Origin of the sequence: Burkholderia ambifaria AMMD (assembly GCF_000203915.1) — a bacterium.
GTDB classification, from domain to species: domain Bacteria; phylum Pseudomonadota; class Gammaproteobacteria; order Burkholderiales; family Burkholderiaceae; genus Burkholderia; species Burkholderia ambifaria.
In genome coordinates this window covers 1252818-1309407 of record NC_008390.1, presented here as the reverse complement: position 1 = coordinate 1309407, position 56590 = coordinate 1252818, and the positions used below count along the sequence as shown (strand labels likewise).

54 protein-coding genes (2 of these 54 only partly in view) are annotated in these 56590 nt (G+C 65.9%); 11 read left to right on the top strand and 43 right to left on the bottom strand.

Going from position 1 to position 56590, the window contains the following annotated elements:
- The 4 genes in view from BAMB_RS06055 to BAMB_RS06040 are tightly spaced (at most 11 nt apart) and all read right to left on the bottom strand, a layout consistent with a single transcriptional unit that may run on beyond the window.
- Positions 1-51, bottom strand: the 5' end (the start) of a protein-coding gene (locus BAMB_RS06055; RefSeq protein ID WP_011656518.1) for a suppressor of fused domain protein. The gene continues 537 nt to the left of window position 1, outside the view; only the first 51 of its 588 coding nucleotides appear in the window; the start codon lies at positions 49-51; its stop codon lies off the left edge, out of view.
- Between the two features lies 1 nt (position 52).
- Positions 53-1723: a PAAR-like domain-containing protein gene (locus BAMB_RS06050; RefSeq protein WP_011656517.1), complete on the bottom strand. Its 1671-nt coding sequence runs from the start codon at positions 1721-1723 to the stop codon at positions 53-55.
- Positions 1716-3059: a DUF2169 family type VI secretion system accessory protein gene (locus BAMB_RS06045; RefSeq protein WP_011656516.1), complete on the bottom strand. Its 1344-nt coding sequence runs from the start codon at positions 3057-3059 to the stop codon at positions 1716-1718. Before BAMB_RS06045 ends, BAMB_RS06050 begins: the two co-directional genes overlap by 8 nt.
- Before the next feature lie 11 nt (positions 3060-3070).
- Positions 3071-5182, bottom strand: coding sequence for a type VI secretion system Vgr family protein (locus BAMB_RS06040; RefSeq protein WP_011656515.1), 2112 nt, complete (start codon positions 5180-5182; stop codon positions 3071-3073).
- Positions 5183-5322: 140 nt separating this feature from the next.
- Between BAMB_RS06040 and tssF the strand changes: the two genes are divergently transcribed.
- A complete protein-coding gene (tssF, locus tag BAMB_RS06035; protein WP_011656514.1) occupies positions 5323-7203 on the top strand; it encodes a type VI secretion system baseplate subunit TssF in 1881 nt (626 codons plus the stop codon).
- A gap of 1 nt (position 7204) precedes the next feature.
- On the opposite strand, the gene BAMB_RS06030 is transcribed toward tssF, so the two are convergent.
- From BAMB_RS06030 to BAMB_RS33040, 4 genes are all read right to left on the bottom strand, one after another.
- A complete protein-coding gene (locus BAMB_RS06030) occupies positions 7205-7777 on the bottom strand; it encodes a hypothetical protein (protein WP_011656513.1) in 573 nt (190 codons plus the stop codon).
- A gap of 21 nt (positions 7778-7798) precedes the next feature.
- On the bottom strand, positions 7799-8176 hold the full coding sequence (locus BAMB_RS06025) for a DUF3592 domain-containing protein (protein ID WP_041491136.1): 378 nt from the start codon (positions 8174-8176) through the stop codon (positions 7799-7801).
- Between the two features lie 70 nt (positions 8177-8246).
- On the bottom strand, positions 8247-8498 hold the full coding sequence (locus BAMB_RS36305; protein ID WP_478213279.1) for an AcrVA2 family anti-CRISPR protein: 252 nt from the start codon (positions 8496-8498) through the stop codon (positions 8247-8249).
- 50 nt (positions 8499-8548) lie between these two features.
- On the bottom strand, positions 8549-8992 hold the full coding sequence (locus BAMB_RS33040) for an AcrVA2 family anti-CRISPR protein (protein WP_050812306.1): 444 nt from the start codon (positions 8990-8992) through the stop codon (positions 8549-8551).
- 796 nt (positions 8993-9788) lie between these two features.
- Here BAMB_RS33040 and BAMB_RS06015 point away from each other — a divergent pair.
- Positions 9789-10220, top strand: coding sequence for a hypothetical protein (locus BAMB_RS06015; RefSeq protein WP_011656510.1), 432 nt, complete (start codon positions 9789-9791; stop codon positions 10218-10220).
- A 64-nt stretch (positions 10221-10284) separates the two neighbouring features.
- Here the strand turns inward: BAMB_RS06015 and ppx are convergent, their stop codons facing one another.
- Positions 10285-11799, bottom strand: coding sequence for an exopolyphosphatase (gene ppx, locus BAMB_RS06010; RefSeq protein ID WP_011656509.1), 1515 nt, complete (start codon positions 11797-11799; stop codon positions 10285-10287).
- A 279-nt stretch (positions 11800-12078) separates the two neighbouring features.
- On the opposite strand from ppx, the gene ppk1 reads away from it, so the two are divergent.
- Positions 12079-14142 (top strand): polyphosphate kinase 1, encoded by a 2064-nt coding sequence (gene ppk1, locus BAMB_RS06005; RefSeq protein WP_011656508.1) that lies wholly within the window; start codon positions 12079-12081, stop codon positions 14140-14142.
- A 123-nt stretch (positions 14143-14265) separates the two neighbouring features.
- Here the strand turns inward: ppk1 and phoR are convergent, their stop codons facing one another.
- The 11 genes from phoR to BAMB_RS05950 form a co-directional block, all read right to left on the bottom strand.
- On the bottom strand, positions 14266-15585 hold the full coding sequence (gene phoR, locus BAMB_RS06000; RefSeq protein WP_011656507.1) for a phosphate regulon sensor histidine kinase PhoR: 1320 nt from the start codon (positions 15583-15585) through the stop codon (positions 14266-14268).
- 57 nt (positions 15586-15642) lie between these two features.
- Positions 15643-16344 carry a phosphate regulon transcriptional regulator PhoB gene (gene phoB, locus BAMB_RS05995; RefSeq protein WP_006750313.1) on the bottom strand — a complete coding sequence of 234 codons (702 nt, stop codon included), beginning with the start codon at positions 16342-16344 and terminating at the stop codon, positions 15643-15645.
- A gap of 29 nt (positions 16345-16373) precedes the next feature.
- On the bottom strand, positions 16374-17078 hold the full coding sequence (gene phoU / locus BAMB_RS05990) for a phosphate signaling complex protein PhoU (protein WP_006750312.1): 705 nt from the start codon (positions 17076-17078) through the stop codon (positions 16374-16376).
- 18 nt (positions 17079-17096) lie between these two features.
- The gene (gene pstB, locus BAMB_RS05985) at positions 17097-17945 is read right to left on the bottom strand and encodes a phosphate ABC transporter ATP-binding protein PstB (protein ID WP_011656506.1); all 849 of its coding nucleotides are present in this window, start codon (positions 17943-17945) and stop codon (positions 17097-17099) included.
- Between the two features lie 15 nt (positions 17946-17960).
- Complete coding sequence (pstA, locus tag BAMB_RS05980; protein ID WP_011656505.1) at positions 17961-18854, bottom strand: phosphate ABC transporter permease PstA; 894 nt, start codon at positions 18852-18854, stop codon at positions 17961-17963.
- A complete protein-coding gene (gene pstC, locus BAMB_RS05975) occupies positions 18851-19837 on the bottom strand; it encodes a phosphate ABC transporter permease PstC (protein WP_011656504.1) in 987 nt (328 codons plus the stop codon). The genes pstA and pstC overlap by 4 nt, the downstream gene beginning before the upstream one ends.
- Before the next feature lie 94 nt (positions 19838-19931).
- Entirely contained in the window at positions 19932-20966 is a 1035-nt protein-coding gene (pstS, locus tag BAMB_RS05970) for a phosphate ABC transporter substrate-binding protein PstS (protein WP_041491135.1), read from the bottom strand.
- Between the two features lie 456 nt (positions 20967-21422).
- Positions 21423-22778: a phosphoglucosamine mutase gene (gene glmM, locus BAMB_RS05965; protein WP_011656502.1), complete on the bottom strand. Its 1356-nt coding sequence runs from the start codon at positions 22776-22778 to the stop codon at positions 21423-21425.
- A gap of 36 nt (positions 22779-22814) precedes the next feature.
- Positions 22815-23708 (bottom strand): dihydropteroate synthase, encoded by an 894-nt coding sequence (gene folP, locus BAMB_RS05960; RefSeq protein ID WP_041491134.1) that lies wholly within the window; start codon positions 23706-23708, stop codon positions 22815-22817.
- 76 nt (positions 23709-23784) lie between these two features.
- Positions 23785-25680, bottom strand: coding sequence for an ATP-dependent zinc metalloprotease FtsH (gene ftsH, locus BAMB_RS05955; RefSeq protein WP_011656500.1), 1896 nt, complete (start codon positions 25678-25680; stop codon positions 23785-23787).
- A 166-nt stretch (positions 25681-25846) separates the two neighbouring features.
- Entirely contained in the window at positions 25847-26509 is a 663-nt protein-coding gene (locus BAMB_RS05950) for an RlmE family RNA methyltransferase (RefSeq protein ID WP_011656499.1), read from the bottom strand.
- Positions 26510-26702: 193 nt separating this feature from the next.
- Between BAMB_RS05950 and BAMB_RS05945 the strand changes: the two genes are divergently transcribed.
- The gene (locus BAMB_RS05945; protein WP_011656498.1) at positions 26703-27230 is read left to right on the top strand and encodes a YhbY family RNA-binding protein; all 528 of its coding nucleotides are present in this window, start codon (positions 26703-26705) and stop codon (positions 27228-27230) included.
- Positions 27231-27285: 55 nt separating this feature from the next.
- Here BAMB_RS05945 and BAMB_RS05940 read toward each other — a convergent pair whose 3' ends face one another.
- The 8 genes from BAMB_RS05940 to gloB all read right to left on the bottom strand — a co-directional run bounded on the left by BAMB_RS05940 (position 27286) and on the right by gloB (position 37826).
- Positions 27286-27753, bottom strand: coding sequence for a DUF4149 domain-containing protein (locus tag BAMB_RS05940; RefSeq protein ID WP_011656497.1), 468 nt, complete (start codon positions 27751-27753; stop codon positions 27286-27288).
- A 14-nt stretch (positions 27754-27767) separates the two neighbouring features.
- A complete protein-coding gene (gene greA / locus BAMB_RS05935; RefSeq protein ID WP_006750301.1) occupies positions 27768-28244 on the bottom strand; it encodes a transcription elongation factor GreA in 477 nt (158 codons plus the stop codon).
- A gap of 118 nt (positions 28245-28362) precedes the next feature.
- The gene (gene carB / locus BAMB_RS05930; RefSeq protein WP_006750300.1) at positions 28363-31617 is read right to left on the bottom strand and encodes a carbamoyl-phosphate synthase large subunit; all 3255 of its coding nucleotides are present in this window, start codon (positions 31615-31617) and stop codon (positions 28363-28365) included.
- Positions 31618-31677: 60 nt separating this feature from the next.
- Positions 31678-32349 carry a leucine efflux protein LeuE gene (gene leuE / locus BAMB_RS05925; RefSeq protein WP_011656496.1) on the bottom strand — a complete coding sequence of 224 codons (672 nt, stop codon included), beginning with the start codon at positions 32347-32349 and terminating at the stop codon, positions 31678-31680.
- Between the two features lie 37 nt (positions 32350-32386).
- A complete protein-coding gene (gene carA, locus BAMB_RS05920) occupies positions 32387-33532 on the bottom strand; it encodes a glutamine-hydrolyzing carbamoyl-phosphate synthase small subunit (protein ID WP_006750298.1) in 1146 nt (381 codons plus the stop codon).
- Positions 33533-33886: 354 nt separating this feature from the next.
- Positions 33887-35119 (bottom strand): MFS transporter, encoded by a 1233-nt coding sequence (locus BAMB_RS05915; protein WP_011656494.1) that lies wholly within the window; start codon positions 35117-35119, stop codon positions 33887-33889.
- A 159-nt stretch (positions 35120-35278) separates the two neighbouring features.
- Positions 35279-36868, bottom strand: coding sequence for a transglycosylase SLT domain-containing protein (locus BAMB_RS05910; protein ID WP_011656493.1), 1590 nt, complete (start codon positions 36866-36868; stop codon positions 35279-35281).
- A 151-nt stretch (positions 36869-37019) separates the two neighbouring features.
- Positions 37020-37826: a hydroxyacylglutathione hydrolase gene (gene gloB / locus BAMB_RS05905; RefSeq protein ID WP_041491133.1), complete on the bottom strand. Its 807-nt coding sequence runs from the start codon at positions 37824-37826 to the stop codon at positions 37020-37022.
- Positions 37827-37844: 18 nt separating this feature from the next.
- Here gloB and BAMB_RS05900 point away from each other — a divergent pair, with 18 nt between their 5' ends.
- Genes BAMB_RS05900 through dnaQ form a run of 3 tightly spaced genes read left to right on the top strand, consistent with a single transcriptional unit; the run spans position 37845 to position 39870 of the window.
- Positions 37845-38657, top strand: coding sequence for a class I SAM-dependent methyltransferase (locus tag BAMB_RS05900; protein ID WP_011656491.1), 813 nt, complete (start codon positions 37845-37847; stop codon positions 38655-38657).
- Positions 38654-39097 carry a ribonuclease HI gene (gene rnhA, locus BAMB_RS05895; RefSeq protein WP_006758689.1) on the top strand — a complete coding sequence of 148 codons (444 nt, stop codon included), beginning with the start codon at positions 38654-38656 and terminating at the stop codon, positions 39095-39097. The genes BAMB_RS05900 and rnhA overlap by 4 nt, the downstream gene beginning before the upstream one ends.
- 38 nt (positions 39098-39135) lie before the next feature.
- A complete protein-coding gene (dnaQ, locus tag BAMB_RS05890) occupies positions 39136-39870 on the top strand; it encodes a DNA polymerase III subunit epsilon (protein WP_011656490.1) in 735 nt (244 codons plus the stop codon).
- A 43-nt stretch (positions 39871-39913) separates the two neighbouring features.
- On the opposite strand, the gene BAMB_RS05885 is transcribed toward dnaQ, so the two are convergent.
- The gene (locus tag BAMB_RS05885; RefSeq protein WP_011656489.1) at positions 39914-40246 is read right to left on the bottom strand and encodes a YnfA family protein; all 333 of its coding nucleotides are present in this window, start codon (positions 40244-40246) and stop codon (positions 39914-39916) included.
- A 539-nt stretch (positions 40247-40785) separates the two neighbouring features.
- Between BAMB_RS05885 and proP the strand changes: the two genes are divergently transcribed.
- Positions 40786-42267: a glycine betaine/L-proline transporter ProP gene (gene proP, locus BAMB_RS05880; protein WP_011656488.1), complete on the top strand. Its 1482-nt coding sequence runs from the start codon at positions 40786-40788 to the stop codon at positions 42265-42267.
- A 111-nt stretch (positions 42268-42378) separates the two neighbouring features.
- Here proP and BAMB_RS05875 read toward each other — a convergent pair whose 3' ends face one another.
- Both BAMB_RS05875 and BAMB_RS05870 read right to left on the bottom strand, forming a co-directional pair.
- On the bottom strand, positions 42379-42573 hold the full coding sequence (locus BAMB_RS05875; protein WP_011656487.1) for a hypothetical protein: 195 nt from the start codon (positions 42571-42573) through the stop codon (positions 42379-42381).
- 357 nt (positions 42574-42930) lie between these two features.
- Positions 42931-43560 (bottom strand): glutathione S-transferase family protein, encoded by a 630-nt coding sequence (locus tag BAMB_RS05870; RefSeq protein WP_011656486.1) that lies wholly within the window; start codon positions 43558-43560, stop codon positions 42931-42933.
- A 183-nt stretch (positions 43561-43743) separates the two neighbouring features.
- On the opposite strand from BAMB_RS05870, the gene phaZ reads away from it, so the two are divergent.
- The gene (gene phaZ / locus BAMB_RS05865) at positions 43744-44967 is read left to right on the top strand and encodes a polyhydroxyalkanoate depolymerase (protein ID WP_011656485.1); all 1224 of its coding nucleotides are present in this window, start codon (positions 43744-43746) and stop codon (positions 44965-44967) included.
- Here phaZ and BAMB_RS05860 read toward each other — a convergent pair.
- From BAMB_RS05860 to madL, 11 genes are all read right to left on the bottom strand, one after another.
- Positions 44954-45622, bottom strand: coding sequence for a phosphoribosyltransferase (locus BAMB_RS05860; RefSeq protein WP_041491338.1), 669 nt, complete (start codon positions 45620-45622; stop codon positions 44954-44956). The genes phaZ and BAMB_RS05860 overlap by 14 nt on opposite strands.
- Positions 45623-45802: 180 nt before the next feature.
- Positions 45803-46324, bottom strand: coding sequence for a phospholipase D-like domain-containing protein (locus BAMB_RS05855; RefSeq protein ID WP_006755998.1), 522 nt, complete (start codon positions 46322-46324; stop codon positions 45803-45805).
- Positions 46325-46473: 149 nt separating this feature from the next.
- Positions 46474-47406, bottom strand: coding sequence for an acyltransferase domain-containing protein (locus tag BAMB_RS05850; RefSeq protein ID WP_011656483.1), 933 nt, complete (start codon positions 47404-47406; stop codon positions 46474-46476).
- The gene (gene mdcB, locus BAMB_RS05845; RefSeq protein ID WP_011656482.1) at positions 47403-48269 is read right to left on the bottom strand and encodes a triphosphoribosyl-dephospho-CoA synthase MdcB; all 867 of its coding nucleotides are present in this window, start codon (positions 48267-48269) and stop codon (positions 47403-47405) included. Before mdcB ends, BAMB_RS05850 begins: the two co-directional genes overlap by 4 nt.
- Positions 48266-48934, bottom strand: a complete 669-nt coding sequence (gene mdcG, locus BAMB_RS05840) for a malonate decarboxylase holo-[acyl-carrier-protein] synthase (RefSeq protein WP_011656481.1) — start codon at positions 48932-48934, stop codon at positions 48266-48268. Before mdcG ends, mdcB begins: the two co-directional genes overlap by 4 nt.
- The gene (mdcE, locus tag BAMB_RS05835) at positions 48921-49628 is read right to left on the bottom strand and encodes a biotin-independent malonate decarboxylase subunit gamma (RefSeq protein ID WP_011656480.1); all 708 of its coding nucleotides are present in this window, start codon (positions 49626-49628) and stop codon (positions 48921-48923) included. Before mdcE ends, mdcG begins: the two co-directional genes overlap by 14 nt.
- The gene (locus BAMB_RS05830; RefSeq protein ID WP_011656479.1) at positions 49615-50550 is read right to left on the bottom strand and encodes a biotin-independent malonate decarboxylase subunit beta; all 936 of its coding nucleotides are present in this window, start codon (positions 50548-50550) and stop codon (positions 49615-49617) included. Before BAMB_RS05830 ends, mdcE begins: the two co-directional genes overlap by 14 nt.
- A complete protein-coding gene (gene mdcC, locus BAMB_RS05825) occupies positions 50547-50861 on the bottom strand; it encodes a malonate decarboxylase acyl carrier protein (protein WP_006754569.1) in 315 nt (104 codons plus the stop codon). The genes BAMB_RS05830 and mdcC overlap by 4 nt, the downstream gene beginning before the upstream one ends.
- 10 nt (positions 50862-50871) lie before the next feature.
- Positions 50872-52518, bottom strand: coding sequence for a malonate decarboxylase subunit alpha (gene mdcA, locus BAMB_RS05820; protein WP_011656478.1), 1647 nt, complete (start codon positions 52516-52518; stop codon positions 50872-50874).
- 179 nt (positions 52519-52697) lie between these two features.
- Entirely contained in the window at positions 52698-53465 is a 768-nt protein-coding gene (gene madM / locus BAMB_RS05815; RefSeq protein WP_011656477.1) for a malonate transporter subunit MadM, read from the bottom strand.
- An 11-nt stretch (positions 53466-53476) separates the two neighbouring features.
- The gene (madL, locus tag BAMB_RS05810) at positions 53477-53872 is read right to left on the bottom strand and encodes a malonate transporter subunit MadL (protein WP_006754566.1); all 396 of its coding nucleotides are present in this window, start codon (positions 53870-53872) and stop codon (positions 53477-53479) included.
- Positions 53873-54204: 332 nt separating this feature from the next.
- Here madL and BAMB_RS05805 point away from each other — a divergent pair, with 332 nt between their 5' ends.
- A complete protein-coding gene (locus tag BAMB_RS05805; RefSeq protein ID WP_011656476.1) occupies positions 54205-55053 on the top strand; it encodes a LysR substrate-binding domain-containing protein in 849 nt (282 codons plus the stop codon).
- Between the two features lie 7 nt (positions 55054-55060).
- Here BAMB_RS05805 and BAMB_RS05800 read toward each other — a convergent pair whose 3' ends face one another.
- Positions 55061-55978, bottom strand: coding sequence for a 3-hydroxyacyl-CoA dehydrogenase NAD-binding domain-containing protein (locus BAMB_RS05800; protein ID WP_011656475.1), 918 nt, complete (start codon positions 55976-55978; stop codon positions 55061-55063).
- A gap of 244 nt (positions 55979-56222) precedes the next feature.
- Between BAMB_RS05800 and BAMB_RS05795 the strand changes: the two genes are divergently transcribed.
- Positions 56223-56590, top strand: the 5' portion of a protein-coding gene (locus tag BAMB_RS05795; RefSeq protein WP_011656474.1) for an Hsp20/alpha crystallin family protein. The gene runs 73 nt beyond the window's last position; only the first 368 of its 441 coding nucleotides appear in the window; the start codon lies at positions 56223-56225; its stop codon lies off the right edge, out of view.

Here is a 56590-nt window from a genome sequence, read left to right as displayed (position 1 = left end):
GGCATGCCGCCCCACGGCTTTTCGATCAGCAGAAATTGGGCCTTTTGTCATGTCACGGTCCGAAATAGTCATCCGTCAAGTCTTCGCCTACGTGACTGCGATTGGACGAAGGAAGTTCAGGTCGATAATGGCTGGGATCATTATACTCATCAAGGAACTGTTTGCGCGTGAGATCACGTTCTGCAGCACTGATCACGTGCTTTCTGTGCTCAAGCCCCGGCTTGTGCCCCATGTCCCAAGGATCATCAGGATTCATTTCCTTCTCGGTCATCGGATCTCGAACCTTGCCATCAGGGCTCTTCTTCTTCGCATCTTCCCACGCCTTTTCACGCACACCCTTGCGGAACTTTCCTCGCTTGTAGCGTGGATCTTTGGACGGTTCGACCTTAAGCCCGTTTCCCGCCGGTTTTGCGTCCGCACTCCCGGCCTTTGCTGCATCGGCCGCTCCCTCGGTTGCCTCTCCCCCCTTCGACGCAGCCCCACCGATGTCCGAGGCTTTGCCCGCTTGACCAGCCGCCTCGGCAACCTCGCCCGTCTTCCCAGCCGCGCTCGCAACTTCTCCCGCTTTTCCCGCGACATTTGCAACGTCAGCAACCTCACCTGCCTTTCCCGCAACATTCACCGCCTCGCCAACCTTCCCTGCCACATTCCCCACTTCTCCGACCTTGCCGGCTGCGCCGACTCCACCAACAAACAATCCGCCGATGTCGACCGCGCCGCGCCCAAGCGCCTCGCCATAGTTGCCCTGACCCCACGCCTCCATGTACGGCTTGGTGATGCCGTCGACGATCGCCCCCGGATGATCGTAGATCGCCTGCGCCGTCTTTCCGGCGGAGTCCAGCGTTTGCGAGTAGCCGTGATAGTCGTACAGACCCGTCAGATCGGACAAGCCCTCGGCAGCCTGCGACAAAGGCGATAGCTTGGCTGCCCCGACGCCTAACCCAACCAAGCCCTTACCCATATCCCACACTGCACCGCCGGCTCCCTTAAAGAACCCGCCGACCTGATGCATGACGCCCTTCTCGGGTGGCGGATTGGCATCGCCCACGACGTTCCCGCTCGCATCGACCGAGCTTCCCGGCCCGGGAGCGGTCACGTAGGTACCCGTACAGTTGCCGGAATTCATCGTGCAGGGATCACCGTCACGAATGACCGGATGGCCACCCGCGCGAACCGTCGTGCTTCCCTTCGTCGGCTTAGTCTCGCCTCCCACGGTACCGGAACCCACCCCATCGGCAGAGCCCGCCTCGTCGCCCGTACATGTCGGGACCACACTCTGATCGAGCACGTACGCCGGCTTTCCGTTGAATCGCACGCTCGGCACGACGCCCGATGATCCGCTCAGATCCGAGACGACCTGATAGGGCACCGGCGGCGTCGAGCTACCCATCGGCGTCTTGCAGACGTCAGGCGTGCTACTGACCGCCTTGAAGCTACCGTCCTGTCTCGACGCAATCCGATTACCCTTGGAGAAATGATCGGACGGTTGTGCCTTATCCAGCGGCTTATAGACGCCAGTTTCAAAGCGCCTTTGAACTGACTTCCCCGCCTCGTCAAATATATCCCGCAGGTCGGAACGGTGGCTCCACGGATTCGGTGTATTCCATAGCGCATCCAGATTCTTCACCGCGTCGCGGGCCTGCTCGACACTCTGGATGTTGAAGTGCTCACGGAAAACGTCGCCTGCGTCGCCGGTGATGGTGAAAGTCAGTGGTTCAGCCATGCCGCACTCCCGCTGATCCGATCGAGCTTGCCGGCGAACGCACGGCAAGTCGCTCCAAGTCGGCATGGTTCACAAACCTTGCCTCAAAGCGCTGCGCACGCGCGGATTTCATCAGCGTCGCACGCCAGACCAACGTCACCACGGGCTTCGCCGTATCTGACACGTCGACAGACAGCGTATCGAGCAGCAGCGGCGCGAACTTGAGCGACTGGTCGGTGTAGACCCATCCCATCGGTAGATGTCCTGGCAAGGCGATGCGCAGGATCGTATTGCCACGCTCGTCGACGGTCGATCCGGGCGTGCCGGCGGGAACAAGATTCGTCAGCACGATCGTCTCGTTACCCTTCAGGTGCGGCACCTGCATCAGCGGATGCGCGCCGTTCCAGTACCTGAACTGAAAGTCGTCTGGTAAGCCCGGATGGCATTCAGCGAGCCACTGATCATCGTAGGTGCCAGCAAGCTCACGCCTCGATCCCCACGCTTTCCCGACGATACCGAAGCCGACCGGATGCAGCGACGGATGCGGCTGCCCATTCGAAGCTGCTAGCCATGCTTGTATCGAGATGGGTTCACTGCTGGCTTCGATCTGCGGCGCAGCGACCTTTTGCTGCTTCGTCGCGGTAAGGAACCAACGCTCAGCAAACCCCAGACCGACCGGATTGTCTTCGCAGGCCGTATGCGCCACCGGAACGCTGTCTTGATCGGGATGTGCAGCCAGCTGTTTGTCATTGAGCCGAGATGCCTTAGGCACACGTTTCGCAGCCTGATCCTGCGCGTCGACCCGACACTGCCCGCCCCATGCGTATTCGTAACGCATAGGCAGCGCTGCGATTGGCTCGGGCGGCGTCAGCCACCAGTCGACGGGACGCACGATGCCGAGCGAGGCGATCTTCACGAGTCGATTCATGCTTCGACCAAGCATCGACCGCCGAGCAAAGTACCTTTGGCCTGTCACGGACAGCCTGCGATCTAGCAAGACTTTCGTCGTCGGCACACCCGCGTCGTCTTCGGATCGCATGGGCGCCGATACAATTCGAACACCCGCCATGAAGCGCGGCACCGATCGCCCCTGCGGCGCGTAGGCCGTCCCGTTGATCAGTACATCGCAAAGCGGTTTATATGGCGCGAGATCGCTTTCCTCTGCCACGCTGGACTGATTCGGCTCGCCGTGGAAGCGATCTGATGTCGAGAGCGGGGTCTGCTTCTGCGCCAGCACCAATGAGCCATTGCGCAAATCGAAAGTCTGCCGCAATACAACGGTATGGAAGGATCCGCCGTCCGGCGCAAACGATTCGAACGCCAATGCCGGGAAAGGCGTGTGATTGGAGAACTCCATCGCCGCTCCCGTCAGTTGACGTCGACATCCTTGCCGTTGATCTGCACCGGCCCAGAGCCCTCGATCAACAGTTGCGTGCCGCGCAGCGTGATGTGTCCGTTGCTCTCCATGATGAGCACCGAGCTACCGGTCTTCAACTCGATCCGGTCGCCAGCCGTGATCGTGTACGTCTTGCCGACCATCGTGGTCTTCGACAACCCCACTTCTTCGGCACTGGCGAGCCCCGCCGACGTATTGACTGCGCCGGCCACCGTCACCTGATAGCCACCACCCACGGTCAGTGCCTTTGCGAGCCCCACCGTTTCCGTCGACGTCAATGCGATCAACAGGTTCTCCATCCCCTGGATCGTTTCATTCCGATTGCCGCCGACCGTCAGTGTTTCGTTATTGCCAACGGTTTCCGTCCGATCCACGCCGATATGGATGGTCTCGTTGTTATCGACCGTCTCGGTCCGATCGTGGCCGACATGAACCGTCTCATCGTGATCGATATTCTTGCGACGATCATTGCCGACCCAGTGCGACTCGTCGTGCTCGACCTCGATGCGCTGATCCTTCTCGGCATGCAGCCACACCTCTTCCGCGCCCTTCTTGTCCTCGAACCGAATTGCATTGGCGGTATTGACGTTACCGGTCTTGGTCGAGCGCGTGAGAATCCCGCTCTGCGTCGCGTTGGCCGGAAGTTCCCAAGGCGGCATGTTCTGCGAGTTGTAGACGCGCGACGTTACCAGCGGACGGTCCGGATTTCCGTCAAGAAAACTCACGACCACTTCGTCCCCGATTCGCGGAATCTGAACCATGCCAAACCCGCTACCCGCCCACGGCTGACTCACCCGCACCCAGCATGAGCTGCCCTGATCGCGCTTGCCGAGGCGATCCCAGTGAAACTGGACCTTCACGCGGCCCAGGCTATCGGTATAAATCTCCTCGCCTTTCGGGCCGACGACGATCGCCGTCTGCGGCCCGACAATCGTCGGACGCTCGCCCTCGAACGCCGGACGGTACGGAATTTTCTTGCGAATGCAGGTAAAGCTACATGAGTACGCCGAACTTCCCTCGCCGGGCTCATAGTTGTTCGTGCCGGTGTGCGATACAGTCAGCAACAGAAACTGGCGGTCTTCCTGTTTGGTACTCCCATGATCGTAGTGGTCGTCCAGCTCGAAGTATCGGCACGGCATCATCCGCCGACTAGTTGTCACCCCGGAGAACGTCTTGCTGTGCGCGGCGAGCGCCTCTGTTCGGAAGCGCGTGAGTTCCTCACCCCGATCGCTATCGGCAAAGCCATGTTCCCCAAGATAGTCGTAGATTTCGTAGGAAGGCACCTCGCCTTGGTTGACCGCTGTCCCGCCCGAAGCGAATCGCCGTGCCTGAGGGATCTTGTAGTCGAAGGTCTTCAATCCCACCGTGCTAGGGGCAAGGTGACGTTGCGCCTGAAACGACGTGACGACGGCCAGATTATCGAGCGGCTCGTCCTGGTTGTACTGTAATGACGGACTGCGCCCGTCGATCGGCTTGGCCGTCACCGAGTTATCCGCGATGATCAGCTTATGCCCGTCCTTAGCGTGCTCGAAGTAGTAGAACAGGCCATCCTCTCGCATCAGCCGTTCGACAAACGCAAGGTCCGTCTCTCGGTACTGAGTGCAATAGCTGCGATTCGTCGTTCCCTTCGACAGACGGAACTCGAACGACGCGAGCTTTCCATACTCCCGGAACACACGTGAGAGGATCGCCTCGGTGTTCTCTTCCTGGAAGATCCGGATGTCCTGTCGACGAGAGAGCATCCAGAGCCACGGCAGAATCGTCGCGCTATACATCGCAAAACCGCCATCGGTGTCGAGATGCGAAAACGCTGCAACATATCCGTGGAAATAGCGCTCTTCGGAACTGGCGAGCGCATCGGTCAACTGCAAGGTAATCGTCACCGGCTGACCGATCAACTTTTTCAGTTCGATGTTCTTATCTTGAGACGCGAGTCGAACGTGGGTCTCGAAATTCTGAGATAACCCCTCGGTACAATGGAAGTCAACGAGCACCAAATCCGATCGACCTTTCAATGGCGTTTCGATCGTAAACAGGCGATTGCTCTGGAGCTGGAAGAAGCTCGCAATTTCTGACATTTGCATATGTAGCCTCGGAATCTCTCAGGAGGGGCTGTTTTTTGTCGGCGGAGCCATTCTAATATGGCTGAGCATCGTTTGAACCAGATCTCGACTCTGAAAAAATAGGGCCGGGAATAGTGTGGACTATTGAACTTTCGTAGCAAATGGACCATCTGCTGTCACATTACGAACGCGAAGTTGGGATACTGGTCCGTCATCTGGCGCAATTCTCCCGGCGCTTTCCCAAGATCGCGGCTCGCCTCGGCATTGCCGGCGCTCACGTCGAGGACCTGCATGTCGATCGAATGATGCAGACATTCGCACTGCTGGCTGCACGCATCGATGCGAAACTCGACGACGACTATCCGCAATTCACCGAAGCCCTTCTCGAAGTGGCCTATCCGCAGTACCTGCGCACCATTCCATCATGCGCGCTCGCCTCGTTCGATCCGTCGAACATGTTTGGCCAGCTGACCGAACCAATCACCATTGCACGCGGCACGATGCTTGACGCCAACGCGGCACCCTGTCGATTTCGAACCGTATACGACGTGGCGTTGTCACCATTGCGCGTTCATTCGGCGCGTTATTCGCCTGCTACGCTCGCGCCCGCATCCGCACGCATTCCCGCAGAAGTCACTGGCATCATTTCGATTAGCTTTGCGAGCGAGGCGGCATCCCAGCTCTTCGACGACGCAACCCCGTCCGGCCCTATTCGCATACATCTGGCTGGAGACAGACCGTTGGTCGTTGCACTGACCGATGCACTGCTGCTTCGGGCGTCGAGTGCGTATGTGGAAGTTGACGACAGCGGGCGCTGGATCAGCTTGTCGAAAGTCCCCGTCGAGGCAGTAGGCTTTGGCAACGACGAGCATCTGTTGCCCGACGAAAAACCGACCAGCTCACGGTCTTTCCAGAGCCTGATGGAGTATTTCGCCTATCCGGAAAAATTCGATTTCGTCGACGTCGATCTGGGTCGAATCCGCCGCGGTGCACGCGCCCCCGAAGCGCAGCGCCTAACGCTCCACGTTGCTGTGCAAGGTACGCCCAGCGATTCTGTCGCTGCTCAGATCCTGACAACGCTACGCACAAGCGCATTCCGGCTGTTCTGTACACCCGTCGTCAATCTGTTCGAACGCGCGGCAATCCCGATCCAGCTAACCAGCAGTGATGCGGCCTATCCCATCGTCCCGCTTCCGTTGGCGACTGGGGTCCCGCTCAGCGTCTATTCGATCACAGGCGTGTATCTGGGTGATCGAACGGAATCAGAGAAGGACAAGGTGCCTGCTGTCGAGCGCCCGACCTCCAGAACTCGAGTATTGCCGTTTCGCGCGTTTAGTCACACTCAGTCCCCGGAGGCCTCCACCGTGTACTGGGTCGCCGGCCGAGATCCGGAAGCTGCGCCAAGCGCTGCACTTACAACACCACTACTGACGTTGCTGAATTTAAACGGTCATCCTGCGAATCCGCAACATCCACAGGTCGACGTTGACGTGCTAGCAACAAACGGAGAGTTGCCATCGCGCTTGCAAATCGGCGCGCCAGATAGCGATCTTCTGTACGAAGGCTCAGCGCTTGCATGCCCCATTACCCTTCTTTCACGACCAACCTTGCCGGCATCCCTGCCGCGTGGACACGGAGCTTTATGGCGCGTCCTGTCGACCTTGGCACCTCACCCGCTCGATTTGACGCGATCCGGATTGCCGGCCTTGAAGGACTTTCTCCGACAGCATGCCCCGCGTTCCAGCGTGGTTGCTCAACGTTGCATCGACGCCATCGTATCCCTCGACTACAAGCCGGCGATCAGGTGGATGTCTCTCGACAACCAGTTCCCGTCATTTGTTCGCGGCGTGGAAATCCTGCTTTCATTCTCGGAGGCCACGACAAGAGACATCAGCCTGTATCGGTTCTCGTTGATCATGGGCCAGTTCTTCGGCCCATACGCCCATTCAAACAGCTACGTTCAACTGGTCGTGTTGTCGGCCGAGAGCGGCAAAGAGCTTTTGCGATGCACGCCGCGCGCTGGAACGCAACCACTGGTCTAGCTCAGTGAACATACCCGGCAAGAATCCCGATACTGCCTCCAGCTTGGAAACCCACTGTCTGCCCACGCATGAACAATACAGCTGGCGCCTCGGAAATTGCTCGCGTGAGCAACCAGCTGAAGCCGGGGTTTGATAGCCCGGCTGCCATCAATGCGGGGTTCATGCCAAGCAACATTGCATCACCCGCCCAGCCGTAAAGCGCTGACAGAGACCCGTCGACATAAATCGTTCCACCCTGAAAATCCGATCGTGACAGCTCTGTACCGCGAAATGCGCTCGTCATGTAGATGCTGCCGTAACTCGGGAAGTCCAACGTGGAGCCCGCCGCCCCGACGCTGCGGCCCCGGATCGGCGGCAACTTGATTTCCGGTATCGAGAACTTCGGCAATTTGATTTTCGGGATCTTAAAGCCTGCGCCGATTCCGATGCCAACGCCACCGTAGTAGAAGCTCCGATCGCGCTTCTCAGGGTCAGTCAGCACGATCGTGCCGCCCGTTGCCATAACGATCTCAACACTCAGGCCACCACCTGCCCCGGTGTTATAGGTCCACTTGCTCAGGCTCAAAAATGACATGCCCGCGCCCCAGTGATCTGGTTATTGTCGTGACGGAAGGTTGATCAACCCACAAACGATGAAGCCCAATCCGAAGACAGCGAAAAAGACCACATTCCCCCAGATCGCATCGAATCGATCGATTCTCGCTGTCGGAATCGGATTCTCGGCGAGATAACGCACCTGCGGTCGATCGCCGACAGCCATTTTCGACACGATCCCGCCCTGCGGATACGAGACGTGTTCCCCGGCCTTCGTCACGAACTCGATTTCCGGGTGATACCCGCCCGCGTTCAACTTCACCACTTCGCCGGGCACCATGATCGACGTCCGCATGAATTCCCGCGTCAGTTGGACGTTTATCGCCGCTGCGATCAAAAAGCCGACTCCGATCACGACAAAGGCTACGGCCTTGTACATAAATGCGCTCGCTCGTTCGTCAAATAGCAGTCGGAATCATACACAACGTGGCCCCGCAAGCCGAACTACCTCACGACATCCCGTCCCGAAAAGGACTAGAACGTAAGCCTGTCGGAACGCACGATCGTCGGCCCGACAAAAATGACCTGCGTAGCGACGATTGAGGGCCGTATGGCTGCATCTTGAAATGCGGACGACGCCAGTGTGGGCTCTTTTCGTGATGCGTTCCGCCAGCCTCGCCATTTTTCCGCGCGAGCCGCTTCCCAGATCGGCAGGCCTCACGATATGTCGATCGTACAAATACTCGATCTCTGCGAGTCACTCTCGACGCTTGCGCTGCTCTAGCCCCTTGAACTCGCTCGGCGCCCGACTCTAAGCAAGATCGGCCTCGACATGCGCATCAGGGAGTTTCAGATACAAAATCAGTTTTACAACGTACTCGAAAACCTGCTGCCAGTACGCGAGATCCGCCTCGCGCTTCTCGGGCGCACATTGGCTGTTTAGATCCTCCAGAATCTGTTTGACCGTGCGATCCGACTCATCCACCGGATAAGTGATCAATTGCGTACGAAAGTCGCCGCTACTGAACTCTTGCCAAGTCACCATCCTTAACTGGTCGCCGGTTGTCGTCCCTGATTCGAGCCTACGCCGGAACAACACAATCGCGCGGACTCCATCGTCTCTGTATCCTTGCCACGCAGAATTGGGAACGACGCGAAGCGCAGGTGCCGGAAACTCAACCAGACCGATCGGCACGTCGTCTGCAATGTAGGCGCTATCCAGCAATCGATGAAGTGCGGCTGTCGGCTCGTACATCGCACCGTTGCTGGCATGGTAAATCTGCCGAGTCAAGCTACGACGGGCATTTTCCAGATCCTGCGGGTCTAGGCTGGTGGCAAAGGATCGAACACATGTCTTTACGAATCTCGGAAATTCGTTGAAGAGCAGATCTATTGAGTATGACGCGAGCATCACCTGAAAATTAAACTGCCAAACGTTTTGTCATCCATCAAAATAGAGAACCCGACGGAACAACTACCACGCTGGTCGCCTGGCCCTTCCCGGCTCGCCTTCGGGGTTCAATCCGACGCTCTTCTGGACGAACTCGGTCGCGAACTCGCACGCAACGTCCGTGTGTCAGACTTTTCCGCCCTACCGGAAATCGACTTTACCCAGCCGTGAGAGGTTACCGATCTATTTCGCCGCCGCTGCCGCCAGCGTACCAGCTATAGGGCCGGTCAATTCGCGATGCTGCCTTCATCGCGGCAGTTGGGGCGAAAAACCTCCCTCTGATCGGTAACCGAACTGAAGCAGGATGATCAAGAGGAAATAACCGACTCTCATGCCCGCATCAACAAGAAATAATATATCGAAGGTTGAGGCACCGACTCCATAATGGTCTCTTCAATTGGAAAATTTTTCCTTACTTCATGGACTAGATTTTCGGGGAATCTCAATGCTCTGCATAGGCAATATTTCGCCCGCGCACGACGAACGCTGTATTCCATTGACGTCGTGCCATGCTTTCACTATCGCCCAGTTCCACCCTCCCCCCGCGCACGAATCTTGCGAGAACACGCGATAATATCCGTGACCAAACCCGCACCCGAGCATGAAAAACAACGTTCTCAAGACCGCCCTGTTCGGCGCGCTGCTCACATTCGGCGCGTCCGGCGTCGCGTCGGCCAAGTCGCTCGACGACGCGCTCGACTGCCATTCGAACGGCCACAAGTTCGTCGCGCCGCTGCTCGCGGCCGGCGACATCCAGTCGGAGCCGATGCACGTCGAAGCGAATTCGGTGAACGCATTCCGCACGAACCATCCGCTGACCGCCTACGGCTTCGGCGTCTACGTCGTGCTTGGCTACCAGGCGAACGACCCGATCTTCCAGCCGGGCGACGGCACGCCGATCGGCAACTGGGCGTATGGCGTCGTGGTGCGTGGCACGAAGAGTGCCGTCGAACAGGCCGTGCGCAAGGCCGGCAGCGACGCGACCGTCAAGCAGGCGTTCCCGTTCCTGACCGCGATCGTGTGCTCGGACTGAGCGCGTCGCAAGGAAAGCAGCGCAAACTCGCCGCGCCGGTGTCGCTCGCCGGAAGCCCGCCTCGTTACGCGCCCGTATAAACCACGCGATACGGAATGCCGACCTTCTCCCACTCGGCCGCTTCCTGGCTGAGGCTGTAGTCGGTCAGCGGGTTCTGCTCGACCCACGCGCTCGGCAGGCGCACTTCATACCCGCCCTTCTTCATCTGCGACACGGAAATGTCCGGCAGCCCGGCATCGGTCCGGCGCCGGCACAGCAGCGCCGCGAGCCGCAGGCAGAACAGCAGCGGCCATTCGACGTCGCGTGCCTGCGACAGCTTGCCGAGCTTGCCCGCGTGCCCGAGCACGAGCGCGGCAAGCCGCGCCTGGTCGGTGCGCGAGAAACCCGGCATGTCGGCGTTGCTCGCGATATAGGCCGAATGCTTGTGGTACGAACTGTGCGAGATCGACAGCCCGATCTCATGCAACGCGGCGGCCCAGCCGAGGAACATCCGGCCTTCCTCGCGCGCTTCGTCGTCGGCTTCATCGAGCTCGTCGTAGAACCGCACCGCAAGCGCACCAATGCGCTCGGCCTGCGCGCGATCGACGCCGTAGCGGCGCGTGAAACCCTCGACGGTCACCGCGCGCATGTCCTCGTGCTGGGTCCGGCCGAGCAGGTCGTACAGCACGCCGAGACGCAGCGCGCCGTCGGTGGTATCGACATAGTCGACACCGAGTTCCTCGAATACCGCGAGCATGATCGCGAGGCCGCCGGCGAGCACCGGCACGCGGTCGGGCTTCAGCGCGATCAGCTTCAGCCGGTTCACGTTCTCGGACTTGATCAGCGCACGCTTCAGGCGTTCGAGCCCGCCGCGCGAAATGCCGTGCGTGATGCCCGCGTCGTTGAAGCCGTTCGCCTCGACGAGCTCCGCGAGCGCACGCGCGGTGCCGGATGAACCGATCGCCTGGTCCCAGCCGGCCTTCTTGTACTCGCTGGAAATGATCTGGATCTCGCGCTTGGCCGCGAGTTCGGCCTGCCGCATCGTGTATTCGTCGACGTTGCCGGCTGGAAAGAACGCACGGCTGTGGCTCACGCAGCCGATGTAGAGGCTCTCCATCACGATCGGCGTGTAGTGCGAGCCGATGATGAATTCGGTCGAGCCGCCGCCGATGTCGACGACGAGCCGCTTGCCGGCGCTCGCCGGCACCGAATGCGCGGCACCCGCGTAGATCAGGCGCGCCTCTTCGCGGCCGGCGATCACTTCGATCGGAAAACCGAGCGCCGCTTCGGCCTCGCCGAGGAATTCGGCCGCGTTCTTCGCGACGCGCAGCGTGTTGGTCGCCACCGCCCGCACGTGATCGGGGTGGAAATCGCGCAGGCGCTCGCCGAACCGCTTGAGCGCCTCCCAGCCACGCTCCTGCGACGCGCGATCGAGCATCTTGTCGCTCGACAGGCCCGCGGCCAGTCGAACGGGCTCGCGCAGCGCATCGACGGGATAGATCTGGCTGCCCGCCGGGGTTTCCTCGACGCGCCCGACGATCAGCCGGAAGCTGTTCGAGCCGAGATCGACGGCAGCCAGCAAGTGGGGGGATGTAACCATCAGAAGGGGGCTCCGTGCGCGTTCGCCCGCGCCAGCCGCTGCGGCCACGCTGGACGATCAATCGAAGGCGATATTTTAAGCGTGGAACGCTTGCCGTAGCCACGCTTCACGGGCATGTACCCGGGTAGATTGTATATGGCCGAAACATTTATGAGATGAAACGGTTGCGGCGTAGAATTTCCCGATATAAATACATAATCGTCATCAGCACGTCATCGTACCGTGAGAGTTTCCGAGCGTCCTTTCGAATCATCGCCCGAATCATCCCCTACTCTGCCGATGTCCGTCCGTTATCCGCTTCTCAATCGTGAACTCGGCATCCTCGGGTTCAACGAGCGCGTGCTGGCCCAGGCTGCCGACCCGCAAGTCCCGTTGCTCGAACGCCTGCGCTTCATCTGCATCACCAGCAGCAACCTCGACGAATTCTTCGAAGTCCGGATGGCCGGCCTTCAGGAACAGATCCGCGACAACCCCGGCGCCCTGACGCCCGACGGCATGTCGTTACAGCACGCTTACGACCTCGTCGTCGAGCGCGCGCAGCGGCTCGTGCACCGCCAGTACACGATGCTGCACGAAACCGTGCTGCCGGCGCTCGAACAGGAAGGCATCTACTTCCACGCGGCCGACACGTGGAACGACGAGCAGCTCGAATGGGCGCGCCGCTACTTCCTCGACGAGCTGCTGCCGGTGCTGACGCCGATCGGCCTCGATCCGGCCCACCCGTTCCCGCGCGTGCTGAACAAGAGCCTGAACTTCGTCGTCGAGCTCGAAGGCCGCGACGCGTTCGGCCGCCAGGCGGTGATGGGCATCGTGCAGGCCCCGCGGGCGCTGCCGCGCGTGGTGCGCATGCCGCAGGCGCTGTCGGGCTTCGAGCACGGCTTCGTGCTGCTCAGCACGTTCATGCAGCGCTTCGTCGGCGAACTGTTCCCGCAACTCGTCGTGAAGAGCTGCAACCAGTTCCGCATCACGCGCAACAGCGAGCTGTTCGTCGACGAAGACGAAATCACCAACCTGCGCGTCGCGCTGCAGGGCGAACTGCCCGCGCGCCACCTCGGCAACGCGGTGCGGCTCGAGGTGTCGGCCGACACGCCGGCACATATCGTGCGCCGCCTGCTCGAGGAAAGCCTGCTCGACGAGAAGGACTGCTATCGCGTGGCGGGCTCCGTGAACCTCGTGCGGCTGATGCAGATCCCCGATCTCGTCGATCGTCCCGACCTGAAGTTCGCGCCGTTCACCGCATCGATCCCGCCCGTGATCGCCAATGCACCGGCGATGTTCGACGCGATCGACGACGGCGACATCCTGCTGCACCACCCGTACGAAAGTTTCCAGCCGGTGCTCGAACTGCTGCAGCAGGCCGCGAAAGATCCGAGCGTCGTCGCGATCAAGCAGACGATCTACCGCACCGGCACCGATTCGCCGCTAATGGACGCGCTGATGGCCGCCGCGCGCAACGGCAAGGAAGTGACCGTCGTCGTCGAGCTGCTCGCGCGCTTCGACGAGGAAACCAACATCAACTGGGCGTCGCAGCTCGAAGCCGTCGGCGCGCACGTGGTGTATGGCGTGGTCGGTCACAAGTGCCACGCGAAGATGATGCTGATCGTGCGCCGCGTCGTGGAGGGCGGCAAGGCGACGCTGCGCCGCTACGTGCACCTCGGCACCGGCAACTATCACCCGCGCACCGCGCGCCTCTACACCGACTTCGGGCTGATGACGGCCGACCAGAAGATCTGCGAGGACGTCCACCACGTGTTCCAGCAACTGACCGGAATCGGCGGCGAGCTGACGCTGCACGAGCTGTGGCAGTCGCCGTTCACGCTGCATCCGCGCATCATCGAATCGATCCGCGCGGAGATCGACAATGCGCGCGCCGGCAAGCGCGCGCGCGTGGTCGCGAAGATGAACGCGCTGCTGGAGCCGACGGTGATCGCCGCGCTGTACGAAGCGTCGCAGGCCGGCGTCAAGGTCGACCTGATCGTGCGCGGCGTGTGCGCGCTGAAGCCGGGCGTGCCGGGGCTGTCGGAAAACATCACGGTGCGCTCGATCGTCGGGCGCTTCCTCGAGCACCACCGCATCTACTATTTCCACGCGGATGGCGCCGAGGAAGTCTATCTGTCGAGCGCGGACTGGATGGACCGCAACCTGTTCCGCCGCGTCGAAGTCGCGTTCCCGATCCGCGAGCGCAAGCTCAAGCGCCGCGTGATCGCCGAAGGGCTGTCGGTCTGTCTCGGCGACAACCAGTCGGCATGGCTGATGCAAAGCGACGGTCACTATCGGCGCCGCCGCGCGGGCAAGACGCTGCGCAACGCCCAACTCGGGCTGCTCGCGAAGTTCTGTTCGTAGGCAGGCGTCGTAGGCAGGCGCCGCGCAGCAAACGAAAAAGGCACAGCCCACGCGGGCTGTGCCTTTTTCGTTTCGGTCGTGCGCGGATGCGATGCGCACGAACCGTGTCACACGATCACGCGCTCAAGCTTCGAACGCTGCCGGCCGGATCGCGATGATCCGCGACGCCGGGAAGCGCGCGGTGAACGTGCTGCCGCGTCCTTCCTCGCTCTGCACATACAGGTGCGAGTCGTGCCGCTGCAGCACGTGCTTGACGATCGCGAGGCCGAGGCCCGTGCCGCCCGTATCGCGCGAACGGCTGCGGTCGACGCGATAGAAGCGCTCCGTCAACCGCGGCAGGTCGGCGGCCGGAATGCCGAAGCCACTGTCGGTGACGGAGAACACGCCCTGCGCGCCCTCGCGCCGCCACGACACGAATATCTTGCCGCCGTCCGGCGTATAGCGGATCGCGTTGGTGACGAGATTCGCGAACGCGCTGAACACTTCGGTCTGCGCGCCCGTGACGCCGAGCGTCTCGTCGATCGCGAACGCGATCTCGTGATGCCCGTTCGACAGCGTCTGCGCATCCTCCTTCAGATGGTCGAACACGGCGCGCATGTCGATCGCGTGATCGACCGGCGGCCGGCTTTCGCCCTCGAGCTTCGCGAGCACCAGCAGGTCGGTGACGATGTGCCGCATCCGCGACGCCTGCTGCTCCATCATCTCGAGATAGCGCGCGCGATCTTCCTCGTTCAGCGGCAGCTCACGCATCGTCTCGAGAAAACCCGACAGCACGGTGAGCGGCGTCTTCAGTTCGTGCGACACGTTCGCGACGAAGTCGCGGCGCATCGCGTCGGTCCGCTCGAGCTCGGTGATGTCCTGCGTGAGCAGCAGCTTGCGGTTCTCGCCGTACGGAAACACCTGCACCTCCAGCACGTTCTGCCGCGAGTCGCCCATCCCGCGCATCACGAGCGTTTCGTCGTAGTGCTGCGCGTTCAGGTAGCGGACGAATTCCGGATGACGCACGAGGTTCGTGATGTGCTGGCGCAGGTCGCGTTTCGCATCGAGGCCGAAATGCACCTCGGCGATCGCGTTGCACCACTCGATCTGGTCGTGGTCGTCGAGCATCGCGACGCCGTTCGGCGACGCCTGGATCGCCTGGATGAAGCGCGAATGCTGCTGCTCGACCTGCCGCACCTGCGCATGCCACTGCTTCGCGAGCTTGTGCAGCCGGTAATAGATTTCACCCCAGATGCCCGGTGCGCTCGGCACCTCGCCGTAGACGGGCGCATCGAGCAGACGCCACAGGCGTTGCGTATGGAAGGTACTGAAGAAGCCCTGCGCGACCAGCATCACGGCCGCGAACCCGCAGGCCGCGGTCGGGCCGGCGAACACGCCGACCAATACGCTGATCAGCACGAGCAGCACGAGCGACACGAGAAAGCGCGCCCAGATGATGTTCATGATTCAGCGCCCGAAAGAATGAACGGCATGCCGTGGCACACGGCATGCGCGGATACGTTACGCGTGCTTGGCGAGCCGGTAGCCGCTGCCGCGCACGGTCTCGATCATCGCATCGCAGCCGGCCGGTTTCAAGGCCGCGCGCAATCGTTTGATGTGCACGTCGACGGTGCGCTCCTCGACGAACACGTGATCGCCCCACACCTGGTCGAGCAGTTGCGTGCGGCTGTGCACGCGCTCCGGATGCGTCATGAAGAAATGCAGCAGGCGGAATTCGGTCGGGCCGAGATCGAGCTTGATCTCGCTGCCGTCGCCGTGCGCGGCGACGCGATGCGTGGCCGGATCGAGGCGCAGCCCGTTGATCGACACGACGTCCTCGGTCAGCTGCGGCGCGCGGCGGCGCAGCACGGCCTTGATGCGCGCCATCAGTTCCTTCGGCGAGAACGGCTTGGTCACGTAGTCGTCCGCACCGATTTCGAGGCCGAGCACCTTGTCCTGCTCGTCGCCACGCGCGGTCAGCATGATGATCGGGATGTGCTTGGTTCGTTCGTTGTTGCGCAGGTCGCGCGCGAACGCGATGCCGGACTTGCCCGGCAGCATCCAGTCGAGCAGCACGAGATCGGGCAGCACATCGCTGATCAGGTTCTGCGCCTGCTCCGCGTTGTACGCGCGGATCGGGCAGTGACCGGCATGCTGGAGATTCACCGAGATCAGTTCGGAAATCGCGGGCTCATCTTCAACGACGAGAATGTTGCTGGGCATCGGCACCTCTGTTCTTCCTGTGCGTGGTGTTAACTGTTGGCTTCGCGCTCGAGCGTGTCGCGCGGCTGATGCCGCACGTCCGTGCCCTTCACGATGTAGATGATGAACTCGGCGATGTTCTTCGCGTGGTCACCGATCCGCTCGATCGCCTTCGCGATGAACAGGTATTCAAGGCCGACCGAGATCGTGCGCGGATCTTCCTGCATGTACGACACGAGCTTGCGCACGAACGCGCGGAATTCGAGGTCGATTTCCTTGTCGTCCTTGACGATCTGCGCGGCGGCCACCGTATCGAGGCGCGCGAATGCGTCGAGCGCGCGGCGCAGGATCGTCACGGCCATCTCGCCCGACACCTTGATCTCGGCGATGTTCACCGTGCGCGCGGCCGGTTCGTCGACCAGGCGGCGCACGCGCTTCGCGATCTTCTCGGCCTCGTCGCCGGCGCGCTCGAGGTTCGTAATCGTTTTCGAAATCGACATCAGAAGGCGCAGGTCGCGCGCGGCCGGTTGCCTCCGCGCGATGATGTTGCCGCACTCCTGGTCGATGTCGACTTCCATCGCGTTCAGCGTTTCCTCGGCCGTGATCACCTTCTCGGCCGCGTCGCGGTCGAATTCGTTCAGCGCGTGCATCGCGCCGACGATCTGCGACTCGACGAGTCCGCCCATTTCCAGCACTTTCGACGACACGGCATTCAGGTCCGCGTCGAACTGGCTCGACAGATGTTTATCCGACATGGTTGTTGTTCTCCGTCATCAGCCGAAACGGCCAGTGATGTAGTCTTCCGTTTCCTTGCGCACCGGCTTGATGAAGATCTTTTCGGTCTCGCCGAATTCGATCAGCTCGCCCAGGTACATGTAGGCCGTGAAGTCCGAGCAGCGCGCGGCCTGCTGCATGTTGTGCGTGACGATCACGACCGTGTAGTCGCTCTTCAGCTCCGCAATCAGCTCCTCGATGCGGCCCGTCGAGATCGGGTCGAGCGCCGAGCACGGCTCGTCGAGCAGCAGCACTTCCGGACGGATCGCGATGCCGCGCGCGATGCACAGACGCTGCTGCTGGCCGCCCGACAACCCGTAACCGCTCTGGTTCAGCTTGTCCTTCACTTCGTTCCACAGCGCGGCCTTCGACAGCGCCCACTCGACACGGTCGTCCATCTCCGAGCGCGTGAGCTTTTCGAACATCTTCACGCCGAACGCGATGTTGTCGTAGATCGACATCGGGAACGGGGTCGGCTTCTGGAACACCATGCCGATCCGCGCGCGCAGCAGCGAGATGTCGCGCTTGGTGGTCAGCAGGTTCTCGCCGTCCATCAGGATTTCGCCTTCGGCGCGCTGCTCCGGATAGAGCGCGTACATCTTGTTGAACGTGCGCAGGAGCGTCGACTTGCCGCAGCCCGACGGGCCGATGAACGCCGTCACCTTCCCTTCGGGAATGCGCAGGTTGATGTTCTTCAGCGCGTGGAACTTGTTGTAGAAAAAGTTGAGGTCGTTGACCTCGATCTTCGCGTTCAGCGGCGCCAGCGGGCTGCCATGCACCGCGTCGTGCGTGCCGGCGGGCGCAGCGGTGCGCTCGACGGAATTCAGGTGGCTTTCTGCCATATTCATCGGATCGCTCCGCCGTTACTTTTTCGAGAAGATCGAGCGCGCCAGGACGTTGAGTCCGAGCACCCCGAGCGTAATCAGGAACACGCCCGCCCATGCGAGCGACTGCCATTCGGCGAACGGGCTCATCGCGAACTTGTAGATCGTGACGGGCAGGTTCGCCATCGGCTGGCTCATGTCCCACGAGAAGAACTGGTTCGACAGCGCCGTGAACAGCAGCGGCGCCGTTTCGCCGGCGATCCGCGCGATCGCGAGCAACACGCCCGTCACGATCCCGCCGACCGATGCGCGCAGCGTGATCTTCAGCACCATGCGCCACTTCGGCGTGCCGAGCGCGACGGCCGCTTCACGCAGTGCGTTCGGCACGAGCTTCAGCATGTTCTCGGTCGTGCGGATCACGATCGGAATCTGCAGCAGCGCGAGCGCAATCACGCCGGCCCAGCCCGAGAAGCGTCCCGACTTCGCGACGACGATCGCGTACACGAACAGGCCGATGACGATCGACGGCGCCGACAGCAGGATGTCGTTGATGAAGCGGATCGTGCTCGCCAGCAGGTTCTTCTGGCCGTATTCGGCGAGATAGACGCCCGCGAGGATGCCGATCGGCGTGCCGACCAGCGTGCCGAAACCGCACAGCAGCAGGCTGCCGACGATCGCGTTCGCCAGACCGCCGCCTTCCGTGTTCGGCGCCGGCGTCGATTCGGTGAACAACTGCAGCGACAGGCCGCCGACGCCGAGGTGCACGGTCGTGTAGAGAATCCACACGAGCCACAGCAGCCCGAACGCCATCGCGCCGAGCGACGCGGTGAGCGCGATCGCGTTGGTGAACTTGCGCCTGCGTTGCAGGCGGTTGCGCATCGCGTCGAGCGCGGCGCCGTTCGGCCCGGGGAAATTCATGATGGGCTCGCTCATTTCTTGCCCTCTCCCTTCTCGAGACGAAGCAGCAGCAGTTTGGAGACGGACAGCACGATGAACGTGATCACGAACAGGATCAGGCCCAGTTCCATCAGCGCGGACGTATGCAGGCCCGGCTGCGCTTCCGCGAATTCGTTCGCGAGCGCCGACGTGATGCTGTTGCCCGGCGCGAACAGCGACACGCTGTCGAGCAGGTTCGTGTTGCCGATCACGAAGGTCACGGCCATCGTTTCGCCGAGCGCGCGGCCGAGGCCGAGCATCACGCCGCCGATCACGCCGGTCTTCGTATAGGGCAGCACGACCTTCCACATCACTTCCCACGTCGTGCAGCCGATCCCGTACGCCGATTCCTTCAGCAGCACGGGCGTGACTTCGAACACGTCGCGCATCACCGACGCGATGTACGGGATGATCATGATCGCGAGGATCACGCCGGCCGCGAGGATGCCGATGCCGATCGGCGCGCCGGACGTCAGCGGACCGACCACCCACACGTCCTTGAAGATGCGGCCGATCGGCTTCTGGAAGTATTCGGCGAAGATCGGCGCGAACACGAGCAGGCCCCACATGCCGTATACGATCGACGGAATCGCGGCGAGCAGCTCGATCGCGATGCCGAGCGGGCGGCGCAGCCACACGGGCGACAGCTCGGTGAGGAACAGCGCGATGCCGAAGCTGACCGGCACCGCGATCACGAGCGCGATGATCGACGTCACGAGCGTGCCGTAGATCGGCACGAGCGCACCGAAGACATCCGAGTTCGGATCCCACTCGGATTGAAACAGGAAGCCGAGGCCGAACTTCTGGATGGTCGGCATCGACGCAATGATCAGGGAAACGATGATCCCGCCCAGCAGCAGCAGGGTCACGATCGCGGCAAGCCATGCGAGGCCGCCGAACAGAACGTCGCCGAGGCGGCTCGGCGCGCGTTGCGACGCGGCGTCGGGGGACCGGGAGGACGTGTAGGAAATTTCAGACATGGGTGCCTGTTCTGGATCGCCGGGCGCCGTGACGCCCGGCCTTACCGCACACACTGCCCGACCGGCACGGCCGGGCAGTGAACCGCTGCAATGCTTACTCCGCGGCGACCGGCTTGCCCGATGCGTCCGTGACCTTCGTCTTCCACTGCTTGCGGATTTCCGCCTCGACTGCCAGCGGCAGCGAGATGTAGTCGAGGCTGTCGGCCGCCTTCTCGCCATTCTTGAACGCCCAGCTGAAGAACTTCAGCGTTTCGGCGCCCTGCTCCGGCTTGTCCTGCTTCGCGTGCAGCAGCACGAACGTCGCGCCGACGACCGGCCATGCTTCCTTGCCCGGCTGGTTCGTGAGGATCTGGTAGAACGACTTCGACCAGTTCGCGCCGGCCGCGGCGGCCTTGAACGTTTCCGTCTTCGGCTCGACCACCGTGCCCGTCGAATTCTTCAGCGCGGTGTAGACCATGTTGTTCTTCTTCGCGTACGCCCACTCGACGTAGCCGACCGCGCCCGGCAGGCGCTGCACGAAGGCCGCGACGCCGTCGTTGCCCTTGCCGCCCGTGCCCGTCGGCCAGTTGACCGTCGTGCCTTCGCCGACCTTCGACTTCCACTCGTCGTTCACCTTGGACAGGTAGTTCGTCCAGATGAAGCTCGTGCCCGAGCCGTCAGCGCGGCGAACGACCGCGATGTCCGTGTCCGGCAGCTTGACCTTCGGGTTCAGTGCAACGATCGCCGGATCGTTCCACTTCTTGATCTTGCCGAGGTAGATGTCGCCGAGTACCGGGCCCGACAGCGTCAGTTCACCGGCCTTCACGCCCGGCACGTTGACGACCGGCACCACGCCGCCGACCACCGTCGGGAACTGGAACAGGCCTTCCTTCGCGAGCTCTTCATCCTTCAGCGGAGCGTCCGAACCGGCAAAATCGACCGTCTTCGCGTTGATCTGCTTCAGGCCGCCCGACGAACCGATACCCTGGTAGTTCACCTTCGCGCCGCCGGACTGCTGGTAGTCGGCAGCCCATTTCGTATAGATCGGCATGGCGAACGTGCTACCTGCGCCCGTGATGTCGGCAGCGTGCGCGGCAACGGCGAAAAGCGCGCCAGCCAGGCCGGCAATCGCGGTTTGCATCAATTTCATGAGACCTCCAGTGTGTGAGCGGATGACTACGGCACCGCGAAGGTTAGGGGCTCCTCATGACGATAATGTGACAATCGATGAAACTGGCGTGACAGTAACATGACTGGTTGAAAGGGTGTAGCCGGCCTTGTGCAAGGGGCCGCGGAGGCAACGCGCGGCGGGGATGACGGCAAGAATTGCCGGTCAGGCAGGGATGGCATGGGGCACCCTTTGACCGGGTGCGCGGGCGATCATGTCGCGCCGAAAACAGGTGGCCATGCGGTGCTCTGCATGCCGCTGCGACTCAGGGTCGGATGATTTCTTCTGTCAGATGAAATCCGCGCCGAAGCCCCTTCTATTTAATACCGCAAACCTTTGCGTCTGATGAATTGCGGCGCCCGAAGGCGCCGCAGGTCGATTCACTGCAGCGGCAGGCGCGCCCTCGGTCGGAGCGTCGCGCGCCGTCGCCGGTTCGGCTCAGCTCGTCGCCATCCGCACCGCGTCGGCGATCGCTTCCGCGTGGCGGGTCGCGTCGGCCGCCTGCTGCGCCTCGACCATCACGCGCAGCACGGGCTCGGTGCCCGATGCGCGGATCAGCACGCGGCCGCTCCCCGCGAGCGCGCCTTCGGCCGCGTCGATCGCCGCGCGAATCGATGCGCTGCCCTTCCAGTCCGCGCCCGGCTTCATCCGCACGTTGATCAGCTTCTGCGGGAACAGCGTGACGCCGTCCAGCATCTGCGCGAGCGTGCGGTCGCTGCGCTTGAGCGCGGCGAGCACGAGCAGCGCCGACACGATGCCGTCGCCGGTCGAATGGCGGTCGAGCGACAGGATGTGGCCCGAGCCTTCCGCGCCGAGCTGCCAGCCGCGTTCGCGCAGCTGCTCGAGCACGTAGCGGTCGCCGACCGCCGCGCGCACGAACGGCACGCCCTCGCGCTGCAACGCGACCTCGACCGCGAGGTTCGTCATCAGCGTGCCCACCGCGCCGTCGACCTTGCCGGCCGTCGCGATCCGGTCCTTCACGAGCACGTAGAGCAGCTCGTCGCCGTTGTACAGCCGGCCCGTCGAATCGACGACCTGCAGGCGGTCCGCATCGCCGTCGAGCGCGATGCCGAGATCCGCATGGTTCGCACGCACCGCGCGCACGAGCGCGTCGGGCGCCGTCGCGCCGACGCCATCGTTGATGTTGAAGCCGTTCGGCGCGACGCCGATCGGGATCACGTCCGCGCCGAGTTCGTGGAACACGTGCGGCGCGATCTGGTACGCGGCGCCGTGCGCGCAGTCGATCACGAGCTTCAGTCCGCGCAGATCGTACGCGGCCGGGAACGTGCTCTTGCAGAACTCGATGTAGCGGCCGGCGGCGTCCTCCAGGCGGCGCGCCTTGCCCAGCCGGTCCGACGATGCGCATTCGAGCGGCTTGTCGAGCCACGCTTCGATCGCGGCTTCGGTCTCGTCGGGCAGCTTGTTGCCGTCCGCGGAGAAGAACTTGATCCCGTTGTCCTGATACGGGTTGTGCGATGCGCTGATTACGACGCCGGCCGACAGGCGCAGCGCGCGCGTCAGGTAGGCGACGCCCGGCGTCGGCATCGGGCCGGCCAGCATCACGTCGACGCCGGCCGCCGAGAACCCGGCCTCGAGTGCGGCCTCGAGCATGTAGCCCGACACGCGCGTGTCCTTGCCGATCAGCACCGTCGGACGCGCACCGGCCGCGACGTCGGCCGTGCCGGCCAGTACCTTGCCGGCCGCATAGCCGAGACGCAACACGAAATCAGGCGTGATGGGCGCCTCGCCTACCGTGCCGCGAATGCCGTCCGTGCCGAAATATCGACGTCCCATGGCGAATCTTCCTCCTTCGTCTTTCTGAATTCTGACTTATCGTTGCCGCGCGGCTTCGCGCACGGCATTCCAGACCTTGAGCGCGTCGACCGTCGCCGCGACATCGTGCACGCGCACGATCGCGGCGCCGCGCCCGACTGCGCACAACGCGGCCGCCACGCTTGCCGCGACGCGTTCCATCGGCGGCTTGCCGCCGATCACCGCGCCGAGCATCGACTTGCGCGACATGCCCGCGAGAATCGGATACGCGCGCCCGTCGGGCCGCGCGGGCGCCGTGTCCCGCAAGGCGGCCAGCAGCGCGTAGTTGTCGTCGACCACCGCCTTGCCGAAGCCAAAGCCCGGATCGACGCAGATCCGCTCCGGCGCAATGCCCGCGTCGCGCAGCGCCTGCGCACGCGCGGCGAGAAAGTCGTGAACGTCGGTCACGACGTCGCCGTAGTCGGGCTCGCCGACCTGCATCGTCTGCGGCTCGCCGAGCATGTGCATCGCGCACAGCCCGCTGTTACCCTCGCGCACCGCGTCGATCGCCCCGGGCTGGCGGAACCCCCAGATGTCGTTGATCAGGTCGGCGCCGGCCGCAAGCGCCGCGCGCATCACGGCCGGCTTGTAGGTGTCGATCGACAGCGGCACGTTCAGCGGCCGCAGCGCTTCGACGAGCGGGATCACGCGCGCGAGCTCCTCGTCGAGCGGCACGGGCGGCGCGCCGGGACGCGTCGACTCACCGCCGATGTCGATCAGGTCGACGCCTTCGGCGATCATCCGCTCGGCCTGGCGCAATGCATCGTCGCGCGCGAGGAAGCGGCCGCCGTCGGAAAACGAATCGGGGGTTGCGTTGAGGATGCCCATCACGAGCGGGCGTTCGAACGTCAGCGAGAAGCGGCCGCACTGGAGCGGCGCGGGGATGAACGCGGAAACAGCGGAATCGGACACGGGCGGGAGGCGTTGATGAATGCAAAACGGGCCGGTGTGAAGCCACACCAGCCCGTGAACGGTGCTACAGCGGCGCTCAGGCCGGCGAAGCAGGCGCCGGCGCGTTGGCCGGCTTCACTTCGGCGGTCGTGCCACCACCCGACGAGTCGCCGCCGACAGCCGGCGAGCTCTTCGGCGAGCGCGGCGGACGCCCTTCCATGATGTCGTTGATCTGATCGGCGTCGATCGTTTCCCACTCCATCAGCGCGGCCGTCATCGCTTCGACCTTGTCGCGGTTCTCTTCGAGCAGGCGGCGCGCAAGGTTGTACTGTTCGTCGAGCACACGACGGATTTCGCCGTCGACCTTCTGCTGCGTCGCTTCCGAGATCGTGCGCGTGAAGCCGCGGCCGAACGGGCCGTTATCGCTCTCGTCGTCGACGTAGACCATCGGCCCGAGGGCGTCGGTCATGCCGAAACGGGCCACCATCGCGCGTGCCGTCTGCGTCGCCTTGTTGAAGTCGTCCGACGCGCCGGTGCTGATCAGGTTCAGGAACAGCTCCTCGGCCACGCGACCACCGAACAGGATCGCCAGGCGATCGAGCAGGTAGTCCTTCGAGTACGTCTCGTTGTCATGCTCCGGCAGCTGCCACGTGACGCCCAGCGCGCGACCGCGCGGAATGATCGTGACCTTGTGCACCGGGTCGGCCTTCGGCAGCAGCTTCGCGATCACCGCGTGGCCCGACTCGTGGTAAGCCGTCGCGCGCTTCGCTTCTTCGCGAATCACCGCCGACTTGCGCTCCGGACCCATGAAGATCTTGTCCTTCGCGTCCTCGAAATCCTGCATCTCGACGATGCGCTTGCCGCGACGGGCGGCGAACAGCGCCGCTTCGTTCACGAGGTTCGCGAGATCGGCGCCCGAGAAACCCGGCGTGCCGCGCGCGATGACTGCTGCATCGACGTCGTTCGCGATCGGCACCTTGCGCAGGTGCACGCGCATGATCTGCTCGCGGCCGCGGATGTCCGGCAGGCCGACATAGACCTGACGGTCGAAACGGCCCGGACGCAGCAGCGCCTTGTCGAGCACGTCGGAACGGTTGGTCGCGGCGATCACGATCACGCCGGAGTTCGCCTCGAAGCCGTCCATCTCGACCAGCATCTGGTTCAGCGTCTGCTCGCGCTCGTCGTTGCCGCCGCCCATGCCGGCGCCGCGATGACGACCGACCGCGTCGATTTCGTCGATGAACACGATGCACGGTGCGTGCTTCTTCGCCTGCTCGAACATGTCGCGCACACGGGCCGCGCCGACACCGACGAACATTTCGACGAAGTCGGAACCCGAGATGCTGAAGAACGGCACCTTCGCTTCACCGGCGATCGCTCGCGCGAGCAGCGTCTTGCCGGTACCCGGAGGACCGACGAGCAGCACGCCGCGCGGAATGCGCCCGCCCAGCTTCTGGAATTTCTGCGGATCGCGCAGGAAGTCGACGAGCTCGGACACTTCTTCCTTCGCTTCGTCGCAGCCCGCGACGTCGGAGAAGTTGACCGCGTTGTTGTTCTCGTCGATCAGCCGCGCGCGCGATTTCCCGAACGAGAATGCGCCGCCTTTGCCGCCCCCCTGCATCTGCCTCATCATGTAGAACCAGAACACGATGATCAGGATCGTCGGCCCGAGGTAATACAGCGCGGACATCAGCGCGTTCGGCTCGTCGTCCGCCTTGCCGCTGACCTGCACGCCGTACTTCATCAGGTCACCGACCATCCAGATGTCGCCGGGCGACACGATCTGGTATTTCTGGCCATCAGACGGAGTGACGGTGAGGTTGCGCCCCTGCACGATGACGTTCTTGACCTTGCCGTTCTTGGCGTCGTCCATGAACTGCGAATAGGACACACCTTCCTGGACGCGGGGCTTGTCGAACTGCTTGAACACCGTAAACAGCACCAGTGCGATCACCAGCCACACTGCTGCCTTCGAAAACATATTGTTGTTCAAAGCACCACTCCTTCACTCGTAGACGAGCGCCTACATTTTCCTTGCGGCGCTCCTCGGTCATTCTAATCCAGTCCGACCACCCCTGCCATAAGCATTGACGACCGCCGCGATAGCGCTTCGCTTGTCTGGCAAGGGCCGGAGCCCGTTTGCGGCACCGCGCTCCGCGTCACCGCGGTTGCTTCAGCTGCCGGCCCAAAATGAACGTTTCGGACGATTTGTCGCGCGACGCCTTCGGCTTGCGGGGCGCGACCACCTTAAACTGCTGCTTGAACTTCTCGACGATCTGGCTGTAGCCGCTGCCGTGAAAGCACTTCACGAGCAGCGCACCATCCGGCTTCAGATGGTTCTGCGCGAATTCAAGCGCCAGATCGCACAGATGCTCGATGCGTGCTGCGTCCGCCGAGGCTACGCCGGAGAGGTTGGGGGCCATGTCGGAAATAACAAGGTCCACCGCGCGACCTTCGAGCACATCTTCGAGCTGCCGGAGGACGTCGTCCTCGCGGAAGTCGCCCTGGATGAAGTGGACGTCGGCGATCGGCTCCATCGGCAGCAGGTCGAGCGCGATGATCGTGCCGTCGATGCCGCCTTCGCGTTGCGTGTCGCGCTTCTTGCCCTGCGCGAGCTTGTTGCGGGCATACTGGCTCCAGCTGCCCGGCGTCGCGCCGAGATCGACGATCACCTGGCCCGGACGGATCAGCTTGTCCTGCTCGTCGATTTCCTTCAGCTTGTACGCGGCACGCGCGCGATAGCCCTCCCGCTGCGCCATTTTGACGTACGGGTCGTTGATGTGGTCGTGCAGCCAGTTCTGGTTGAAGCGGTTTTTTGCCATTCGAGAGAGAGATTGCTGCTATTTGCTTCGTGAAGCCGTGCTTTTGGCGGATAATACGCGTCTTCTTCGCGCGGCTGCGGCCCCTTTCAAGGCCCAAGCCGCGATTTTACGTGGTTTCGGCGCGCGGCTGATGCGGTAACTTCCCGCGATTCGCTTCTGACGCAGCGCCCCTTATCTAGATTTCGACATTTCCATGCCCGCCCTTTCGCTTTCCCCCGCCGAGCGCTCCGCGCTGCGCTCCCAGGCCCATGCGCTCAAGCCCGTCGTGCTGATCGGCGCCGAAGGGCTCACCGACGCAGTGCTGAAGGAAATCAAGGTGCACCTCGCCGCGCACCAACTGATCAAGATTCGCGTGTTCGGTGACGAGCGCGACGAGCGCGTCGCCATTTACGACGAGATCTGCGACCGCCTGAGCGCCGCGCCGATCCAGCACATCGGCAAGCTGCTGGTGATCTGGAAGCCCGAGGCCGCCGTGACGGCCCCGGCCCGCGGCCGTCGCGCCGGCACGCTGCCGAGCGCGGCCGAAGCCAGCGACGACAGGAAAGGCCGCGCACCGCGCACCGTCAAGGTCGTCAAGGTGTCGCCGAACGCGAGCCCGGTGCGTCGCCCGAAGCCGACCAAGGTCGTCGTGCGCGGCAACGAGCGCGTGACGGCGGGCGGCACGGTGAAGCGCGCGAAAAAGCGTCAGGCCAGCACGAAGCGGCCGCACCAGGACAAGTAATCCTGCCGGGCGGCACGGGGCATCCCGTGCCCTGCCCGTGCGGCGCTCAGGCTGTTCAGGCCGTTCCGGAGTCTTGCGCCGGCAGACGCCAGATCAGCATCAGCCCCAGCACGCTCTCGACGAGATAGAACAGGCTCGAGACGCCGTGCAGCATCCCGAAGCGGCTCGCATACGGCGAGTTCGCGATATCGGTGCCCGCTTCCATCGCGGCCACGCGCAGCGCGTTCATGAACGGCTGCAGCGCAAAATACCCGACCAGCACGCACGCGACCATCGCCGCGACGATCCAGCGCACGCGACGATAATCGCCGCTGCCGCGCCGCACCTGCTGATTCGACAGCGCGAGCAGCAGCACGCCGCACACGACACCGAGGATCGCCTCGATGCGAAACAGCTGGGCGGCGACCGTACCGGCCGTCATCCGCTCCAGCGTCTTGAACAGCACGGGCGCGACCGCATACCCGATCGTCAGCAGGCTGCCGACCCACACGGCCGACAGCAGACGGAACACGCGATGCGGCATCACGTCGCCCGGCTTCAGATGTAGCTGACGGAAATGATTTCGTACTCGCGCACGCCGCTCGGCGCCTGCACGGCCGCGACGTCGCCTTCGGACTTGCCGATCAGCGCGCGTGCGATCGGCGAGCTGACCGAGATCAGGCCGTGATCGATATCGGCTTCGTCGTCGCCGACGATCTGATACTTGACGGTGTCGCCCGACTCGAGATCTTCAAGCTCAACCGTCGACGCGAAGACCACGCGGCCCTCGGCATCGAGCACGGTGGGGTCGATGACCTGCGCGGCGGACAGCTTCGATTCGAGTTCCGCGATACGGCCCTCGATGAAGCCCTGCTTTTCCTTCGCTGCGTCGTATTCGGCGTTTTCGGACAGATCACCCTGTGCGCGGGCCTCCGCGATCGCGGTGATCACGGCCGGCCGCTCGACCGACTTGAGGCGCTGCAATTCATCGCGCAGTTGCTCTGCGCCACGCTTTGTCAACGGAATGGTGCTCATAAACGGCTCAATCGATAATAACGGCTATAAAAAAAATCACCGCGATTAAGCGCATTTCCGGTGAACCGGAAACACCGCTTAACCGCGGCACGTGTTGCTTCGACAGGAAACTGACTGCTTAGTTTAGGCGAGCGTGAAGACCTTGTAAATCATAGACTTCCAGATCCTTCAGGTAGCGCAAGCCTTCGACGGCCGCGCGCGCGCCCGACATCGTCGTGTAGTACGTGACCTTGTGCGCCTGCGCGCTCATGCGGATCGAACGCGAATCGGCGATCGCCTGGCGCGTCTCGTCGACCGTCGTGAACACGAGTGCGATCTCGCCGTTCTTGATCATGTCGACGATGTGCGGACGGCCGTCCTTCACCTTGTTGACGACCTTCACCGGCACGCCGGCCGCTTCGATCGCGGCAGCCGTGCCCTTGGTCGCGACGATCGGGTAGCCGAGGTCGTGCAGCATGCGCGCGACTTCGACGGCCTTCGGCTTGTCGGCGTCCATCACGGTCAGCAGCACCGTGCCCGACTCCGGCAAGCGCGAACCGGCCGCGAGCTGCGACTTGAACAGCGCTTCGCCGAACGTCTGGCCGACACCCATCACTTCGCCGGTCGAACGCATTTCAGGCCCGAGGACCGGATCGACGGTCGGGAACTTGACGAACGGGAACACCGCTTCCTTCACGCTGAAGTACGGCGGCTCGACTTCCTTCGTCACGCCCTGCTGCGCGAGCTTCTGGCCGACCATCGCGCGCGCCGCGATCTTCGCGAGCGGCAGGCTGGTCGCCTTCGACACGTACGGCACCGTGCGCGAGGCGCGCGGGTTCACTTCGAGCACGTAGATGATGTCCTGCTTCGAGCCGTCCGCCTGCGGCACCTGCTGGATCGCGAACTGCACGTTCATCAGGCCGACCACGTTCAGCGCCTTCGCCATCGCGCCCGTCTGGCGCTTCAGCTCGGCCACGGTTTCCTTCGACAGCGAGTACGGCGGCAGCGAGCATGCCGAGTCGCCCGAGTGGACGCCTGCCTGCTCGATGTGCTCCATCACGCCGCCGATGAACACCGCTTCGCCGTCGCAGATGCAGTCGACGTCGCATTCGATCGCGTCGTTCAGGAAGCGGTCGAGCAGCACCGGCGAATCGTTCGACACCTTCACGGCCTCGCGCATGTAGCGCTCGAGGTCGCGCGGCTCGTGGACGATTTCCATCGCGCGGCCGCCCAGCACGTACGACGGGCGCACGACGAGCGGGTAGCCGATTTCGGCCGCCAGCGCGAGCGCTTCTTCTTCGGCGCGCGCGGTGCGGTTCGGCGGCTGGCGCAGGCCGAGATCCTGCAGCAGCTTCTGGAAGCGTTCGCGGTCTTCGGCCGCGTCGATCATGTCCGGCGACGTGCCGACGATCGGCACGCCATGCGCCTCGAGGTCGAGCGCGAGCTTCAGCGGCGTCTGGCCGCCGTACTGGACGATCACGCCGACCGGCTTTTCCTTGTCGACGATTTCCAGCACGTCCTCGAGCGTCAGCGGCTCGAAGTACAGGCGGTCGGACGTGTCATAGTCGGTCGACACCGTTTCCGGGTTGCAGTTGACCATGATCGTTTCGTAGCCGTCCTCGCGCATCGCGAGGGCCGCGTGCACGCAGCAGTAGTCGAACTCGATGCCCTGGCCGATCCGGTTCGGGCCGCCGCCCAGCACCATGATCTTCTTGTTGGTGGTCGGCTGCGCCTCGCACTCTTCCTCGTAGGTCGAGTACATGTACGCGGTTTTCGTCGCGAACTCGGCCGCGCAGGTGTCGACGCGCTTGTAGACCGGGCGCACGTTCAGTTCCACGCGGCGCTTGCGGACGTCTTCCGGCGTCGCGCCGAGCAGCTTCGCGAGGCGGCGGTCGGAGAAGCCGCTCTGCTTCAGGAAGCGCAGCTCGTCGAACGTCAGCGACGCGAGCGTGCGGCCCGACAACGCCTTTTCCTTCAGGATGATCTGCTCGATCTGCGCGAGGAACCACGGGTCGATCGCGGTTTCCGCGAAGATCTCTTCGGCCGTCATGCCGATGCGGAATGCATCGCCGACGTACCAGATGCGATCCGGGCCCGGCTCGTGGATCTCGATCGCGATCTCGTCGCGGTCGGTCGACTTCTCGTCGAGACCGTCGACGCCGACTTCGAGGCCGCGCAGCGCCTTCTGGAACGATTCCTGGAACGTGCGGCCGATCGCCATCACTTCGCCGACCGACTTCATCTGCGTGGTCAGGCGCGAATCGGCTTCACGGAACTTCTCGAACGCGAAACGCGGAATCTTCGTGACGACGTAGTCGATCGTCGGCTCGAACGACGCCGGCGTCTGGCCGCCGGTGATTTCGTTCTTCAGCTCGTCGAGCGTGTAGCCGACCGCCAGCTTCGCCGCGACCTTCGCGATCGGGAAGCCGGTCGCCTTCGACGCGAGCGCCGACGAACGCGACACGCGCGGGTTCATCTCGATGACGACCATGCGGCCGTCCTTCGGGTTGATCGAGAACTGCACGTTCGAGCCGCCCGTGTCGACGCCGATCTCGCGCAGCACCGCGAGCGATGCGTTGCGCAGGATCTGGTATTCCTTGTCGGTGAGCGTCTGCGCCGGCGCGACCGTGATCGAGTCGCCGGTGTGCACGCCCATCGGGTCGAGGTTTTCGATCGAGCACACGATGATGCAATTGTCGGCGCGGTCGCGCACGACTTCCATCTCGTATTCCTTCCAGCCGAGCAGCGATTCCTCGATCAGCAGTTCGCGCGTGGGCGACAGGTCGAGGCCGCGCTTGCAGATCTCTTCGAACTCTTCGCGGTTATACGCGATGCCGCCGCCCGAGCCGCCGAGCGTGAACGACGGACGGATCACGATCGGATAGCCGCTGCCGCCGGTGTACGCCATGATCTCGGCGTGCACCTGGGTCGCTTCTTCCATCGAGTGCGCGATGCCCGACTTCGCCGAGCCGAGACCGATCTTGGTCATCGCGTCCTTGAACTTCTGGCGATCTTCCGCCTTGTCGATCGCTTCCGGCGACGCGCCGATCAGCTCGACGCCGAATTTCTCGAGCACGCCGTGGTGATGCAGGTCGAGCGCGCAGTTCAGCGCGGTCTGGCCGCCCATCGTCGGCAGGATCGCGTCCGGGCGCTCCTTCTCGATGATGCGTGCGACGACTTCCCACGTGATCGGCTCGATGTACGTGACGTCGGCCGTATTCGGGTCGGTCATGATCGTCGCCGGGTTGCTGTTCACGAGGACGACCTTGTAGCCCTCTTCACGCAGCGCCTTGCAAGCCTGCGCGCCCGAATAGTCGAACTCGCAAGCCTGGCCGATGATGATCGGGCCGGCGCCGATGATGAGGATGCTTTTGATGTCTGTGCGTTTTGGCATGGCTTGTGAATTCAGTAAGTAATCTTTGTCGTGGCGTTGTCGCGGGTCGGCCGGCTGCGCTCAACTCATGGTGGCGAGCGCGAGCTTCACCGAGAAACCGATGAACAGGCCGCCCACGCTGCTCGCCGCACCCGCCGCGAGCTTGCGGCGGCGGCGGAAATGCTCGGCGAGCCGCGCGCCCGCGAAGATCAGCGTGCTCAGGTACAGGAAGCTCGCGCATTGCGCGATCGCCCCGAGCACGACGAACGACAGCGCGGGATGCGGGAATGCCGGGTCGACGAACTGGATGAAGAACGAGATGAAGAACAGGATCGCCTTCGGATTCAGGAGGCTCACGATCAGCGCCTTGCGGAACGGCTTGTCGAACGAGCGCTCGCCGTCGACCGCGAGCGGCGCGTCGGCCGGCGCATCGCCGCGTGCGCGCAGCTTGCGCCACGCGCCGCGCAGCATCCCGGCGCCGATGTACAGCAGGTACGCGGCGCCGCCGTACTTGACGACGGAGAACAGCAGCGGGTTCGCCTTCAGCAGCGACGCGACGCCCGCGGCGGACAGCACCATCAGCACCGTATCGCCGACGAACACGCCGCAGGCCGCGCGATAGCCGGCCTTCACGCCGCGCTGCGCCGCGAGCGACAGCACGTACATCGAGTTCGGCCCCGGCAGCAGGATGATGAAGATCACGCCGAACACGTAGGTCCAGATATCCGTGATGCCGAGTGCGTGGCCGAACATGATGCGAATCTCCCGTTCTTCGGTTGCTTCAGTGACGTCAGGCGTTGCGCTGCTGCGCCGCGTCCATCAGGGCGGTGAAACGGTCGAACAGATAGCCGATGTCGTGCGGGCCGGGCGACGCTTCCGGGTGGCCCTGGAAGCAGAACGCCGGCTTGTCGGTCAGCTCGAAGCCTTGCAGCGTGCCGTCGAACAGCGACACGTGCGTCACGCGCGCATTGGCCGGCAGCGAATCCGCGTCGACCGCGAAGCCGTGGTTCTGCGACGTGATCACCACGCGGCCGTCGCCGAGATCCTTCACCGGATGGTTCGCGCCGTGGTGGCCCGTCTTCATCTTCAGCGTCTTGGCGCCGACCGCGAGGCCCATGATCTGGTGGCCGAGGCAGATGCCGAAGGTCGGCACGCCGCGCTCGATGAATTCCTTCGTGGCCGCGATCGCGTAGTCGCACGGCTCCGGGTCGCCGGGGCCGTTCGACAGAAAGATGCCGTCCGGATTCAGCGCGAGCGCGTCGGCCGCGCTGGCCTGCGCCGGCAGCACCGTCACCTGGCAGCCGCGTTCCGCGAGCATGCGCAGGATGTTGTACTTGACGCCGAAGTCGTACGCGACGACGCGGTACTTCGGCGATTCCTGCATCCCGTAGCCGCCTTCGAGGCGCCATTCGGTCTGCTTCCACTCGAACGGCTTCGTGGTCGACACGACCTTCGCGAGATCCATGCCGGCGAGGCCCGGGAACGAGCGGGCGAGCTCGATCGCCTTCGCCTCGTCGTCCGAACCGGCCAGGATGCAGCCGTTCTGCGCGCCCTTGTCGCGCAGGATACGGGTCAGCTTGCGGGTATCGATGCCGGCGATCGCGACGACGCCTTCGTCGCGCAGGTAGTCGCCGAGCGTGCGGTCCATGCGGAAGTTAGATGCGAGCGTGGGCAGATCACGGATGATCAGGCCGGCGGCATGGACTTTCGTGGCTTCGACGTCTTCGGCGTTGATGCCGACGTTGCCGATATGCGGGTAAGTGAGCGTGACGATCTGACGCGCGTAGCTCGGATCGGTCAGGATTTCCTGATAGCCGGTAATCGCGGTATTGAACACGACTTCACCGATCGTATGGCCTTCGGCCCCGATCGAATAACCACGAAAGACCGTGCCGTCGGCGAGTGCAAGCAAGGCGGGAGAAAAAGACGGCAACACGGGAGGCTCCTTGGGGAACACCCTGCTGCCGACCTGTTTACCCTGCCGCGCGTGCGCCGCGCTGCGTAGGCGCGCGGAGTCGCTAGCTGGACGCGACCTGCGTTGTCGAGACGCGAACCCGGCGCGTGGCGCACGAGGCTTCGCGGCATCGCCCGACAGGCGGCGTGCGGCGGATGAACGGGATGAGTGAGGTAGGCGCTAGGGTGCGAGGTTGATCAGCACAAACTTTCAAATTATAGCCCGAAAATGGCCCTATCTTCAATCGATATGGCCGTCCGATCATGCATGCGGCCTGCCGCGACCGCGCGCCGTGCGCTGCTGCTGCGGCCCCGTTTGCGCAGGCCGCCCTACCCGTCAGCGTACCGCCGGATCACCCTGCTTGCCAGCGCCGCGCTCGGGCCACGCGTACCAGACCGCGCTCGCGAGTTGCAGCGCGAGCAGCGCGCTCCACGCGGTGAAGTGTGCGGCGGCCGGGTAATGGCCGTCCATCGCCGGCCAGTGCGACAGCACCGCGCCGATGCCGATCTGGAACGCAAAGATCAGCACGAAGATCACGAGCGTGAGCGTCGTGTTCGCGCGGCCGATCAGATGGGCCGGGAAATGACGGGCCAGCACCGCATAGGTCAGGATCCCGACGCCGCCGAACATCCCGTACGCCGCCCACAGTACGGCCGGCGGCAGCGGGACGCGCGCGACGATCGCGGCTTGCGTCGCGACGAACAACGCCATGCCGACGCCGCAAAACGCCTGGACGGACACCCCGCGCCGCTCGAGCACGCGCGCCGCCGCGCCGAAGCCGACGCAGCCGGCCATCATCGCGAACCCGAGCACCGACACGAGCTGGGCCGCGCGCTGCGCATCGAACCCCGCGACATCGCGCAGGTACGGCCCGACCCACAGCGACTGCATCGCGTAGAACACGCCCTGCGTGACGACCGAGAACGACGAGATCTTCCAGAACGCGCGGCTGCTCAGGATGTGCCAGGTGCCCTTGAACTGGCTGACGAGCCCGCCCTGGTGGCGTGGCCGTTCGGCTTCCGGCGCGCCGAAGCCGATCGCGGCGGCGACGATGATCGTCAGCACCGCGAGGCCGCCGCAGATCGCGCGCCAGCTCGCGAACCCGAGCAGCCAGGTCAGCGGCGAGCCGACCGCGACGCCGCCGAGGCCGCCGACCGCCATCACGAGACCATTGAGGAGCGGCAACCGGCCGACCGGAAAATGCTGCGCGAGCGCCTTGAACGCCGCACCGAGGCACACCGATACGCCGACGCCGATCAGGAGCCGGCCGATCATCATCGTGCCGAGGTCGTGCGCGACGCCGAACACCGCGGCACCAGCCGCCGCGAACAGCAGCATGCCGGCCGTCACGCGGCGCGGGCCGAAATGGTCGAGCAGCACGCCGGCCGGAATTTGCGCGCCGGCGAAGCCGAGGAAATAGAGGCTGGTGAGCAGCCCGAGATCGGCGGCCGACAGCCCGAGCTCGTGCGTGACGAACGGCGCGAAGCCGAGATTGACGCCGCGGAACACATACGACACGAAATACCCGATCGCAAACAGCGCGAGCACCCTCGCCTGCACCGATGACATCGCCTCTCCTTGTTGTTCCACGTCTGGCGCAACAGCGGCCGCGCCGCCGCGCACAAATGAAAACGCCGTCACCTCGGTGACGGCGTTGCCTCGCGTTTCGTCGGATGATAACGCAATCGCACGGCCCGTACGGACCGCCGCGTTGCGATCGCGACCGCGTTATTTCTTCTTGCTCTTGCTGGCAGCAACCTTGGCCGGCGCCGCCTTCGCGGGGGCCGCCCTCGCGGGGGCCGCCTTGGCCGCGCGGGCCGCCGGCTTCGCGGCGGCGTGCTTCGCGCCACGCGACTTGCCGCCGACGGACAGGCTCGCGCGCTCGATATGCGCGCCGGCCGCCGACGTCGCGATCCGCTCCGGACCCGGCTCGGCCGGCACCGCACGGCCGACCGGCACGTGCAGCACGAGCGCCTGGCCCGGCATCACCATATCGCGGTGCGTGCGGTTCCATGCCTTCAGCTGGCCGACCGACACGCCGTAGCGGCCGGCGAGTGCGGCCATCGACTGCTTGCGGCGCACGCGGATCAGCATCTTGCGCGTGTCGGGCACGTCGGGCTCCATCGCGAGCACGCCATTTTCGGCGACGTCCGCGCTGATGTCCTCGTCGTCGTCATCGCCACGCGGCACGACGATCGTCGAACCCGGCTTCAGGCGCATGCCGGCCGGAATCTTGTTGATCGACATCAGCGTATCGGCGTCGACACCGATCTTCTCGGCGATCGCGGCCGGACGCGCGCGCTCGCTGACCGTGTAGGTGGTCCACGACGACAGCTGGCCGTTGTGTGCCTTCAGGTTCTTCTCGAACGCCGCCGCGTTGTCGAACGGCAGCAGGATCTGCGGCTCGGTCGCGCCGAGGATCACCGGCTTCGCGAACGACGGGTTCAGCGAGCGGAATTCGTCGAGCGACAGGTTCGCGAGCTTCGCGGCCACCGCCACGTCGATGTCGCGCGACGTCGTGACCGTCACGAAATACGGGTGGTTCGGGATGTCAGGCAGCACGAGGCCATACTGCTGCGGACTCGCGATGATGTTCTTCACCGCCTGCAGCTTCGGCACGTAGTTGCGCGTCTCGTTCGGCATCCGCAGGCTCTGGTAGTCGGTCGGCAGCCCGGCCGCCTGGTTGCGCGCGATCGCGCGCTGCACGTTGCCCTCGCCCCAGTTGTACGCGGCCAGCGCCAGATACCAGTCGCCGAACATGTCATGCAGGCGCGACAGGTAGTCGAGCGCGGCGCTCGTCGACGCGAGCACGTCGCGACGCTCGTCCTGCCACATGTTGCGCTTCAGGTTGTACGTGCGGCCCGTGCCCGGCATGAACTGCCACATGCCGGCCGCCTTCGCGACCGACAGCGCCTGCGGGTTGTACGCGGATTCGATGAACGGCAGCAGCGCGAGCTCGGTCGGCATGTGGCGCGCCTCGAGTTCCTCGACGATGTGATACAGGTACTTCTGCGAGCGCTCGGTCATGCGCTGCACGTAATCGGGACGCTGCGTGTACCACGTGGTCTGCATGTCGACGAGGTCGCTCTGCAGGTCGGGCATCTGGAAGCCGCGACGGATGCGGCCCCAGAGATCGGAGTCCGCACTGGTCAGGTCGCCGACGGATTGCTTGTCGACGTCGACAGTTTCTTTGGCGGTGGCTGATTTACGGAGGTAGTTGGACGTCGCCTGCGAATCGGCGGCGTTGTTGGCGACAGGAGCCTGGCTCGCACAAGCGGCGAGTAGCAGGACCACCATCGCACTCAATATAAGTCGCATGAAAATCTCGGCTTCCGACGGCTGGAAATTGCAGGCGATACTACGGAAGTGCGTGCTTCACGTCAATAAAAACACCGAAAACTCAGCGAAATCCTACATTTGGAGCAATTTTTACAGGCGCCACCTGAGGTTTGGAGTCCTCCGGAATGCGTCATCGGAAACGATTTTTCCACTCGCGCATCAGCGTGAATGCCGCCAGACGATCCGGCACCGTTTCGTGCAGCTCGGCTTCGAGCGTCGCATGGATCGCCGCGCTGTCCGCGCGCATGAACGGGTTGACCGCACGTTCGTGCGCGATCGTGGTGGGCAGCGTCGGCACGCCGCGCGCGCGCAGCGCCTGCGCGTCGTCGCGCCACGCGGCGAGCGCCGCATTGCCCGGTTCGCACGCGAGCGCGAAGCGGATGTTCGACAGTGTGTATTCGTGTGCGCAATGCACGCGCGTGTCGCCGGGCAGCGCCGCGAGCGCGTCGAGCGACGCGAGCATCTGCGCGGGCGTGCCTTCGAACAGGCGGCCGCAGCCGCACGAGAACAGCGTGTCGCCGCAGAACACGTGCGGCGTGGCCGCGCCTACGCCGGCCGCCTGAAAATACGCGATGTGGCCGCGCGTGTGACCGGGCACGTCGAGCACGTCGAATGCGAGCGCCGGTGCGTCGAGCATCACGCGATCGCCGCCCGCGAGCGGCCGGGTGACCACGCCGATCGCCTCGGCTGCGGGGCCGTAAACCACGAGCGGCGCATCGTCCGGTTGGCTATCTCGCAGTGCGGCGACACCGCCGACATGGTCGGCGTGGTGGTGCGTGAGTAAAATAGCGGTCAACCGCCAGCCGCGTTCCGCAAGAACACGGCGTACCGGCGCGGCTTCACCCGGATCGACGGCGATCGCATCGCGGCCGTCCGACACGAGCCAGATGTAGTTGTCTTCGAATGCCGGCACCGGCACGTATTCCAGCTCGTTCATGGGCGCGCAATCAACGTTATGTCCGATCCACAAATTATAGACTGGCCCGCCTGGACCGACTCGCCGCCCGGCCGCTACGTGCTGGGCTGGGAGCAGGCGCAGCTCGACCGGATCGTGTCCGACGTGTTCGGGTTTCACGCGCTCCAGCTCGGCCTGCCGCAGCTCGACGCGCTGCGCGAGAACCGCATGCCGTATCGCGGCCTCGTGCTCGATCCGGCGAGCGGCGCGAGCGCGCCCTACCAGTATCCATGGGCGCGCGAGGCGCGCGGGCCCGAACATGCGCCGGTCGATCGCAGCACGACGTGGTGCGACCTGCTCGACCTGCCGTTCGAGTCGCAGAGCGTCGACCTGATCGTGATGCCGCACACGCTCGAATTCACGTCCGACCCTCACCGCTTGCTGCGCGAGGCCGAACGCGTGCTGATGCCGGAAGGCCAGCTCGTGATCACCGGCTTCAATTCGCTGAGCCTGTGGGGCATGCGGCAATCGTTCGGGCGCATGGCGAACCGCCCGTTCGTGCCGGCCGCGCGCGATCAGATCGCGTTCATCCGGCTCAAGGACTGGATCAAGCTGCTCGGCTTCGATCTCGAGCGCGGCCGTTTCGGCTGCTACCGGCCGCCGCTCGTCACCGACAAATGGCTTGCCCGCTATGGCTTCATGGAAGCCGCCGGCGACCGCTGGTGGCCGATCTTCGGCGCGGTCTACATGGTCACGGCCGTCAAGCGCGTGCGCGGCATGCGCCTCGTCGGCCAGATCAAGATGAAAAAGCCGGTGCTCGCGCCGGGCCTCACGCCGGCGGCCACCCCGACCACCCATCAAGAACACTCATGACCACCGACACCATCGACATTTATACCGACGGCGCCTGCAAGGGCAACCCCGGCCCCGGCGGCTGGGGCGCCCTGCTGCGCTACGGCGACCGCGAAAAAGAGCTGTTCGGCGGCGAGCCCAACACGACCAACAACCGCATGGAACTGATGGGCGTGATCGGCGCACTCGAAGCGCTCAAGCGGCCGTGCCGCGTGATCGTCCATACCGACTCGCAGTACGTGCAGAAAGGCATCAGCGAGTGGATCCACGGCTGGAAGAAAAAAGGCTGGGTCACCGCGGCGAAGACGCCGGTGAAGAACGCCGACCTGTGGAAGCGGCTCGACGCGCTCGTCGTACAACACGAGATCGAGTGGCGCTGGGTGAAGGGCCACGCCGGCCATCCCGAAAACGAACGTGCGGACGCGCTCGCGAATCGCGGCGTCGAATCGCTCGTGGCCTGAACCCAGGCCACCCTATTGTCTTTCCCGATTTATCCGACATGCGCCAGATCATTCTCGATACCGAAACCACCGGCCTGAACCCCCGCACGGGCGACCGCCTGATCGAAATCGGCTGCGTCGAGCTGCTGAACCGGCGGCTCACCGGCAACAACCTGCACATCTACGTGAACCCCGAGCGAGATAGCGATCCGGGCGCACTGGCCGTGCACGGCCTCACCACCGAGTTCCTGAGCGACAAGCCGAAGTTCGCGGAAGTCGTCGACCAGATTCGCGACTTCGTGAAAGACGCCGAGCTGATCATCCACAACGCGCCGTTCGACCTCGGGTTTCTCGACGCGGAATTCGCGCGGCTCGACCTGCCGCCATTCACCGAGCATTGCGGCGGCGTGATCGACACGCTCGTGCAGGCCAAGCAGATGTTCCCCGGCAAGCGCAACTCGCTCGACGCGCTGTGCGACCGGTTCGGCATCAGCAACGCGCACCGCACGCTGCACGGCGCACTGCTCGACTCGGAGCTGCTCGCCGAGGTCTATCTCGCAATGACGCGCGGCCAGGACAGCCTCGTGATCGACATGCTCGACGACGCAGGCGCCGATGGCGGCGCGGCGAACGGCCAGCGCGTATCGCTCGCGTCGCTCGCCCTGCCGGTTCTCTCGGCAAGCGACGACGAGCTCGCCGCCCACCAGACCCAACTCGACGAGCTCGACAAGTCGGTCAAGGGTACGTGCGTGTGGCGCCAGTCCGCCGACGTGGACACCGCCGAAGCCGCCTGACGCGGCGTCCCGCGCGTCCCGAAAGTCCCGCCTGCAGCCGCGCTTACGCGCGCGGCTGCAGCGCGATGACAGCCATCCCGCCGAGCGCGAGCACCGCGCCCGCCGCATCCCAGCGGGTCAGCGCGACGCCGTCGACTACCCGCAGCCAGATCAGCGCCACCGCGATATACACGCCGCCGTACGCCGCGTACGTGCGCCCCGCGGCGCTCGGGTGCAGCGTCAGCAGCCAAGCGAACAGCGCGAGCGACAGCGCGGCCGGCACCAGCAGCCACACGGGCCGCCCGCCCTTCAGCACGAGCCACGGCAGGTAGCAGCCGACGATTTCGGCCAGCGCAGTGACGGCGAACAGCGCCGCGATCTTCATCAGTTCGGTCATCCGGTTCCTCGTGAATTCTCCTGTCGCCCGGCGGGCCGCGCGACCCCGCCGCGCGCCGCCGATCATACCGGAGCCGAGCGCGCCGGAACCCCCGTCCCACGGGGGACTCCGGGCAATTTGCACGATCGTCTGTCATCGTGCTATCATGTCGCCTGTTTCAACATTCAATCTCTGTCTATTCGATTTCGAGAGAAGTCCGTCCGCGCGTTGCGGGCCGGTGCTTCGACCGGAATTGCATCCACAGGAAAGCCCGCCCGACAGGCCCGCTTTTCTCGTTTCGTTGCCCCTCCGGGGCAGTTGCCGGAACGCCGGACCCCGTCCGCACCGGCATCCGCCGCTCGCATCACGCGGCCCATTCTTCATGAGCGCACCGTCGCGACGGCCCACCGGGCCCGCGTCGAAGCAATCCCTTACGGCCTCTTGCTGCCCCCTGTGCAGTAAGCGCTTAAAGGCTTGCCCCGACGCGCAGCACTCGACATCGCGCTCGCCGGCAAACCGTGTCGGACGGCTCGCCCGTTCCGGCGCAGTCAAAGGAGTGCATGACCTTGACCGCAACACACGTCAGCCCGACCGCTGCTTCTTCCTCCGCTTCGTCCGAGGCCCCGCTCGCCGCGGACGACATTACCGTCGTCGACCAGAGCCTGCTCAAGCGCGCCGTCAGCGCGATGGCCATCGGCAATGCGATGGAATGGTTCGACTTCGGCGTCTACAGCTATATCGCCGTCACGCTCGGCAAGGTGTTCTTCCCGTCGAGCAGCCCGTCCGCGCAGCTGCTCGCGACCTTCGGCACGTTCGCGGCCGCGTTCCTCGTGCGTCCGCTCGGCGGCATGGTGTTCGGCCCGCTCGGCGACCGCATCGGCCGCCAGCGCGTGCTCGCCGCGACGATGATCATGATGGCCGTCGGCACCTTCGCGATCGGCCTGATCCCAAGCTACGCGTCGATCGGCATCATGGCGCCCGTGCTGCTGCTCGTCGCCCGCCTCGTGCAGGGCTTCTCGACCGGCGGCGAATACGGCGGCGCCGCCACTTTCATCGCCGAGTTCTCGACCGACAAGCGCCGCGGCTTCATGGGCAGCTTCCTCGAGTTCGGCACGCTGATCGGCTATGTGATGGGTGCTGGCGTCGTTGCGCTGCTTACCGCGTCGCTGTCGCACGAAGCGCTGCTGTCGTGGGGCTGGCGCGTGCCCTTCCTGATCGCGGGCCCGCTCGGCCTGATCGGTCTGTACATCCGGATGAAGCTCGAGGAAACGCCGGCGTTCAAGCGCCAGGCCGAAGAGCGCGAAGCGCAGGACAAGGCCGTGCCGAAGACGCGCTTTCGCGAAACGCTGCTGCGCAACTGGCGCGCGCTGCTGCTCTGCGTCGGCCTCGTGCTGATCTTCAACGTGACGGACTACATGGTGCTGTCGTACCTGCCGAGCTTCATGTCGTCGACGCTGCATTTCGACGAATCGCACAGCCTCGTGCTGGTGCTGATCGTGATGGTGCTGATGATGCCGCTGACGCTCGCCGCCGGCCGCCTGTCGGACAAGATCGGCCGCAAGCCCGTGATGCTGGCCGGCTGCGTCGGCCTGCTCGTGCTGTCGATCCCGTCGATGATGCTGATTCATGCGGGCACCACCGCGTCGGTGTTCAGCGGGCTGCTGATCCTCGGCGTGCTGCTGTCGTGCTTCACCGGCGTGATGCCGTCGGCGCTGCCGGCGCTGTTCCCGACCGAGATTCGCTACGGCGCGCTCGCGATCGGCTTCAACGTGTCGGTGTCGCTGTTCGGCGGTACGACGCCGCTCGTCACCGCGTGGCTCGTCGACGTAACCCACAACCTGATGATGCCCGCGTACTACATGATGGGCGCCGCCGTGATCGGCATCGTGTCGGTCGTCGCGCTCGCCGAAACCGCGCGCCAGCCGCTCAAGGGCTCGCCGCCGGCCGTCGCGTCGCATCGTGAAGCCCACCAGCTGGTGCGCCAGCTGCGCGAGGAAGAGGAAACGGAGATCTACGGCGTCGTGTCGGCCGCCCGTGCCTGAGCGCCATGAATGAAAAAGCCCCGGCCGAAGCCGGGGCTCGATCGAATCCGATCGGCCCGACCGGCGCTTGCGCCGGCCGGGCTTTTTTTCGTCTGTCCGGTGCACGGACGTTCATGCGTGCGCTTCGCCGTTGCGGGAGAAGATCAGTGCGCGCGAACGCGACATGGCAGCCTGCGCGCCGCGCGCGGCGACGATCATGCCGACCTGGCCGAGATTGAAGTCGCGCTCGACCATCAGCTGCGTCAGCGCGGCAAGCGGCAACACGACGGACGGGTGGTACAGGCTCGATTCGATCAGGGCTCTCATCTTCGGCTCCATCAGGCAATGCGTATTCGATGGAGTGGATTCTAGGGACCGGGTGCATCCGGATAAATGGCACGAATGCGAAGTCACTTGTCAGCGGCCGAGAACAATCGGCCGGGCCTTTGCCGGCGCGGCCGAGCGGGTGCAGAGGGGTGACCGGGGGACCGTAAAACAGACGCACGCGCCGTGGTTTTTGCGTCCGCTGCGCCGAACGGCCGGGGAAAAACGGGCGGCCTGGCAGTCGACGACGCCCGGGGCGAGCCGCGCCGGACGCCGGCCCGGGTCCCGATGCAGCCCCACGCACGCCGGTCGCGCCCCGCCCCCTCGATCCGCCGCCGCCCGCCGCGAGCGACGCCGGCTTCAGTGGAGCGGCGTCTCGACGAACGCCGGCAGCAATTCCGCACGCGCCGAATGCGCGGCGAGCGCCGGATAACGGGCCGGATCGATCCGCGCGAGCGCCGGGTAATCGGCGGTCATGAACTGCGTGAAACGCCATGCGACGGCGACGGTCACGTCCGACTGCAGCAGGCGCGCGCCGCCGAGCCAGCCGTTCGCGGCCGCGACCACCGGCTCGAGTTCGCCGTATGCGGCCTCGAGTTGGCTCAGCACGCGCTCGAGCCACGGCGCGTGCTGCTTGTCGGCCGGCCGCAGCGCCTGCTCGTACACGACCTGCACCGTCTTCTCGGCCGCCGCCAGCGCGAAACCGACCGGCACGAGCGCGCGCAGCCGCGCGTCGGCGGCGTCGGGCAGCAGGCGCCGCTCCGGCGCGACGCGATGGTCGAGGTAGTCGACGATCAGCGACGAATCGATCAGCGTCGTGCCGTCGTCGGTCACGAGCGTCGGTGCCTTCACGACCGGGCTGAACGTCCGGAACCGGTCGAAGTGGCGGAACACCGACACCGACTCGTGTTCGAACGGCAGGTCGAGCAGCCTCGCCGATATGGCGACACGGCGCACGAACGGGGAATCCAGCATGCCGATCAGCTTCATTGCAACGCTCCGCTTGAGGGGAATGGGAGCGACGACTGTAGCAGCGCCGTGCGCCGCCGCCTAGCGCGACGCATGCCCGCTGCATGCTTGATCCACGTCACCCGGTGACGATTTTTTCGACACCCGCTGTGCGGCCGGAGTGACCATAATGCAGATTCACGCCCCTTCCGCGCCAGGTTTGCCATGTGGTACGCCGTCGTCGAGCAGCAGCGGGAATGGATGCGCGCGTGGCGCGAAGCGACGCGTCACGCGTTCGACGTGTGGCCCGCCGAGACGCTGCCGCACGCCGCGTCGTCGTGTTATGACGACCTGTTCGAGCCGCTGCTCGGGCCGGCCGTGGGGCCGCCGCGCTTCGAGATCCGGCGGCCGGCCGTCGACGAGCGGATCGTCGCGCACACGCCGTTCTGCCAGTTGAGGCGCTTCGCGCGCGACGACACCCGACGCACGATGCTGCTGTGCGCGCCGCTCGCCGGTCACGCGGCCGTGGTGATGCGGGAGACCGTCGAGGCGCTGCTCGCGGACGGCGACGTGTGCGTGACCGACTGGGTCAATGCGCGCGACGTGCCGCTCGCGGCCGGCCGCTTCGGGCTCGACGAATACGTGGCGACGCTCGACGGCTTCGTCGACGCGCTCGCCCGCGACGCCCGGCCGCTGCATGTCGTCGCCGTGTGCCAGGCCACCGTGCCCGCGCTCGGCGCGCTCGCGCTGCGCGCCGCGCGCGGCCTCGCGCCGCCCGCGAGCGTCACGCTGATCGGCGGGCCGCTCGACGCGCGCATCAACCCGAGCTCACTCGGCACGACCGCCGCGTCGCGTTCGCTCACGTGGTGCCGCCGCCATCTGATCGACATCGTGCCGCCCTGCTTCCCCGGCCGCGGCCGGCATGTGTTCCCGACCTATCTCCAGCAAGGCGAAATCGCGCTGCTGTATCCGCAACGCTTGCTGACGCTGATCGAGGAGTACGCGCGCGCCGCGTCGCGCTTCGACCTGACGGCGCTGGCGGACGCGCGGCGCGCGCTGCGCGAGTACACGGCGCTGCTCGACATGCCGGCCGAATACTTCCTCGATACCGTCGATGTCGTGTTCCAGCGAATGTGTTTGCCGAACGGCACGTGGGACGTCGGCGGCCGGCGCGTCGAGCCGGCCGCGCTGCGCGGCGTTTTGCTGCTGACGGTGGAAGGCCGTTGCGACGCCGTCACCGGCGCCGGCCAGACGCATGCGGCACTCGACATGTGCGGCGGCCTAGCGGCCGGCGAGCGCCATCGTGTCGATATCGACGATTGCGATCACTACGGGCTGTTCACGGGCGACCGCTGGCGCGGCGACGTTCATCCGGCGCTGCAGCGGGTGTTCGCGCAGGCGGAAGCCGCTCGCCCGGCAGCGCGCCGGCGCCGGGTCAGACGGACGTGATGTCGTCGTCCTGCGCGCGGGACGCCTCGAGCAGCGCACGCACCTCGTCGTCCCCGGTCTGGTCGAAACGCGCGTAGAACTGGCTGATCCCGAAGAACAGGTACGGCTGCGACACCGTCACGAACGCGTCGGCCAGACCGTCGAACACGTGCCGCGCGCCCGCCGGCGCAACCGGTGCGGCGGCCACGATGCGCGCGGGATGGCGCTCGCGCAGCGCCTGCAGCGCGACGCGCATCGATGCGCCGGTCGCGACGCCGTCGTCGACGACGATCGCGATGCGGCCGTCGACCGGCAGCGGCGACCGGCCGCCGCGATACAGCGCGTCGCGGCGCTCCAGTTCGACGGTTTCGCGCGCGATCACGTCGGCCAGCTGGCCATCGGTCACGCCCATCGCGCGAATCGCCGCGTGTTGCAGGTGGATCACCCCGCCGGTCGCGATCGCGCCGATCGCGAATTCGGGATCGGACGGCATGCCGAGCTTGCGCACGATCAGCACGTCGAGCGGCGCGTGCAGCGCCAGCGCGACCTGGTATGCCACCGGCACGCCGCCGCGCGGCAGCGCGAGCACGACGACGTCGCGACGCCCCGCATAGTCGTGCAGCGCGTCCGCAAGCCGGCGACCCGCGTCGGCGCGATCGGCAAAACACTCGGTCACGATCGGCTCCCTGCGTGGCGCCGCATGCGCGAGACCCGCGCCGGCGCCTGTCCAACGAGCATGGTTCATCGGACGCGCCGATGCAAGCGGGGTCACACCGGCGTGGAATGCGTGCGGATTGCGGTTTGGGGGTGGCCGCGCGGAAAGAGACGGTGGAGTTCGCCCGGGCGGGCTCGCTGGTCAGAGGCCGCCGGCCTGCCGGTACAGCCGCCAGAACGACTGCGCGTACGACTGCGCAAGCTCCGGCGCGCGCTGGAACACGTTCACCGTTTCCGCCCGCGCGGCGGCGTCGTCGGACAGCGTCGTCAGCGCGACGCTGTCGTCGACGATCACGAAGCGCGGCGCCGGATCGCCTTGGCGCGAGTCGATCGCGACGTCGATGCCGGCCGATTTCAGATAGCCTGCGCCGCTGTACTTGCCGGCACGCGACGAACGCACCAGCACGACCCGCACTTCGATCCCGCGCGAGCGCGCCGTACGCAGCGCGGCGGCGACCGCGGGCGGCACATACGCGTAGCCGGCCAGCAGCACGCGGCGCTGCGCTTGCCCAATCAGGTCGACGGTCGCGTCGGCCGCCGCATTGTCATACGAAAAGTACGTGCCGACCGACGCGGCGTCGGACGGAATCGGGCTGGCGTGGGCGCTCGCCGCGCAGCCGAGCGCGGCGAGGAGGAAGGCGGCTGGTCTCATGGCGGGCGCCATTGTAGCGACGCCAATTCGCGTGGCAAGCACCTGCTGAAACGGTGCTGCGCCGGCGCAACACACGCCGCGGAATGGCCCTCGAACCGAACGGTTTCCGAATCGATGCGCCGCGATGCCGGGGCGCTTGTGGGGCGCTTGCGCGCCGCCGGTCAGCCGGCCGCGACGCGCGCGAGCCAGCTCGCGATACCGTCGACGGAACGGAAATCCGCGACGCTGCGCGCCGGCAGCGCCGGATACGCGCCGCCCGCCATCTCGGTCAGCGCGCGACCGGGGCCGAGTTCGAGAAACGCGGTCGCGCCGGCCTCGACGCACGCGGCCAGGCAGGCCGCCCACTCGACCGGCTCCGCGATCTGCCGCGCGAGCTTGTCGAGCCCCGCGCCAACATCGAGCACCGACGCGCCGTCGATCCCCGAAAACAGTCGCGTGCCGGGCGGCGGCCGGTGCACGTTCACGGCGGCCAGCGACGCGCGAAACGCGGGGACCGCCAACACGAGTCGCCGCGTGTGCGATGCGATCCGCACGCACACGGGCGCCACGCGCAGCGCCCCATCGCGGGCGGCGTCGTCGGCCACCGCGGCGACGTCGGCCTGCCGCCCGGCCACCACGAACGCGTCGCCGGGATTGGCGATCGCGATCGCGGCATCGCGTCCGTCGCACAGCCGCGCGAGCTGCGCGCGCGTCAGCCCGCGCACGAACGCCATCCGTTCATCGCCGCCGCTCGCGGCGTCCATGGCGCGGGCGCGTGCATCGGCAAGATCCAGCGCGTCGTGCGGATCGATCATCCCCGCGACGCTCCACGACGCGACTTCGCCGACGCTGTATCCCGCGACACAGCGACGCCGCGGCCACACCGTATCGAGCAACGCGGCCGCCGCGAGCGCCTGCAGCGTGCAGAGAAGCTGCGCTGCGCGGTTCTCGTGCAGCGCGTCCGGTTCGGCGTGCCGCACCCAGTTGCGCGGATCGTCGCCGAGGAGCCGGCCGGCGTGCGCGAACAGCGCATCGGCCTGCGGCACCGCGCCAGTCAGCTCGAACATGTCCGCGCGCTGCGCGCCTTGCCCCGAACAGAGGATCGCCAGCGTCATCGCGCCTCCTCGACCGCTTCGAGCGCATCGACGAACACGCTCATCGCCAGCAGGTCGGCCGCGCCGCCCGGGCTCAGCCGGCGGGCAACGAACGCGCGGTGCGCGGCCGCCGCGCGCAAGCGCCAGTCGCGGGCGCGTATGCCGCCGCGGGCGACGAACGCGCGTGCCGTGGCTCGCGCGAACTCGAGGCCGGCCTGGCCGCCCCGGTGCAGCAGATTCGTATCGTCGAGCGCGGCGATCAGCGCGAAGCACGCGTCGACACGCGCGGCTTCCGGATCGCCCGGGACACTGCGTCGCGCGCGGCGCAGGGCCGGCAACCCGACGCCGTACACGGTCGCGAACCCGTCGGCCGCCTCGCGACGCGCGCCGCCGACGCCGTAACGGCGGCTCGCGCGCTCGCCATGACTATCGGGCAGCCGCGGGCCGCCGAGGATGTCGGGGCCCCAGCGCTGCGCGACGAACGCGCCGAGCGTCATCGCGCATGCCGCGGTGCCAGGCACCGTGCGGCGGCCGGCGGCCGCGCACAGCAGCCCGAGCCCGAAGATCGCGCCGCGATGCGTGTTGACGCCGCCGGTCGCGGCGAGCATCGCGTGCTCCGCGCGCAGCCCGATCTTGCGCAGCACGGCCATGTCCGCGTCGCGCGCGCCGGCTTCGGCGAGCTCCGCGAAATACGGCCGCAGCACAGCCGCGCTGCGAGCGAACGTCGCGGCGTCCATGTCCGCATGGCTGCCGGTGTCGACGTGACTGACGAGCCCCGGTTTCGGATACGTGTCGATTTCGAGCACGAGGCTGTGCTCGGCCAGTGCGGCGATGCGCTCGGCGTCGGACGGCGCCGTTGCGCGGCGAGCGGCTCCGGCACTCATCGCGCGCCTCCCGTGAATGCATCGGCAGACATCAATTCGACGGCGATCGCCGTCTTGACCGCGACTTCAGGCAGCCGCGCATGCAATTCGCGCCAGTTCACGCCAGCGCCGTCGTCGCGCAGCAGTTCGCCGTCGATGCGCATCGGCGCGCGCGCATCGAGCGCCGCCAGGCCGTCGAGCAACGCGGCGAGCGACGCGGCGGCCGGCAGCGGAAACACGATATCGAGATCGGAGGACGCGCTCAGGTAGCACTCGCCCGTCAGCGCCTGCCACGCGAGGCTGCCGAACACGCGGCCCGGCACGCCGCAGCGCGCGCCGAGCGCGTCCAGCTCGCGCAATGTCGCGTGCCATGCATCGGGCGCGACGGCGAGCACGTCGGCCAGCGCAGGCAGCGGGCCGACCGCCGCCACCGCGTCGGCGGCGACGCTCAGCGCGATGCGCCGCTTGCCCGCGGAAGGCGGCAGCGGCAAGCCGAGCGGAATGCGACCCGCGTCGGCCTCGTCGGGCGACGCGCGGCGCACGATCAGCGGCCGGCCGTGCGCGGCCCACGCCTGCACGAGCGGATCTGCGGCCAGCGCGGGATCGCGCGCGCATGCCGCGCGCCACCCGGCCGCCGTCAGCGTGACGAGCGTGTGGCGGCGCAGCGGTGTGTCAGCGTGCGGCACGCGCGAGTGCCTCGACGCGTCGCGCGACGTCGGCCGCGACCGGCCGGCCGCGCGCCGCACGACCGTCGCCGCGATCGGCCGGCCTGCCGAGCCATTCACCGACCTGCGCGTCGAGCGCGCGGCCCGGATCGAGCACGGCGTCGACGGCGCCCATCTTCACGAGATTGTCGAGCCCCGGCGCGAACACCGGCGTCGCGCGCGCCATCTCCTTCAGCACGTCGATCGGCAGCTTCGTCACGCGCGACATCGACGGCAGGTCCATCACCTCCGGCTCGGCGCCCGGCACCGCGAGCAGCGTACGCGTCGCGAGCGCGGTCGCGATGAACGCACCCGCGGCCGTATGGCCGTACAGCACGCCGATCGTGCGGTGCCCGGCGAGCTCCGCCTGCATCAGGCATTTCGCGAGATGCGACAGCCCTTCGTTCAGGCCGAGCAGTTCGTCGCGCTTGCTCATCCGCTGGCTGTCGCTGTCGACGAGCACGAGAATCGGCGTGTCGCCGCCGCGCTCGATCGTGTCGAGCACGTGCGACGCGAGCGTCAGCGCTTCGTCGATGCCGAACGGCAAGCGCTCGGAAACGCCAATCACGTCGACGCGCGTGCCGGTCAGCAGCGCGTGGCCCGTCAGCAGGCCGCCGCTGCGCGTAATCGAATGGCCTTTGGGAAACAGCGAGGTCAGGACTTCATCGAGCGTCATGCTGCGGCTCCTGCAGTTGGTCGGCGAGCTTCGCGAATTCGTCGTCGGGCATCCCGGGGATCGCTTCCGGCGTGTCCGCGCCGAGCGCGCGCCACACATCCAGAGCGTCCTTGCAGCCACCAAACCGTTCGACGCGGGCTTCGAGACGCGCCTGCTCCGCGCGCAGCATCGCCACGTCGAATGTCGGCGCACGCTCGAGCAGCGCGAGCGCCGCCGCGCGAAACGCGTCGGGCGTGTCGGCCACGTAACGATCCGCGCCGCCGATCAGCCGCCGATGCTTGCCGCCCATCGTGCGCCAGATCAGCGCGCGATCCTTCGCGTCGAACTCCTCGACACCGCGATTGGTCTCGATCACCTCGGGGCCCGACACGCTGATGCGCCCCTGCTCGGACACCGCGAGCGCCGAGCAGCACGCGGCGAGCAGCCCACCGCCGCCGTAGCAGCCGGAGCGCCCGCCGATCAGTCCGATCACCGGCACGCCGGCTGCACGCGCGTCGACGAGCGCCCGCATGATCTCGGCGATCGCGAGCTCGCCCGCGTTCGCTTCCTGCAGCCGCACGCCGCCCGTATCGAACAGGATCAGCACCGGCGTGCCGAGTTCGCGCGCCGCCCGCAGCAGCCCGGTGAGCTTCGCGCCGTGCACTTCGCCGAACGCGCCGCCCATGAAGCGGCCTTCCTGCGCGGCGACGAACACCGGCTTGCCGTCGAGCCGGCCGTGGCCGACCACCATCCCGTCGTCGAACTGCTGCGGCAGGTCGAACAGCGGCAGGTGCGGGCTCGTCACGCGTTCGCCCGGCCCGAGAAATTCCGTGAAGCTGCCCGCGTCGAGCAGCCCGTCGACGCGCTGGCGCGCCGACGCTTCGTACCAGCTCGCGCCGTTCGCGACGAACGCGGGCGTGTCATGGATCATGTCGGTCGTCATGCGTCCCCCTCGATCGCGCGCACGGCCTGCGCGAGCCGCAACGACACCATGTCGGGCCGCGCGCCGCCGTCGTTGATCGACAGCTTCAGGCCGCCCGGCGCGCGCCGTTCGACGAAGTCCGACACGACGGCCTGCCACACCGCGCCGAAACCGACCGCCGCGGTGCGGATGTCGATCTCGCATTCATTGCCCGGCAGCACGCGCTCGACGAGCACCTCCAGATTGCCGGACGCGACCACGCCGACGAGCGCCGTGGCCCGTTCGCCCTGCGCGCGCTCGCGCGCGGTGAAGCGGTAGTTCAACTGTTCCATGCCCTCTTCCTCACCAGTTGCGGAACCGGGCCGGCGGCGCATAGAGGCCGCCCGACCAATGCACGAGATCCTTGATCGAACGCGCGGCGAGCCAGCGGCGGTCGGCGTCGAGCGGATCGATGCCGAGATCCTCCGGACGCCGGATCACGCCGCGCTCGCGCAGCCGCTCGACCATCCTGCGGTCGCGGCCGCGGCCGACCTCGGTATACCCGGCCACGCCGCGGATCGCGTGCTCGCGCTCATCCTTGTCGCGGCACATCAGCAGGTTCGCGATCCCTTCCTCGGTGACGATGTGCGTGACGTCGTCGCCGTAGACCATGATCGGCGCGAGGTCGAGCTGCAGCTTGTCGGCGAGCTTCAGCGCGTCGAGCTTCTCGACGAACATCGGCACGTTCTTGTCGCCGAACGTCTCGCCGATCTGCACGACCAGCTTGCGGCCGCGCCTGAGCGCCGCCGGCGTGTCGGGATCGGCTTGCGCGCCGGCCTTCAGCCACGGCTCGCTCGGATGACGCCGGCCGCGCGCGTCGCTGCCCATGTTCGGCGCGCCGCCGAAGCCGGCGATCCGCTCGGCCGTGACCGTCGACGAATGGCCCGCCAGGTCGATCTGCAGCGTCGAGCCGATGAACATGTCGCACGCATAGAGGCCCGCGGTCTGGCAGAACGCGCGGTTCGAGCGCAGCGACCCGTCGGGGCCCGTGAACCACACGTCGGAGCGCGCGCGGATGTAGTCGTCCATCCCCACTTCGGAACCGAAGCAGTGAATCTGCTCGACCCAGCCCGACTCGATCGCGGGGATCAGCGTCGGGTGCGGATTGAGCGCCCAGTGCGTGCAGACCTTGCCCTTGAGCCCGAGCTTCGCGCCGTAGGTGGGCAGAAGCAGCTCGATCGCGGCCGTGTTGAAGCCGATCCCGTGGTTCAGGCGCTTGATCCCGTACGGTTCGTAGATGCCCTTGATCGCGAGCATCGCGGTCAGGATCTGCGTTTCGGTGATCGCGGCCGGGTCGCGCGTGAACAGCGGCTCGACGTAGAACGGCCGGCCGGCCTCGACGACGAAATGCACGCGGTCGCCGGGAATGTCGACGCGCGGCACCTTGTCGACGATGCGGTCGACCTGCGCGATCACGATGCCGTCCTTGAACGCGGTGGCCTCGACGACGGTCGGCGTGTCTTCCGTGTTCGGGCCGGTGTACAGGTTGCCGTCGCGATCGGCGCTGACCGCCGCGATCAGCGCGACCTGCGGCGTGAGATCGATGAAGTAGCGAGCGAACAGCTCGAGATACGTGTGCACCGCGCCGAGCGCGATCTTGCCGCCGAACAGCAGCTTCGCGATCCGCTGCGACTGCGGGCCCGAATACGCGAAGTCGAGACGCTTCGCGATCCCGCGCTCGAACACGTCGAGATGCTCGGGCAGCACGACGCCCGACTGCACCATGTGCAGGTCGTGGATCTTCGCGCTGTCGACGTCGGCGAGCGCCGTCGCGAGCAGGTCGGCCTGTTTCTGGTTGTCGCCTTCGAGGCAAACGCGGTCGCCGGGCCGCAGCACCGCTTCGAGCAACGCGACGGTGTCGCGCGCATCGACCCGCTTGCCCTGCACGTACGCCGCGCCGGCCGCGAGGCGTGCGTCGCGCGCTTGCCGCGCGTGATTCCATCCCGTCATGAACAGTTCTCCCGCTTCGATGGTCCAGCGGCATTCTAAGCCTGGCGCCGCCGTCGATTGATGATGTTGAAGAATGCGACTCAGAGGGCGCCGCGATGGATTCGGCGCGGCGGAAACCGCACACACCGGCCGCACGCGCGGGCCGCCCGAGCGCGGGCCGCCCGAATCGTCAGCGGCGGCTATGCGCCGACCAGCGCGCGCGTCGTGAAGAACAGCAGCGACGGGCCGAGCAGGCAGCCGACGCCCGTATGGAACGTCGCGACCAGCGCGCCATACGGCACGAGCCGGCGGTCGGTCGCGGCGAGGCCCGCGCTCACGCCGCTCACGGTGCCGGCGAGGCCCCCGAAGATCATCGCGGAGCGCGGCGTCTTCAGGCCCATGAAGTTGGCCGCGACCGGCGTGCCGACCATCACGATGATCGCCTTGACCAGCCCAGTCGCGATGCTGAGCGCGATCACGTCGGAGCTCGCGCCGATCGCCGCGCCCGTGACGGGCCCCACGATGTAGGTGACGGCGCCCGCGCCGATCGTCGTCATGCTGACCGCATCGGTGTAGCCGAACGCGCGCGCGATGCTCGCGCCGACGATGAACGGCAGCACGGTGCCGAGCAGCAGCGACACCACGCCGACGAGGCCGGCCTTGCGCGCCTCGGTCGGCTGCACTTCGAACGCGGTCGCGACGATCGCGAAATCGCGCAGCATCGCGCCGCCCATCAGGCCGACACCGGCGAACAGCCGCACGTCGGCGAGCCCCTTCTCGCCGCCGGTGAACGCGCCGCCGACATAGGCGAGCACGAGGCCGATCACGATCGCGATCGCGGAGCCGTGTACGCGGCCGTACGTGAGCTTGCGCGACGCGATCGACGACAGCCACATGATCAGGCCGACCAGCGCGAACGACGCGACGAGCCCGTTGTGGGCGACGGTTTTTTCGAGCATCTGCAACATGGCGGCCTCCTTCACTGTTCTTCGAATTGCGGCACGCCCGCGAAGGCCGTGTCGTCGCGCCCGGTGCGCACGAGTACCGCGATGCAGCATGCGCAGATCCCGACCGCGCCGACGGCGGCCAGCAGCGCGACCGGCCCGCCCTTCAGCGCGGCGACGACGTTCTGGTTCGCGGCCATCGCGACGACGACCGGGATGTACATCGCGCCCCAGAAACCGACGCCCGCCTCGGTCTCCTTCGGCAGCCAGCCGCGCCGGTGCAGCCACAGGCGCAGGCAGATCAGCAGCAGCATCGCGATGCCGACGCCGCCGACGTTGGTCTTCACGCCGATCGCGGCGCCCAGCAGGTCGCCGAGGAACAGCCCGGCCAGATGGCAGAACGCCAGCAGCGCGGTTCCGTAGATGATCATGAGTCGTCTCCAGTCTCTTCGTGACGGGCGCCTGACGCGTGCGGAAGCCAGGGCCGCACGCCGGTCCCGGGCGCGGACAGTCTGTCTCCTGCGGCGGGGCGCCGCGACCCGGCGGCTCGTCGTGCGAGCGCGTTCTCGGGCGGTCGATGGGATGATGCGGTTTCGGGCCGGACGCCGGATGGCTTAGACTGACCGATGGAGCTGGCGGCGCGACACGGGCTACGCGTCCGATGTGCCCCTTTGCATGGGCCGCACCAGCGCGTGATCCGATACTAGCGCCGCAAAATCCGGCCATTTATGAAGTTGTCGAAACCGATTCAGTGGATTTAGCAATGCGTCCCTTACCGCCCGAGTTGCTGCGCAGCTTCGTCGCCGTCGCCCAGTCCGGCAGTTTCACCGCCGCGTCCGAGCGCGTGAGCCTGTCGCAGTCGACCGTCAGCCAGCATATCCGCCGCCTCGAGGAGCTGCTCGACCGGCCGCTGTTCGAGCGCGACACGCGCAACGTGCACCTGTCGCAGCACGGCGACGCGCTGTTCCGCTACGCGGTGCGCATTCTCGAACTGATGGACGAGGCCGTCACGTCGGTGTGCGGCCCGCCGCTGTCGGGCAAGGTGCGGCTCGCGATGTCGGAGGATTTCGCGAGCGCGCACCTGACGGCCGCGCTCGCGAGCTTCGTGCAGCGCAATCCGGATGTCGAGCTCGCGATCTCGACGGGGCTGTCGGGCGACCTGTTCGATGCGCTCGACGAAGGCCGCCACGATCTGGTGTTCGCGAAGCGCGTCGCCGGCAGCCGGCGCGGCCGCGTGATCCGCAGCGAACCGCTGTACTGGTGCACCGGCCCCGATTCGCGGATCACCGGCCATGAGGCCGTGCTGCCGCTCGCGCTGCACCCGGAGCCGAGCGTGTCGCGCCGCCGCGTACTCGAGTCGCTCGAGGCGGTCGGCCGCCCTTACCGGATCGCCGTCGTGAGCAGCAGCATCGCGGTGCTGCGCGCGGCCGCGAGCGCGGGGCTCGGCGTCAGCGCGTTCGCCGGCTACGTGATTCCGGCCGGGCTCGCCCGGCTCGACGCAGGGTTGCCCGAACTCGGCGAACTCGAATATGTGATCGACCGGCCCGCTGCTGCATCACGCTCGACGCTCGCGCTCGAGGCGACGCTGATCACGGCGGCCGCCGAACTGTAGCGAGCGCTCAGGGCAGGAAGCTGCGCCGCCGCGCGTCGATCAGCTCGACGAGCAGCCGGTCGCGCTCGGCCGCCAGTTCCTGCATCGAACGCTCGCCCTGGATCGCGCGCAGTTCGTCGTTCAGCTTGCGATCGACGGCCGGATCGAACGACGGCGTGCCGAGGTCGTCCCACCACGTCGTGATCGGCCCCGACAGGTGTTCGAGGAAGTGCGCGATCCCGCCCGCGCCGCCGCCGAGGTGATAGGTCAGGCACTGCCCCATCAGCCCCCAGCGCAAGCCCGGCCCCCACGCGACGGCCTTGTCCGCATCGGCGACGCTCACCACGCCTTCGCCGACCAGGTGATACACCTCGCGAAACAGCGCGGCGGCGAGCCGGTTCGCAACGTGGCCGGTCATTTCCTTGTTGAGCACGATGGTCTGCTTGCCGAGCGCGTCGTAGAACGCCTTCACGCGCGCGATCACGGCCGGGTCGGTCGCGTCGCCGCCGACCAGCTCGACGAGCGGAATCAGGTGCGGCGGGTTGAACGGATGCGCGATCAGGCAGCGTTCCGGATGCTTGTCGCACGCGGTCTGGATCTCCGACATCTTCAGGCCCGACGAACTCGACGCGATCGGCACGCGCGCCGGCAGCACGTCGTCCATCTGCCGGTACAACGCGCGCTTCAGGTCGAGCCGTTCGGGGCCGTTCTCCTGCACGAAATCGACGCCGCCGAGCGCGCGCACGAGATCCGCGTCGAACGACAGCCGCGCGGAAAGCTCGGCGGCGCGTTCGCCGAGAAACCCGGCGAGTGCGTCGCGCAGCCGCGCGTCGGCCTGCGGCGCGGGATCGGTCGCGACGACGTCGAAGCCCTGCGACAGATAGAAAGCCGCCCAGCTCGCGCCGATCACGCCGGCACCAACGATCGCGATGCGTTGAATGTCCATGTCCGTCCCGTCTCCGTGGTCTGTGGATAGCGCGACGATTGTCGCATCGATTCGCATCGCCACGTATTGATGCCGGTTGCAATTTCCCTCTTGAAAACCGCCGCGGCGACCTCTAATTACCCGTTGCCAGGCAGTGCCCATCACGCGCACTGCCCCCGTTTCGACTCAGCGGAAAACCGCGCATCGCACACGCCGTCGGCGTCGCGTCGTCGCGTCTTTCGCACTCATGTTCCGGAGGACCTTCATGAGCGGCATCCATTACGGCTACGACCTGTTCGACGAATTCGCCCGCGTGCAGCGGCAGGTGGCGAGCCTGTTCGGCGAGCATCCGGCCGGCATCCGCGCGGTGCGGCCGAGCGCGTTTCCCGCGCTGAACGTCGGCGCGACCGACGACGCGATCGAGATCGTCGCGTTCGCCCCCGGCATGGCCGCGGCCGACTTCGACGTATCGATCGACAAGGACCTGCTGACGATCAGCGGCGAGCGCAAGCCCGTGCCGCAGGACGCCAGCGACGACCTGCGCACCTACGCGCAGGAGCGCTTTCACGGTGCATTCCGTCGCGTCGTCGAGCTGCCTCAGAACGCCGACGCCGACAACGTCAGCGCCCGCTA

Excerpts from the sequence above, each read along its gene's own strand:
- BAMB_RS05850 (WP_011656483.1), bottom strand. The coding sequence starts at position 47,406 with ATGACGCTGGCGATCCTCTGTTCGGGGCAAGGCGCGCAGCGCGCGGAC.
- mdcB (WP_011656482.1), bottom strand. The coding sequence starts at position 48,269 with ATGAGTGCCGGAGCCGCTCGCCGCGCAACGGCGCCGTCCGACGCCGAG.
- BAMB_RS05910 (WP_011656493.1), bottom strand. The coding sequence starts at position 36,868 with ATGCGACTTATATTGAGTGCGATGGTGGTCCTGCTACTCGCCGCTTGT.
- BAMB_RS06040 (WP_011656515.1), bottom strand. The coding sequence starts at position 5,182 with ATGCAAATGTCAGAAATTGCGAGCTTCTTCCAGCTCCAGAGCAATCGC.
- mdcC (WP_006754569.1), bottom strand. The coding sequence starts at position 50,861 with ATGGAACAGTTGAACTACCGCTTCACCGCGCGCGAGCGCGCGCAGGGC.
- dnaQ (WP_011656490.1), top strand. The coding sequence starts at position 39,136 with ATGCGCCAGATCATTCTCGATACCGAAACCACCGGCCTGAACCCCCGC.
- tssF (WP_011656514.1), top strand. The coding sequence starts at position 5,323 with ATGGACCATCTGCTGTCACATTACGAACGCGAAGTTGGGATACTGGTC.
- rnhA (WP_006758689.1), top strand. The coding sequence starts at position 38,654 with ATGACCACCGACACCATCGACATTTATACCGACGGCGCCTGCAAGGGC.
- BAMB_RS05915 (WP_011656494.1), bottom strand. The coding sequence starts at position 35,119 with ATGTCATCGGTGCAGGCGAGGGTGCTCGCGCTGTTTGCGATCGGGTAT.
- BAMB_RS05875 (WP_011656487.1), bottom strand. The coding sequence starts at position 42,573 with ATGAGAGCCCTGATCGAATCGAGCCTGTACCACCCGTCCGTCGTGTTG.
- BAMB_RS05830 (WP_011656479.1), bottom strand. The coding sequence starts at position 50,550 with ATGACGACCGACATGATCCATGACACGCCCGCGTTCGTCGCGAACGGC.
- phaZ (WP_011656485.1), top strand. The coding sequence starts at position 43,744 with ATGTGGTACGCCGTCGTCGAGCAGCAGCGGGAATGGATGCGCGCGTGG.
- BAMB_RS06015 (WP_011656510.1), top strand. The coding sequence starts at position 9,789 with ATGAAAAACAACGTTCTCAAGACCGCCCTGTTCGGCGCGCTGCTCACA.
- BAMB_RS05900 (WP_011656491.1), top strand. The coding sequence starts at position 37,845 with ATGTCCGATCCACAAATTATAGACTGGCCCGCCTGGACCGACTCGCCG.
- phoB (WP_006750313.1), bottom strand. The coding sequence starts at position 16,344 with ATGCCCAGCAACATTCTCGTCGTTGAAGATGAGCCCGCGATTTCCGAA.
- BAMB_RS33040 (WP_050812306.1), bottom strand. The coding sequence starts at position 8,992 with ATGTACGAGCCGACAGCCGCACTTCATCGATTGCTGGATAGCGCCTAC.
- greA (WP_006750301.1), bottom strand. The coding sequence starts at position 28,244 with ATGAGCACCATTCCGTTGACAAAGCGTGGCGCAGAGCAACTGCGCGAT.
- mdcE (WP_011656480.1), bottom strand. The coding sequence starts at position 49,628 with ATGACGCTCGATGAAGTCCTGACCTCGCTGTTTCCCAAAGGCCATTCG.
- BAMB_RS05870 (WP_011656486.1), bottom strand. The coding sequence starts at position 43,560 with ATGAAGCTGATCGGCATGCTGGATTCCCCGTTCGTGCGCCGTGTCGCC.
- pstC (WP_011656504.1), bottom strand. The coding sequence starts at position 19,837 with ATGTCTGAAATTTCCTACACGTCCTCCCGGTCCCCCGACGCCGCGTCG.
- mdcA (WP_011656478.1), bottom strand. The coding sequence starts at position 52,518 with ATGACGGGATGGAATCACGCGCGGCAAGCGCGCGACGCACGCCTCGCG.
- BAMB_RS05800 (WP_011656475.1), bottom strand. The coding sequence starts at position 55,978 with ATGGACATTCAACGCATCGCGATCGTTGGTGCCGGCGTGATCGGCGCG.
- phoU (WP_006750312.1), bottom strand. The coding sequence starts at position 17,078 with ATGTCGGATAAACATCTGTCGAGCCAGTTCGACGCGGACCTGAATGCC.
- BAMB_RS06050 (WP_011656517.1), bottom strand. The coding sequence starts at position 1,723 with ATGGCTGAACCACTGACTTTCACCATCACCGGCGACGCAGGCGACGTT.
- ppk1 (WP_011656508.1), top strand. The coding sequence starts at position 12,079 with ATGTCCGTCCGTTATCCGCTTCTCAATCGTGAACTCGGCATCCTCGGG.
- pstB (WP_011656506.1), bottom strand. The coding sequence starts at position 17,945 with ATGAATATGGCAGAAAGCCACCTGAATTCCGTCGAGCGCACCGCTGCG.
- BAMB_RS06045 (WP_011656516.1), bottom strand. The coding sequence starts at position 3,059 with ATGGAGTTCTCCAATCACACGCCTTTCCCGGCATTGGCGTTCGAATCG.
- BAMB_RS05805 (WP_011656476.1), top strand. The coding sequence starts at position 54,205 with ATGCGTCCCTTACCGCCCGAGTTGCTGCGCAGCTTCGTCGCCGTCGCC.
- pstS (WP_041491135.1), bottom strand. The coding sequence starts at position 20,966 with ATGAAATTGATGCAAACCGCGATTGCCGGCCTGGCTGGCGCGCTTTTC.
- glmM (WP_011656502.1), bottom strand. The coding sequence starts at position 22,778 with ATGGGACGTCGATATTTCGGCACGGACGGCATTCGCGGCACGGTAGGC.
- BAMB_RS06030 (WP_011656513.1), bottom strand. The coding sequence starts at position 7,777 with ATGTCATTTTTGAGCCTGAGCAAGTGGACCTATAACACCGGGGCAGGT.
- leuE (WP_011656496.1), bottom strand. The coding sequence starts at position 32,349 with ATGTTCGGCCACGCACTCGGCATCACGGATATCTGGACCTACGTGTTC.
- proP (WP_011656488.1), top strand. The coding sequence starts at position 40,786 with ATGACCTTGACCGCAACACACGTCAGCCCGACCGCTGCTTCTTCCTCC.
- carB (WP_006750300.1), bottom strand. The coding sequence starts at position 31,617 with ATGCCAAAACGCACAGACATCAAAAGCATCCTCATCATCGGCGCCGGC.
- madM (WP_011656477.1), bottom strand. The coding sequence starts at position 53,465 with ATGTTGCAGATGCTCGAAAAAACCGTCGCCCACAACGGGCTCGTCGCG.
- pstA (WP_011656505.1), bottom strand. The coding sequence starts at position 18,854 with ATGAGCGAGCCCATCATGAATTTCCCCGGGCCGAACGGCGCCGCGCTC.
- BAMB_RS06025 (WP_041491136.1), bottom strand. The coding sequence starts at position 8,176 with ATGTACAAGGCCGTAGCCTTTGTCGTGATCGGAGTCGGCTTTTTGATC.
- BAMB_RS05940 (WP_011656497.1), bottom strand. The coding sequence starts at position 27,753 with ATGCCGCATCGCGTGTTCCGTCTGCTGTCGGCCGTGTGGGTCGGCAGC.
- BAMB_RS05945 (WP_011656498.1), top strand. The coding sequence starts at position 26,703 with ATGCCCGCCCTTTCGCTTTCCCCCGCCGAGCGCTCCGCGCTGCGCTCC.
- ppx (WP_011656509.1), bottom strand. The coding sequence starts at position 11,799 with ATGGTTACATCCCCCCACTTGCTGGCTGCCGTCGATCTCGGCTCGAAC.
- gloB (WP_041491133.1), bottom strand. The coding sequence starts at position 37,826 with ATGAACGAGCTGGAATACGTGCCGGTGCCGGCATTCGAAGACAACTAC.
- phoR (WP_011656507.1), bottom strand. The coding sequence starts at position 15,585 with ATGAACATCATCTGGGCGCGCTTTCTCGTGTCGCTCGTGCTGCTCGTG.
- BAMB_RS05950 (WP_011656499.1), bottom strand. The coding sequence starts at position 26,509 with ATGGCAAAAAACCGCTTCAACCAGAACTGGCTGCACGACCACATCAAC.
- madL (WP_006754566.1), bottom strand. The coding sequence starts at position 53,872 with ATGATCATCTACGGAACCGCGCTGCTGGCGTTCTGCCATCTGGCCGGG.
- BAMB_RS05885 (WP_011656489.1), bottom strand. The coding sequence starts at position 40,246 with ATGACCGAACTGATGAAGATCGCGGCGCTGTTCGCCGTCACTGCGCTG.
- BAMB_RS05855 (WP_006755998.1), bottom strand. The coding sequence starts at position 46,324 with ATGGCGCCCGCCATGAGACCAGCCGCCTTCCTCCTCGCCGCGCTCGGC.